Here is a 51,958-nt window from a genome sequence, read left to right as displayed (position 1 = left end):
AAGATATGCGGCTTCATCCGATCAGACAAGTGCCCTCAAGATATGCGGCTTCATCCGATCAGACAAGTGCCCTCAAGATATGCGGCTTCTTCCGATCAGACAAATGCGGTTGATTGTTCTGGCTAAATCCATATGCAATACGTCTAAACGTTTCTGTCCAATTGAAGTAGAACAACACTTCGTGCTTTGAGGGTAAATCGCTTTGACATAGGGAAGGTTGATTTCTTGATACTCTCGGATGTATCAAGGACAAGTCGCCAGAAGTCACCTTCATCATGTGCGGGCAGCAGGAATGGTATATCTTCGTGGTGCGCATTGAGCAGGATTAGAAGCGTGTTTCCCTGCACCGTTCTTCCCATCTTGTCCGTTTCAATCAGTTGAGCACCTTCCAGGAGCACACCCAGAACGCGCTTGCTCGCGTCCGTCCAGTCTTTGTCTTCCATGGTTTTGCCATCGACATTCAACCAGAAGATGTCCTTCATGGCGCCGTCGGCACCAGATCCTTTGAAGAATGTTTTGCGATGAATCACTAACTGCTCTTTTCGTATGCCAATTAGTTTTTGCACAAATTCGAAAAAAGCCTGGTCGTCTTCTGTCAGATCCCAGTTGTACCAGCTTATTTCGTTGTCTTGACAATATGCGTTGTTGTTGCCCTTTTGTGTCCTACCGAGTTCGTCTCCACCGCTGAGCATGGGTACACCCAGAGAAAGGAAAAGCAAAGCCATGAAATTGCGCTTCTGCTGGTAGCGCAGCTTGATGATGTTCCTGTCATCGGTTTCTCCTTCGGCACCGCAATTCCAGGAATTGTTATGACTTTCTCCGTCCCGGTTATCCTCACCATTTGCTTCGTTGTGCTTTTCGTTATAGCTGACCAGGTCCTGGAGCGAAAAGCCGTCATGACAGGTTACGAAATTGATGCTGGCGTGCGGTTTCCTGCCGCTATGCTCATATAGATCGCTGCTGCCTGTCATACGTGACGCAACCTGCCCCAGTTGACCAAAGTCTCCTTTGACGAATTGCCGCATGGTATCGCGATACTTCCCGTTCCATTCGGTCCACAGAACCGGAAAGTTCCCGACCTGATATCCACCTGCGCCAAGGTCCCAGGGCTCAGCAATCAATTTGGTCTGCGAGATGATTGGATCTTGTTGAATGACGTCAAAAAATGCGGAAAGGTTATTGACGTCATACAATTCTCTCGCTAGAGCGCTGGCAAGGTCGAATCTAAAACCATCAACGTGCATCTCTTGAATCCAGTAGCGTAGCGAATCCATAATCAATTGAATTACACGAGGGTGCACCATATTCAGTGTATTACCGCAGCCGGTGTAGTCCATGTAATATCGATTGTCTTTGTCCACGGTGCGATAGTACGAGAAGTTGTCCACGCCTCGAAACGATAGCGTCGGACCCATGTGATTACCTTCGACTGTGTGGTTGTAGACAACGTCGAGAATCACTTCTATGCCGGCGGCGTGAAGCGCTCGAACCATCATTTTGAACTCCTGCACATTTTCATTTGGTCCCTTCATAGAAGAGAAACGCGTGTCAGGTGCGAAGAATGAGAGGGTGTTGTAGCCCCAGTAATCAGTTAAACCTCGATCGATGAAATTGCGGTTGTTTGTGCGGTGGTGCACAGGCATGAGTTCAATTGCGGTGACACCAAGATTCGTCAGGTGCTCAATTACAGGCGCACTGGCTACTCCCGCATAGGTTCCCCGCAATTCTTCGGGAACCTGTTTATTCAGCATCGTCAAACCTTTGACATGTGCTTCATAGATAATTGTTTTGTTCCAGGGTGTCTGCGGCAGCTTGTCCTCTCCCCAGATGAAGGATGGATCGATAACTGCTGCCAATGGTGCGAAGCGCGCGCTGTCGCGCTTGTCCATTGAAAGATCTTCTTCTTTGCTGCCGATTGTGTAACCGAATAGAGAGTCGTCCCACGTTACCGAGCGAGGCACCGATTTAGCGTAGGGATCGACCAGTACCTTGTTGGGATTGAAGCGCATTCCTTTTTCAGGTTCATAGGGTCCATAGACTCTGTATCCGTAGAGCTGCCCCGGTCGGATGTCGCGAATAAATCCGTGCCAGACGTGGGCGTTGTATTCCGGTAGCGTGATTCTATGGGACTCTTGTGTCGCGTCCTGAGAATCGAACAAACACAATTCGACCTTCGTCGCATTTTCGGAGAAGATAGCAAAGTTAACCCCCAGTCCATCCCATGTTGCACCGAGTGGATAGGGCTTTCCTTCTGATACTTGCATAGATCTTGGCTACCTGTTAAACAACTAAGTGGTGGATGATATTATCGCAACTGGGAAGCGTTTAAAGATATCCGATAATCTCAGAACATTGTCGGCGTTGTTTAAGATTTGCATGCTGAAGCAATTTACAAGCTTGTGTTCGGCCAACTCAGATGGTAGGAAGATCTTTGTGTCTCCCCATAGATTCTCGCCATTAGTACCGCCATTAGTACCGCCATTAGTACCGCTATTGGGACCACTATTGGGACCACTATTGGGACCACTATTGGGACCGCTATTGGGACCGCTATTGGGACCACTATTGGGACCGCTATTGGGACCACTATTGGGACCGCCATTAGTACCTTTATTGGTAACGCCACTTACACTATCATTTGCACTACTTTTGGACCCGGCATCACTAACACTAGCGCACGACAGTATGTCAAAGACTGTTCTCTCCTCCAGTCTGCTAGAGCAGTCTGCTTTCAGAAGAGTTGATACGAGTCTCGGCACCACAGTAATCGACCAGTTGCCATCCAGTTCTCTTGCGAAGGCAATCACGTGTTGCGCTGCTGAACCACTGACATCCAGAGGAATGTAGCGTCCTCTGGTGTAGATATTTGAGAAGCGTTTGCGAATCGCCATTGAAGTTGCTACCACTAGAAGTTTGCAACTGCCGTCTTCAAATTCATCCAGGACGCTTTTCAGAAATTCTGCCTGTTTGCCAATGGCTTGATCTGACGCGAGCGTCCCAACTTCAATGTGCTTGCTTACGCGATTTAGCATGTGTGCGCGTTCACCAAAATCTACAGGTCGGCGGTTGTCTGGATCTACGAGGCTGAAATCGAAAATCTCATTGCCCTGATAAATGTCGGGTACACCTGGCGATGTAAACTTCAATGTCGCCTGCGCCAGGCTGTTGATCAGACCAAGCGGACAAAGAGCCTTATGGAATTGTATGAAATCATCCAGGAAGGGATTTGTCGCCGATATAGCCAGGATTTTATCGAGGAATAAGGTCAGCGCATTTTCGTACTCAGCGTTCTTGTTAACCCAGCTTGTGTGAGATTTGGACTCACGAGCCGCTTTTAAGATGTACTCTGTTACTCGTTTTTTAAAAGGCTCGACCCAATCAGTTCCTGTAACGCCAGCCGGACATGCCCCGACAAGGGTTTGATAGATCAAGTATTCGTCATTGGCATCAGGCATTTGCTCATCATCAATGACAGTTTTACGACTGCGATTCATGCGCGACCACTGTGATGTCTTTTGCTCCCACAGCTTAGGCAATTCCGACAATACAGCCAGGCGTGCTCGCACATCTTCCGATCGTTTGGTGTCATGTGTGGACGAAGCCAGCATCTCATAGGGGCGGCGCAACTGACGTTGCAAATTCTGATGGTGAAAACTTGCCACTGTTATTCCGAATCTGTCCGGCTCGCCACCAACTTCGTTAAGACAGACAAATCTGTTGAAGCGGTAAAAGAGGGTGTCCTCAACGCTTTTTGCCATAACTGGACCGGTAAACTGTTGGAATTTCATAGCTATTGTTTGCATGGCTTGCAGAAATTGCAACGCAGGTTCGTCATTCTCTGCCGGTAATTCTGCTGCTTCGAGGCACAGCACGTTGCGAACAAAATCATAGACTTCCGGAGTAACAGCTGAGCCGAAACGTTTTGCCAAACGCACCGCCCAGTCGATGTATTGCTTGGCTGTTTTGTCGACTTTGCGTGGTGTTACGTAGGTCCGATAGACGGGAAAGTTCGAGACGATGTGCCGTAGTGCTTTACGCAATGAGTTTTGCGTGAAGTCTCTGTATTCCCAACTAATCTCGGCAATTTGACTGAGTCTGTGTGCGAGTACATGAAGTTCGCTGGCCAACACTGTATCCAGTATTAAACCTTTGCAAGCTCTTTTTTCGGTTTCGTAGTCCACTACTCGACCGATGAAGGCTTCGTACGTTGACTCGAGTGCGTGCTCATTTTCGATTGAAACAAACACGTTAACGAGGCTGTTTAGAAATTCATAGCCAACTGTTCCATGCACCGCCCAATCTTCCTCGAGGTGCTCGAAAGGAGCCAGAATTTTTTCAACGACAATGTAAATGGGCAGCGATTCTCGCCCGAGTGTCAAATCTGATTCTATTGGTGCTGGTTTGTTGAGTCGCTCTGCTGCTTTGCTCTGCAGTTGAATGAAGTAGGCGGCTGGATCGAATAGTCCATCGGGATGGTCGATGCGCAGCCCGGACAATTTACCTTCACCAATAAGATTGAAAACGAGGTCATGCATCTCTGCGAAGACGCGCGGATCTTCTGTTCTTACTGCTGCCAGTTCGTTAATATCGAAAAACCTTCGATAGTTTATTTCATCGGATGCGACGCGCCAGAAGACGAGTCTGTATGCTTGTGCCTCAAGTAACTTGTGCATACGATCGAAAGACTGTTTGTCGTCATGTCTAACTTCGAACTCGGTTAAATTTTGTTGGATGAAGTTTGTTATTTCGGGATTGTCTTTGCACAAGTTGGTAAGCCGCTTGAGCTGGACTTGCCGTTCCCTGACGCGATCGCTGAAGTGGCTGCGCTCCATATGTGATGGCAACGCCGCCAGTGCAGTGATGATGCTTTCATATTCCATTACATGAAGGTTATTCTTGCCCAGTCGCTCTTTCAGAACGTCAAGCCTCAAGCCCAAAACTTGTGGGTATGTGGCCGGATTGACGGGAAACTCGTTTTCGTAATACTTGATTGCCAGTGAACCCGTCGACTCTGTGAATTGCAGTTTGAATTGTCCACTTTTCAGTACTGCGCCGTAGGATTCTCCGAGAACAGGCAGAGTGACTTTACCGTAAAGTTCAGGCTTGACGGGTGCCCAGTCTATATCGAAATAGTCGACATACACAGAAGCTGGTCCGTTCTCGAGTACGTCCATCCACCAGTGATTGACTTGCCCTATGCCCATGTGGTTCGGCACTATATCCAGTATCAAACCCAGACCATGTTCGTGGAGCTTGTTTACCAGGTTGTTGAGATCATCAGCGGTGCCGATTTCGGGATTAATCTGTTTGTGGTCGATAATGTCGTATCCATGCATACTGCCAGGGCGTGCTTTCAAGAACGGCGACGCATAGCAGTGACTTATGCCTAACTTGGACAAGTAGGGTATGAGCTTTGCTGCGTCCTTGAAAGTAAACTCTTTATTGAATTGAAATCGGTAAGTAGCCCGCGGTAATTGCTGGAGTGCATTTAAATGATCGTCAGTTGAGGGCTGGGTCGATATCCGTGGACGAGATTTATTCAAATCTCGCATGATTCTCTCCAGGTTCGGTTCATCTAGCAGATTCTCGAGGTCCTGATTAAGCTTGGTGCGCCAATCGGGTGGAGCAAGATCACCTCTGTCATGCAAAAAATTGATTAAAGGCAGAAAAATAATCCGCGCTCTCTCAGACTTGAGTGTGCCCAGATTCTCGTGATCCGAGACGATACGTACAGTCTCATCAGCATCATCGTCCTTCTCCTCATCCCGATCATCAGTATCGTCTTTTTCACGAGCACCGCAATCGTCATCATCACGAGCACCGCAATCGTCATCATCACGAGCACTGCAATCGTCATGATCAGAGCGATCATCGAAATCGTTATCATCATCAGTTTTACCCTTGATCGAGTGATCGATTGTCAACGGAATGGCTTTCACACTGCCGCCGGATTGACTGATCCATGAATCCGGCCCGGAGGCATCGATGCGATCTGGCTGCTGGATGACCAGTGTGGAGAAGTTCTGCTTGTTCAGACAGAACTCAATTACTGCACGGAGCTGCTGCTGGGCAATCCATTGCAGATATTCGAAAAATTCAATTCTCTCCAGGTTCGACTGTGAAAATTCTACTGTTCCTTCGGCATCAAGACCCTGATAGGCTGTCGGCCAGGCCCGCCAACCTTGATTTTTGTTGACTGTGCTGGATTCCAGTTTTTCTTTCAGTGCCTCAAATAACGCAAATTCTCGAAGCGCGTCCCCATTTTCCTTTTGGAATGCTCGAAATTCGGAAGATCTCTGCGAATTCTTGCTTATGTGGCATTCTCTAAAATGCTGATAGCATGATTGCAAAACGAACGTTTTGCAGGCCAGGACTTCGCTTAGATTGACCAGAGGCTCCGATCTCAGCGCGGCAAGCGTGGACTGGAAATTTGGTGCCAGAACTTGGCGGTGAATTTCATCAGATTCCGCGTAATCAGCTACTAATTCTATATCGATATATGCGGGGCTTATAAAAGAGCGTGAGGCGAAAAGGACGCCATTCCAGTCTTCGGCAGCGTATACAGGCTGTAACGGTTCGATCGAAAGCACATGTGCATTCTTGCTGTTTGCATAATTTGCAATGTTCTTCAAATCAGTGAAATCGCCAATTCCCCAGTTGCGTTTGGAGCGAATAGATGCCACACGAACATGAAGACCCCACTGCTTGCGTTTCGCAGGTGATACTGTTTTCGTAGCGGTTCTCAATTGAGATCTCCTTGATTATCCATTAGCCACAGCACTGAATAAGGTGGCATAGAGCCATTCACCAGATGTGTTAAGAGGTGTATTGTGCTTTCGTAGAGAATTGTCCGCGTGCTCCCCATCTGTCTGGAGTGTTTGAGAGTTTGTGTATCCTTTGACAAATTGGCGAACAACTCGAGGACGGTTTCTTTCCCTGCATTCCATTCAACGTGCAAAACGTTATGGTCTACGCTGGCTCGCGCGGATGTGATTTTGGCTATTAAGGGTATCAACTTTTCCCTTCGCAATTTCAGCAGCGACTGAACAAGCTCCAGATGGGAGCGATGGTTCGTTTGTTCCAGATCTGACCAGACTAATTTCGAGCTGCCAAATGTTTCGGGGCTACATGGGTCTGGAATCTTGTGCCGCGTTTCTGGATTTGAGAATTCGGGAAACTTGGCGAATTCGTTCCGGCGCCCCTCAGTTACAAGTGGCGCCAGCTCAGGACCAAGATCGCAGAAATACATAAAAGGCGTTGTCGCAGCCCATTCCTCTCCCATAAAGATGAGTGGAATGGCCGGCGCTAAAAGTTGAATTGCGTTCAGAGCCATCAACATCTCCGAGTTCGAAATTGAAGCGATACGATCACCGAAGGCCCTGTTTCCGATTTGATCGTGATTTTGAATGAAAGACACGAAAGCGGTCGGAGGCAGGTGTGCGCTCTTTTCACCTCTCAACTCGCCATCTCTCAAGGCGGAGGCGTTGTTCTGATAAATAAACCCTTCAGCCAGAGCTCGACCGAGGAGAGAAAGCGTGTCCTTGCCGATTTCGTTGCCTAAATAGTCCGCATAGTAGCCACCAGTTTCGCCTGTTGCTAGAACATGGTAGGCATGGTGAATGTCGTCGTTCCACTGTGCTGCGTATAACACCGGCTGTCGGGATTTATCTCGTTCGAGAAATCTGGCTATGTTGTCATCGTTTTCCAGAACCAGATGCCTGGCGCGTTCTCTTCCGGGACCAGCAGTGACTCGTCTTGCTAATTCGGTTAAGACATGTCTGGAACTGTTGTCTTTGATGGCGTGCACGGCGTCTAGCCTGAGACCATCTATGTTGTATTCCTCCAGCCAATAAAGCGCGTTTTCGATGAAGAATTCGCGCACTTCGCTGCGTCCCTCGAAATTTAAAGCGGCGCCCCAGGGGGTTTTATGCTTGTCTGTGAAGAATTCTCCGGCATAGGCATGCAGGTAGTTTCCCTCTGGACCAAAGTGGTTATAGACCACATCTAGAAAGACTTGCATACCCTTGTGATGTGCCTGCTGAATAAGCATTTTCAACTGATCTGGCGTTCCATAGCTGCTTTCAGGTGCATAAGGCAAAACCCCATCGTATCCCCAGCCGAACCTGCCAGGGAAATCTGCAATCGGCATCAACTCAACAGCAGTGATACCAATTTCTTTTAAGTAGTCCAATTTGTCCGACAATGCTGCGAAAGTCCCTTCAGAAGTGAACGTGCCGACGTGCAGTTCGTACAGAACAGTCTCAGACCAGGGCAATCCCCTCCAGTCCGTATCTGTCCATTTGAAAGAAGTCGGATCGATAATCTGACTGCGTCCGTGCACATCCTCTGGTTGGTACCTGGAGGCTGGATCTGGTACTGCCAGACCATCTCCGGTAACGAATTTGTAGAGCATGCCAGGTTTTGCCGCCACCGTTGCGCTAAACCAGCCGTCTCCCATCGCTTCCATAGGCGTCATCGTTTCATCATTGTTGTTGTTGTTGTTGTTGTTGTTGTTGTTACGGTTTTTGTTGTCGTTGTCGTCGTCAATGTTGTTGAAAAGCAACAGCTGAATCCGGCTGCAACTTGGCGCCCAGAGCCTGAAAAGGACCGTACCGTCGCTTTTAACGGTCGTACCGAAACGCATATTGTGCAATCGTTTTGTGGTACTGTTGACGCCTCTGTCTGTCTGCTGGGACATAATCATCCTGGCTCCGGAAGGTTTTTATAGATTTAAAACGATATCAGGTTTATCTGCTTAGCCAGTCACATTTAATGGCTTTACAAATCTCTCGTAACTTAAAGTAGACATTACGATTATGGATCAAACTCCAAAACTATTTCGAATAATAAGACGCATCATAATATTTTCCATGATTTGCGTGCTTGGAAATATGCTGTGGAAGAATCACACCACTCCGCATTACGAAACGCCCGGCAGTCCACCTGAGAACAGCCAGCTCAAGCAAAAATCGAATCGGACGGATTAGACCTGACGCCAATTAAACGGTGGTGGAGTGCGTATGTTCATGTTCATCTTCAGCGCACTTCTTCGCCGTTGATTCGAATAGCTCAAGAGCTTCAAACAATGTCCTGTTTAAATATTGAGGCTTTCCCTGTTGATCGAGTTGGTCCGGATAGAGCAATGTATGCGCATAGAGAAAACCGCGCCGTGGCTGCACAGCAAGCATGGCCGGCTTGTTGTGTAAGTAAATGGTTCCGATGGCAATACACTCCTTTTCCGAAAGCGCATCGATGAGCAAAACGAGAGGTTCGCTTCCGGCAATTTCAGGCAGGAACATGAACGACTTGTCATAGCAAGCGGGATCCATCTCTGCAGTTGGAAGAAAGCCGTGGATCTGCATGACGTGCTTTGGAGGGATTGCCAGCGATTTCAGCTCATTTAGGTCTTTGAAAAAATGCTGCTGTTGTGTGAACTGGTGAATTTTAAAGTCGCGTTTGGTCTTATTTCTCTCGCGAATCTCGTCGAAATTCGGTGCGTGTCGCTCTATTTCCTCAGTTGTGTCATCTGAAGCGACAAGATATGAGGGAATATTGACCATCCCGAATGACAGCATTCCAGTCCAGACAGATCGAGACATCGAAAACCTCCTCCAGACTCTAACTTGACGAAACTTGCCGGACGCTTCTGCTTGCAACTCAGCTTTGGCAGAGGGTTTAGGATGCAGTTTCGGTCAATACAGCGAGCTGCTGTTATTGTAGCGCCGAATGCTATAAGTTACACTTTTTTGACTTGCAAAAGGCGATTTTCTACGAGAACGCCAGCAGCACGCCAGACAATGTAAGAAGGGCTGTCTTTCATATCAAGAAAGATTTTAGTCAAGCTTCTGCTACCGTCGGCCAACTTGATCAAGTTGCGCATGCATGTGAGTTCTTCTTTTGTAACTTCACGATCTTCTTGCAACCGCAGCCAGCGGTAGGCATTCTCAATGCCGGGCACTGCACGAACTAGAAGCTCCATATTTGGTATCAATCGCTTGGCGGCTCGGACATGGTCTTCGGCCAGGGCGCCTTCCATCAGTATGCGTTCCAGCGACTCTCCCAGGTCATCACCAGCGTTGTCTAGCGAATAATTCTGGCGCTGCTGAAAAGTAAAGGTACCGCTTTCGAATGTGACTACAAACTCGATGATCGCCGGCACGCCGACGATATTATCGAGTTTGGCATGACGTGGTCTGCCTTTCTCCCAGCTGACGAGAAGTTGTCTGCCGGTATCGTCTTGTACGCTCAGCAAGCCGGTCTTCTGACTTGTTGCAATTGACTGCAGCAAACCAGCGCAGTCCAGAACGCCCAACTCGCCACTAAATGCGGAGCCTCTCTTGGACGGTTTGTATCCTTGTGGCACTTTCTGGATATGGCAAATCTGGTTTGGTCCCATCTGCTCGTTCAGATAGAGGAGGGCATTTCTCGCCTTCGCCACCATCTCTTCGGATGTCGTGCCGTCTTCAGGATAAGTCGAACAACCAATTGATACAGTCAGTCCTTTGACGCCACCGGCCCACTGATCTGTCGACTCAACCGAGGCTCGAATCTGCAAAGCTAACTCCAGAGCCTGCTTCATGTTGCAGTCTTCCAGCACTGCGGCAAATTCATCGCCCTGGTAGCGAATAACATAGTTAGCAGGTTCGATAGATTGCTCGAGTCTGTCCTTGATGTCTATATTGTTACGGAGAATACGTGCTAGCTCCTGCATCCACCGGTCACGCACGTCTGAACCGTGATGTTGCAGGCTCACATCGAGGAAGTCACCTGAAATCATCAATAACGAGAATGATTTGTTTTCGGTTCTCACCGCACGCTCGATGACATGACCCATCAACTCCTGGAAGAACTGACGGTTTCGCAAACCGGTCAGCTGGTCGGTCCAATCAGCTTCTTCTGCCTCTTCCAGAATGAGTAGCTTGTGGAAGAAGTTCGATATTTGATCTCTGAATCGTTCTATCGATCTCAGTTGATCGGCATTGATGGCTTCTTCGTCTTCCAGAAAAACGACAATGGCCGCCAAATCAGAATCTCTATGTTTGACCGGTAGATAAATAATACGACGGATGTCGTTGATGGAAGCCAGTTCTTCAAAGCCCAGTCTGCGGATCAACATTGGTCCTATATCTGCGCTTTTGGATTTGGCAAAACTGCCGCGAGCAATTTCACGGTGATCTATTTCGCGCAACAACTGCAGAGATTCCTCATCCAGACCCATGGATGCAAGAATCGTCGGTTGATAATCTCTGTCCAGTTTGAAAAAGGCCGACAATTTAATCACATCGGGATATCGTTCGTGCAACCCACCAAGAGCCTGTTCGGCAAACATTTTGGTTGATTGGGCGGAACTCAGTTCGTATTCGAACGATCGCATCAGCGGACTGCTTTTGCTTGTTGACTGAAGGGCGGGAATGGGACCAGACGGTGTTTGCGCACTGCGTGCTTCAGCGCGCCTGGCGCGTTCATTGTCTTTTTCGTCGGCTCGATTCTTGGTTACTCTCGACACGTCATTCAAGATGGCGAAGTCTTTAATCGCCACCGCCAGCTGCGTAATTTCAGTTGGAGCTCCAGAGGGGGCTTTCAGATGTCGGGCTTTGCTCGGTGAGGCAGAGGCGGCCACGATTGCTTTAGTAAACGCTGTCAGTGGGCGCGAGATAATCAACTCGATTAAGGCCAGCAGGATTGAAAGCACAAGAGCGAATGCTCCCAGCACAATTCCAAATCTTATTGGAGTGAGCAGATTGGAGAGAAATGCACTCGAATCGTACGACTCCCAGGTTTGATCGTATGGCACACCAATGTGAAGAACTTCGGTTCCGTTCATACGCTGCACGGTCTCGTAATAACGTGCATTGTTGACGACGACTTCGCGTGACTTTTCTTCGTATTCTTGCAGGTTCGGCGCAAACGGCCTGGTGCGCGGCAGCACAGTGCCACTACCATTAGTGGCATAACACCAGGCCAGGTTGTGAGCCGAAATTATCTTCAGTGTTTGAAAGCTTCCGGCGGATTGCATACCCATTTCGGATGCGATTTCTTGCGCCAGACCGGCGGATAGGAGTGGAACGATGAGCGGATTGGCGGCATTGACAATGACAAACGAAACCGGCAGAGCAATTGCTCCGCACAAGAGTATCCGAACCCAGAGGCGGTTCAGGGACCCAAGGAACCCGGTAGACACGGGTGCAATAGCGCCTATAGCCTTGTCATCAGTTTTTACGATCGATTTCATACTAATTTTGCCGGTTCACCTAGTAATGATAGCTAGACCGGCCTACATATGAAAGTATCGAAATGCACTCCCGCCAAATAACTGAGGAACATGGCAGAAAAGTAGGCGTCTCTTGAAAAAGGTGAATTCCGGAAGATTGAGGGCGTTTATGCGCAAAACAGTAGCTCTGGCGGCGTTGGCATTACTTTCTACGACTCCCGCTTTGGCGCAAGAAAACCTCGTCTCCGGTTCAATTAGTATTAATGCTCCAGCGAGGGTTGTTTGGGAGGCAGTTCATACTGAGCGTCAAAACGACCCGGACCTTGAATACAGCAAAGTTTTGGAACAGCATGGCAACCAGACGCTGATTGAGCAGAAATTTAACGCTTTGCCGGTAGTAGGAGCAGCTGTTTGCCAGTTGATTCAGCGTGAAGTACCCAATGAGCGAATCGATTACAAACTGGTTAAATCGGATAAGTTTAAGGCTCTGAATGGAAGCTGGGTATTAACATCATCTCCGGACGGTCGTTCAACTACTCTGGAGCTATCCTCGCACCTGGATACTGGACTGGCTTACTCGCAGGGTGTCATCGATTTGTTAACGAAGAAAAAAATTGATAAGCGGCTTGAAAACGTCAAGCGTGCTGCTGAGGCAGTCGCTGTAATTCCGTAAGGTTCGCCGATCAGTTATCATAACGAGCTGTGACTTCGTCGCTTGGGGGCGTGATGGCTAGCTACAAGGCGATTCTGTTTGATTATGGAAATGTGCTCTGCCTGAACCAGTTAGAGTCTGACGTGGCAGCTATGGCTGAGTGTTTAGACATTGAGCTGAGCCGTTTCAAAACCTACTACTGGCAGTTACGAGACGAATATGATGTCGGTGCTTTCGACGGACGGGAGTACTGGACTCGTATCGCTCAGAAGGGTGGGCGCGAAATTACCGAGCAGCAGTTGCGCCAGGTAATTGAATTCGACAATGTCGGTTGGTCTCGTCCCAATCTGGTCATGGCCCGCTGGGCAGAGACTCTGCGCACAAGCGGAATGATCACTGCAATTGTGTCTAACATGCCTGCAGATATTCGTGAGTATCTACGTGACCTGCACTGGATGCCGGAATTCAGCCATTACACATATTCGTGTGAGGTCAAATCTGTTAAACCAGCCGCGGATATTTTTTTGCACTGTCTGGACCAGATCAATATGAAACCAGCCGAGGTGTTGTTCCTTGACGACAGACAGATGAATGTGGAAGGGGCCAGACAGGTCGGCATCGATTCATATGTGTTTACAACTGCCGAGGAACTCGCACCATTTGTTCGCTCGATCGGATTGCCGGACATTTCGCTAAACGCGATGGTTTAGTAAACCGGAACGGAATCGTTTCTCAGCCCGTCAAAGCTCCCAAAACTGGATGAGGGATTACTTTGAAAGCCGTGTTGTGGCGAATATTATTACTTCTGATCTTGCTGCCACCCCCATCGCATCCGGCCAGCAGCGATTCTTTTCCCTGGTCGGGCGATCCAAATGCCCAAGCGAACCAGATGGGCAATAAAGTGCATAAAGATGCTTACGGCGCCTGGCGAGACAATGCGATGTTGCCTGATACGGTGTCGAATGTGGTGCCCGAGCGGCCTGTTCGTGCGATTGTCACAGGTGCCATTGCTCCTGGTGGCACTGTTTCTGATAGCGGCGTGGCCCAGGGAAACGTCGGACCGACTCAGTCTGGTCCTGGCGCAGTCGGGCTATTTACGCCGAACTCGCCAGGCAACGCTGCTGCTTATGATGCTCAAGTTTCAGGGGGACTGGTTGCCTCCCCTATTGTCGATGGCAGCGGCACGAATCTGCGCGTCGTCGTTCCATCTGCAACCCCGTCTGGCGTGCCGAACTATCACGATGCTTCTTCCGGCTCAAATGTGCCAGAGGCGTCAAATAGTGCCTTGAACTATAACGTAACAAATTCAACGAGCGCAAACCAGGCGCTCCGAGCTCAATCAAATATACGTGATGGACAGATCTCGACAGCACCGTTCAAGAAGCCCAGCAATCCCCGCTCTGCTGCTATGGCTGACATCCTGTCAGACGTGCTTGACCGGCGAGTAAATGTCTCCAATGAACATGCGCCACGCAGAGCAGCGAGTTTTTATATCCGCAACCAGCCGACGTCGTTCGCCTATCATATGAAAGCTGCTGCAAATACGAGTACATATGCAAACGCAAGTGAAAATGTAAATGTATCAACACTCGAACAGCTCGGTCAATTGACTGGAATAATCACATACGCCGATAACACCATTGTCTTGCTCGGCAGCAAAGGCTCTGCCACTATCGACCAGCGAGGTAGTATGAGATTGCCAGACGGCACAAAAGTGTCTATACCGAGTGCGGGAAAATCGCTTCGTCACGTAGCACAGAAGAATCAGCTGCGTTTGTAACTTCTTCTTTCAGAGCAATGTCTTCATCGCGAGTAGTATCTTCGCTGCAAGAAGTGTCTTCGCTGCTAGCAACGGCTTCGCCCTGTGCCTGTGCTTCTGCTGCGGTACGCAGATCCTCCGGATCCTGATAAAGCGGCAGCTTGAACCAGAAGGTGCTGCCTTCGCCTTCCTTGCTTTCTACACCAATGGTGCCCTTATGCGCCTCTATAATCGCTTTGCAGATAGCCAACCCGAGACCGGTCCCTTTGCCTCGCTTGCCGTCGCTGGCTTGACTTTGTTTGAAGCGTTCGAAAATTATATCGATATTGTTTGCTGGAATGCCGCGACCATGGTCCGTTACGCGCACCTGGGCAATAGTGCCTTCTGTGCTCACGGCTATCTGAACGCTGTTTCCCTTAGACGAGAATTTGATGGCATTGGAAAGCAGATTTACCATCACCTGGATAAGCCGATCTTTTTCACCGAGCACGTCAACGTCGGAATCCTCAACAATGGTAGTTTCAATGGTGGTTTCGTTTTGCTCTGCTACTCCGCGAACGGCTTCAACAGATTCTTTGATCATTTCAGACAAATTGACCAGGTCCTCATCGATGGTCATCTGTCCTGCTTCGAGTTTCTCTATATCCAGTACGTCGCCAATCAAATTTACTAATCTGTCGATGTTCATTTCGGCGTCTGCGATGCGCTTTTTCCCCATCTCAGATGTCGGCTCGTAGACTCCCTCAGAAATCATCGAGAGGGTTCCTTTTATGGATGCAAGCGGCGTGCGCAAATCATGACTGACCATGGCAACGAATTCCTGTTTCAGTCGGTCTATACGACGTTGTTCGGTGACATCGTGCGCCACGCAAAACAGACTACTCTCCTCATCAGACCAGTGCATCGACCATAAAACGTCGATGAGCGTGCCGTCTTTCTTGACCAGCCGGCATTCAACCTGTCTATCTTCACTGCCTCTGATCAGCTCTTTAATTGCCTTTCTGGTTTCATCTATCTCTTCAGGAAAAACGATATCACTGAATCTTTTCCCTACTAACTCGGAGGGTTCGAAACCCCAGGCTGCAAGCGATGCCGGGTTGACTTTGGTGAATTTCTCGTCGGCATCCAGCGAGCAGATAACATCTACTGAATTCTCAATGACGGCACGCTCTTTCCGCGCAGATTCCTCGACCACATGCGCCATTTTGTGAAAAACCTGGTCCAGTTTCACCAGTTCATCTGTGCCGGTGAGCTCAGGATTCAGCGGTATGCCGATGGCGAAGCGGTAGCTGTTGTCCATAAGTATTCGCAATCTCTTCGTGAATCCTCTGTTGAAAATCAAGGCGAGGGCAAGGGCCAAAAGCACGTTCAGCACTGCCCCAAGCATAAGCAGTTGGTGCAGTGCAGCTCTCTGAGCTTCCTGAATTTGTGGGCTCAGTGCCTCGATAGCTTTTTGTTCGTTGGTTATTGCATCGGCTTGAGCCGTCAATGTAGACAGCATCGGGCTGACACTTTTGAGCTCTGCGAAAGCCATCAGGCGATTATCTTCTTTGACAATTTTTTTGATGCGAGCGAGCACGGTTACGCCTTCCATAGCCACTTTTCGCATGCTTTTGACACGGTCGAGCAGATCCGGATCATCCTTTACCAGCGCCTCCAGCCTGTCAAAATCAGCCATAAAGTGCCGGCTGTCTCGTTCAGAACGTTTCAGATACGTATTTTCAGTCACTACCGCATAGGCGCCCATCCCGCCCGCCGAGGTGAGAAGCTTGCGCAGGATCTCGTTTATCTGGGTGGTAATCGCGTGCGAGTGGGCCTCGCGTTTAGCCTCCATTTCAGACTCATCGAGCAACTGCCCGACCCTGGCAAACAATGCCAATTCAAAGATCATTGGCACTGCGACCAGGATCAGTATTCTGTGTGACAGTTTGAGCCGGTTGAACATTATCCCGGCCAGTGCCAGTTAGCCATTTAAGACCTCGCCAGTAATAAAAATTCGTTCGCTGGTGACATGAGCACCGAAGAACAAGCCAGGCACAGCGCGGTTACCAATTGATTTATACCTCGTCAGTCAAATTAAATCTTCGAAAATTCCCCAAAAACCGCTTCAATTTGGATTTTTGGTGGTATTACTGTAGTAAGCCCAAAAACAAGTTCCTCAGCCTTGCACATAAAAAGGGCCCAGCGCTATTGCTTGGCGCGCTTTCAGGCGAACAAGTTCAGGAGAAAAAATCTCAAAAAGTTATTTCCCATGTCACACGGTTGTCACAGACCATAAAGTAATCTGAGTACATGGAAAGGCGGCGGGCGCAAGTTATGCGCAGACGATTCGGTAACTAACCGGGTGCAGCCAACAAAAAGTTTGGGCAAGAGGCTCCCAGGATCTTAGATCCTGGGTAGCTCGCTTTAAGGGCTCTTTTTATTTGTCGACTTCGTTTATCAGGAAAAGCAACCGATTCAGGTCGACATTCAATACTTCAAGAATACGCAGAGCAACACCTCTCTCATTGGCTATGACGCCCAGCAAGATATGCTCGGTTCGTACTTCATCGGCTCTGAAACGACGAGCGATTTCAAACGCTGTCTCTACGATCCGCCGGAAGAGCAAGGTCGAATGGAGATCTTCCTCGACGATTTCGCCAATGCCGGCACCATAACCAATGATGTTTTTCATCTCGCGTCGAGCTTTGTCCGTGGAAACGCCGAGCGAATTGAGGACCATCGCCGCCACCGCTTTGTCCTGGCGTAAAATGCCGATCAGCAACTGCTCGGAGCCCACAAACTTGTGGCCAAGCCGCAGCGACTCTTCTTTGGCGAAGCGAATGGCTGTTTCCAGCTGCAGGTTCTTTTTGCTGTCGGTATTAGCGGAGGTCTGTCTCAGTGATGACGACCCCAAGCCTGCTGCCCCTTGTGTCTGAATGCTGTAGCTGCTTTCTTCCATGCCAAACTGCCCACGGGACGATGCTCTACTAAACATAATAGCTCCTATCTCGGATATCGGCAGAGGCTTCCGTGCGTGCCTTTGAGCTTCAATTGATTCGGAATCGATCGATGCAGTAATCGGCGCAGAAGGTGGTCAGAGTGTTCCTGTCGCCTTACGCCCCACTGCTGGGCACACTCGTAGAACAGTACCATTTTCAAGAGCATGTTTTGTAAAACAAAAGTACTTTTAATAGCCTGGGTCGCCGGTTTCACGGCTTTCTTAAATACATTTTGAGATGGCTTGGCAGCGCCTGTTGAAGCCTCAAGTTAAGTTACGGAGGCAACGGCACCGCACTCGGTGCGCAGTGGTCGGCATCATTTGCATGCGAGCAATCAACTACTGTGATGCTAGTTTATATCCAACACCATGCACGTTTTCGATGATTGAGGAAACGCCTGGTTCGTCAATTTGCCGGCGCAATCTCTTGATGCAAGTCCGTACCGTCTCCGGCCCTGAACCTGCCTCCGAGTTCCATATGTGGTCCAGCAGCGCATCAGCTTTGAAAACCTTGTTGGGGTTGCGCATGAAAAACTCAAGCACCGCAAATTCTTTCGGTGTCAGTTTAATCGGCGCACCATTCCTGGTGACAATATGGTTGTTGGGATCAAGTGAAACGTTGCGGATACTGAGAATATTGTCGTAGACGTTGGTGGGACGCCGCAGCAAAGCTCTGACGCGCGCTGACAGCTCCTTGATATCGAAGGGCTTGGTCAGGTAATCGTCAGCGCCGGCGTTGAAGCCTTCCTCTTTGTCTTCGATGTCGTGCTTACCTGTGAGCATCAGAACCGGAGCGCGACCGCCCGCGGTTTTGTATCGCTTGCAAATCTCCACGCCACTTAATTCAGGCAAACCCCAATCGAGCACGATCACATCGTACTGATACATTTTTAGATACTGATCGGCTTCCAAACCGTTGTGTGACACTTCGACGGTATGGTGCTGATGCGTAAGCCAATCGACAATTATCGAACAAATTGCCGGATCGTCTTCGACGACGAGTATCTTCGCCATGTTGTGGCTCGCAGACTATTTCTTGCTGCCAATCAAAATGATGTTGGCACCGAGCTGGTAACGGGCACCGGTATTCGGGTTGGTTACTTTGCCATTGGCATAGAAACCGGTCGAGCCAGTTTTGAATTCCTTAGCAGAGGCGATAATTTGACCCCAGTTTTCTCCGGATGGAGTTTTGATTTCAAGGATCAACGTTGGTGGCGAGTCGTTGTCGACCTGTCCCTTATCTTTTTCAGCTTTTGCATCTTTTCCAGCCATTACATCTCCTCCGACCTATATTCCTTACAGATTATAGTGAAGAAGTGCCGCCACTTCTAGCTACGCCAGTTATATATCCGAAGTTAGCCTAGTGGGCACGTTCGAACAGTCTTTTCAGGCGGTGCCGGAATTACTCCCCGCCTGCACCGAGCTCCTGCAAATGGGCACGGGCTTTAGCGATACGGGCATCGTTGGGCTGGCAAAGCTCGAGGAACTTATTTAACTCGCCAATCGCAGATTGTTTGTCACCTGCGCTTTCCAGGGTGTTGCTCAGCAAATAGTGAGCATCGGCGTTAGTGGGCGCAAGGGCAATCGCTTGCTTATAAACTTCGATGGCTTGCTTCTTATCGCCCGACATGAGCAAGCTGGAGCCGAGATTCAGCTTGGCCGCCGGAGAATCGGGAGCGATACTGACTGCTTCTTTCGCTTGTGTGAGGGCATTTGCAATGTCGCCATTTTGCACGTATGCGTAGCTGAGCCTGCTGTGCAGCGATTCGGAAGTGGGGAAAAGGGTCACTGCCTCTTGCAGCAGCTTGACGGCACGGATCGGGTCTCCCTCTTGCAGGCATTTCGATGCAAGAGCCTGTAAAACGACCCGATCTTTGGGATTCAAAGAGTAGGATTGTTCGAGCTCTTTGCGACTGGCGTCAGTCTGTCCTAACTTCTCAAGCACTCGGGCATAGTTAGCGTGAAAGAGTGAATCGTTTGGGCGCACTGCAATTGCCCGCTTGTAAAGATTGGCTGCCGATTGCCAATCGCCTTTGATCGACTTGAGCGCTCCGAAGTCGCCGAGCGCATCTGCGTACTTAGGGTCTACGGCTATAGCTGCTTCGTATTCCTGCGCCGCGCCATCGAGATCGCCTGCGGTTAATTTGTTGGTCCCCTTCAGGTAATACGCTTCGGCAGACAAAAAACTCTTTACGGCGTCGGGTAACTCCGAAACTTTTTCAATTGGCGGTGTTCCCAGAACAAGCTCATTGCCGGTCCAGTCGCTTTTCATCACCGGAGTCTGTTTCTTTGTTGGTCCGATGATGCTTGTGTCAACTTCGGTTTGCTTTTTGGCCATCTCGAAGGCGTCTTTCAGTGGAATCAATCCATCTTGTTGGCGTAAAGCCTTGATCAAATTGCGCGAGAATGCGTCGCTCCAGGTCATCTGGTCAGGGCGACTGGACGAGAGAATTATGTAACCCTTGCCCAGCGCCACTTTGTCTATGTCTATGTTGTAGCCGCTGAATGTACCCGTCAACGCTTTTGCGCCGGACGTGAGCTCTGCCGCGCCGCTGTAGCACGATTGAAGAACGAGCATGATACGCTGCGATTTTACGTCTTTTCGCAGCGTGTCCATCAATGTCTGCATGGAGATGCATGTGGAATAAACGTTGTCTATTGCACAATCATATGCGCACAGATAAGTGGAACCATCCGTCGTCGGGAAACCATTGGTGGCGATATACACGACCACGAGGTCATCGGGTCCGGCTAGCGAACCCAGCCAGGGACTGGTCAGCGCCGACACAATATTTTGTCTCGTGGCACCCGAGTTGATCAGCAATTTGACGTGGTCCGGCTGAAATCTGCCGCCGTGAGGATCAATGAGATAGTCGTAAAACTGCTGGGCCGATTTATCCATCGCTACTTCAGAGCCGGAGTTATCCAGCCTCTTTTCTTTGAATTTAGAGGCACCAATAACAACAGCCCACTTTTGTTTGATGGGATTGTTCGTCGGTTTGGCGTTTGGATTGAGGTCTTGAATTTTGGTGAATTCGACACCTGGTATCGGCGACGGTGCAACCTTATCTGCACTGTAGGCGGTCTGGGCATTGAGCAAGAGTGCAATAACGCTAGCCAGAGCAGAAATTCGCTTAACCGTAATCATGTTTCTCTTCATTCCTTACTGGTGCGCCAGTGCAATGTCGACCGCTAAAACGCCTCCTGGTCCGTTGAACGATAGATTTACGAGGCTGCTGTGGCTGGCTAACTGAGTGCTTCCTGAAAAGTCAGCGGGAATGATGACAGGGGTTGGATCATCCCAGCTCAACTGCATTCTTGTTGGCACCAGATCCTTTTTTCCAGTCTCTGAAGGCGAAACGTACGCAGTCAAATAATGCTGTTCTTGCAGCTCTTTTTGCGGTGAGATCTTCTTTTGCGAGAATACGAGACTGACCTCTTCAGTGCCCGGATTATTGTCGAACTTCAACCACGTCTTGCTTGGCAATGGATAGTCCTGACCCTTTGTCAGAAAGTTGTTTGTGCCCGTTTCGGCAGATGGAAACAGTGTCGCACTCTTACCGCGACTGCTTTTGTTCATAACGACATACGCATAACCGTCAGTCTGCGGAATGATGTGAAACTTAATAGCATCACCTGACTTGAATGATGTTTTGTTATTGCATCGATAGACTTTTCCATCTCTGGCCAGTTCGATCCAGTAGGAGATTCGAGCTGGATCGCCCTGGTAGTCAGCTGTCCTTGCACCGCTATCGGACGGACGCAGCGGATTGACCATATTCTTGGATAGAGCTGCTGTGGCTAACTGCGATGCGGCGTTCATGCGGTTTTGTTGGGCGCTTGGAGTATCGCTTTTCTTACTGCTGTTGTCATTGCTCTCAGCGCTTGACGATTGTCCTGCTTCTGAGACCTGTGGTTTTTCCTCTGTTGCATCCGGTTTTTCTGGTGGCAGATGCAGTGCAGTCAAAGGAGCGATATTTTTATTGATCCACTTTTCGACGAAGTTGAGATCTTCATCGCTAAACTGCGACTCTTCGAAAATAAGGTGCTCGGCCGCCTTGCTGAAAACCATTTGACGTTTGTCTGTGGTGAGGCTGTCGAAAAGCTTCCACGTGCCCTCCGGATGGACCAGTTTGTCGTTTGCTCCCTGGATAAATAGAACTGGTACCGATTTGATCTCTTTTGCGACAAGGAAATTTTTCTCCATAAAAGAATTGAATTGCATCAACTCTTTTGGAGACAGATTCATGCGTCCTAGCTTGTCTTTTGACCAGGCTTCGCGCAAGTCTTCTTTCTTTGTTGCTTTGCCGACAACGTCAGTACCGATGTCCATCGGTTTGTTAAAACCTTTCAGCATTGCATGCAGACCAACTTTGAGCTTTGTGTCACCGGAGCCGAATCTGTCACCTGACGGAACGGATGAAATCAAGCCCGAAACGAGTTCGGGATACATTGCCGTCGCACGTAAAGCGATCGCTCCTCCCATAGACTCACCGAGAATAATGATTTTCTTGTCCGGATAATTTTTCTTGATTGCCTGCAACACGACTTTGATATCGGCAAGCGATCCTTCAAAGTCCAGACCTGTCTTCAGATCATCCTGCCACTCGCCGAATCCGCGCACGTCCATCGCGTAGGTGGGAACACCTATCTGGGACATCCTTTTGCCAAAAGCATCGTAAGTGCCCTTGTGCAGACCAAGTCCGTGAATACAAAGCAGAACAGCGTCTGCGGGCTGAGCATTGTCCACCCATGAGACAAAGGGTATCTGCTGTGCGTCCTGCAGGGTAGAGTCTTTCACTGGAGCCAGCTTGGCAGAATGTGGCAGATCCTTGGCCTCATTCAAGGGAACAGCTTCAACCGATATCGTTTTTGCTCCGGGATTTGGTTTAACTCCCGCTAAATTTTTGACAGGTACGTTTTTAGCTCCAGCCACGCTCTTTGCTCCTGCCGCAGCTGCCGGTGTGGCAGGGGATGCTTTCTTCTGAGGAGAGGGCGTTGCTGGGGCAGCGGCGACAACTGACTGCCCAAGGGAGTTCAAAGTCATGAATGCCAGTGTGATTCGGCAGATAGATCTATTTAACAAAGCCAGGACCTCGTAAAACATGGTCGGATTAACGGATTACCACTTGGATTACTGGGCTCGTCCTTGTAATTAGGAGCACTAACCAAGCTGAACTTTGCGTATTAAGCAATGCTCAGAAATCCGAGCCCTTCGACGTTCGAGCGATCATCGGTCGATACGCAGGCTGCTGAAGGTCAAGTATATCTGAACTGGTCCTGACTAGCCAGTAACTGCTACTGAATGCGGTGCAGGAAGCTGTATTCGATGAGCCACCGAAGGTTTTTGCAAGTTTTGCGAAGGTTGGGCCTGTTTGTTTCTCTTGGGAACTAAACGGCTTACCTGATTGTCATCACCAGCACTTAAAAGAATGAGACCGGAGCGACGCAAGAGGTATCCATGAAATTTCTGTTTGCTTTGTTAACCGCAATATCTTTGTCCCAAACGGTTGCCGCAGATGCGACGACCCTGGTTGGGGGGATCAAATATCACGAGGTTGAAGGAAGAATAGGCGTGCGCGTTAATCACTCCGGTCGGGTGCATAGAGTACACCCCCAGTCGCCGGCTGAGGTAGCCGGCATACAGAAAGGAGATGTGATCACGTCAGTCGACGGCACACGAAGCAGTGTTGTCGGCAGGATTCACGGACAGCCTGGTACGGTTGCCCATCTCACGGTTCGACGAAATGGCGATGAACTGATGTTTGCCGTACCACGAGTGGAATTTTTCAACATTCGAATGCAAGACAAGCCACCACTAGTGGTGCAGCGCTAGGCGGAATATTTTTTGTACTGAATATTTTGCAACGTTATTGTGATGTTTGTCTGTGGAGTTCTATCTTGAGTCAGTCTGGTGTATGTTTGTTGGGCTCGACTGGCAACGTAAGGATTTTCGTCCTGACAAATCTCGCGAATCACTTGCAGTGGCAATAGCGGATTCGATGCAAGCGCGTATCTCACGTCTGCGCTGATGTCGCAAATAAGTGTATCGATGATTTCAATTGGTGTCTTTGGATTATGGCTGACAGCCATGCGCACGCGTTCATTGGCATGCCCAGCCAGATTGGCTAAGGTGAGCGCCGGGGCAGAGGGATTTTCTGCTATTTGTTCGAGTAACAAAGGATCGTCTTCGGTCGCCAACTGCTTGAGAATTTGTTCGGGTGTTGCGGGATTGGCGGCTATGAGCAGCATCAGCTCATTGGCTCGCCTGTAGTTAACCGTAGCCATAATTACCTCCGTCCAGCTGATACCATTATAGAAATCCGGCTGTCCAAGCGGATTGCCGTAATCCTATAAAACGGTATGGAAAGACTATAATGTAAGACTTACTGTCCAGCTCTAGTTCTCTGGGTTTTCAGCTGATTGAGCTCGGCCATTTAAATCAGACGTCAGCGGTGAAACTCAGCAACCGGCCATATCGAAATGCCACCGCGGGGCGTGAATCGCCCTTCTACTTTGATGTACGAGGGGTCGAGTAGTTCGATCAGGTCATTGGCGATTCGATTTACGCATGATTCGTGAAATTCCCCGAATTGACGAAAACTGCCCAGGTAGAGCTTCAGAGATTTGCTTTCAACAAGACGTTCGCGCGGAATATAGTCGATCACTATGGTGGCAAAGTCGGGCTGACCGGTAATCGGGCAGAGGCTGGTGAATTCATTAGCTTCAATGTGGACTGTTCCTGCTACCTGGTGCCGATTTTGCTCACGATCTGAGAACGGGTTTGGTACGTGCTCGAGAATCTCTACGGTTGGATTTGTATAAACGTATTCGGTCTTATTTCCCAGATGCTTTAAGTTCTGCGTCACTGTCATCTCCCCTCTAATCAATGTTCAATAATTTATGACTTTGCAGGGTCATTCTGTACCCGTGTTTCATGGCCACGTCCACGCAAGCTCGCTTATTATCTTCATTTCGCTTGCCGTCACCAGAATCGATAGGCATGACAAAGATTTCGCCATCCTCGGGCGGTCGTGCAATTTGAACCGCTGTATGCATCTTTTGAGTAGATTTGTTGGGCAGACCATCTGTCGGATCGATTGAGTCGGCATCGAGAACGTACTTGTAAGTCGTTATTCTCGGTAGTAATTTTTCGTGGATGAAATTGGCTTTGGGGCTGCAAACGATATGCAAATTTTTACTTACCGGCAAGTCAACCCAGAGTGTACCGTTGGTTTCGATCTGCACGGTCAACCCGCTGTTCAGCAGACTCTCCACTAGCGGTGCAATATTCTGTCGAAACGGTTCACCACCCGTGATGACTATAAATTTGCAATGCTCTGGTCGCTTTATTTCAATGTCCGCAAGCAATTCATTCAAACTGGGTTGCCATGTCGACGACTCGAAATCAGTGTCGCACCAGAAACATTTTAAATTGCAGCCGGAGAGGCGGACGAAAACCGCAGGTTTACCGATAAATGGACCTTCGCCCTGCAATGTGTAAAAGACAGACTGAATCCAGAGAGACTGCCCGTCGTTTAATTGCTGGGGGCGGACAGGATTCTTACCGAGCATCGGCAGTACCCCGGACAAGGAGAGGATCGGGCACACCGGCTTCTTCGAAACCCTTCTGTCTGAGCAAACATGAGTGACAGTGCCCGCATGGAGGCACTTCACCGTTGTAGCAAGTGGTTGTAAATGAGAGGGCGTCCAGACATCCCTCCAGCGATTGCGCCAGTTCAACGGTTTTCTTCTTGGACAGATGAACGAGCGGCGTGACAATGGCGATGCTTTTATCCAGCCCACTTGTCAATGCTGCTTCCATTTTTTCGATGAATTCGGCGCGGCAGTCGGGATAACCTCCGAAATCTTCCTCTGAAACCCCGATCACCATAGCGTCACAACCAGTCACATAGGCGCGATTGGCTGCTACACAAAGGAAAAGTATGTTGCGTCCCGGCACAAAAGTTTTCTCCAGTCCTCCGGGCAAATCGTGCGCCGATTTATAGCTGTCGACCTCCAGTTTCAGATCTGTAAGTGGACTGAGTCCGGCAAAGATAGGCCCCATGTCGATGACTTCATGCTCAACTGCGGCTAATTTTGCCACCATTCTGGCGCTTTCAATTTCTCTGATATGGCGTTGGTTGTAATTGAAGGTCAAAGCCACTACCTCGTCGTAGCGCTCTTTAGCCCAGAACAAACAGGTGGTGCTGTCTTGTCCGCCGGAGAGAATTACGAGTGCCTTAGACATGTGATTTCCTCGCTCAAGTCTATTTAGTTCAGCAAAACAATTGCGCCTGGTTGCTGCACCCGCAACGAGCGCTTGTGCTAACTGGAACGACCCAAATTATAAACTGGAATGTTAGAGTTACTTATTTCACAGGAGATGTAGCTTCCCGTTTAAGTTAGATCGTCCGGAGAATCACTTAGAAGGTGTGCGCAAAAGTTTATTCCGGATGCGTTCTTCCTCTTCTGGACACTGCTTGACGCCTTGCTTTTCGCGCATCGCGACATCCAGTTTCCAGAGCAGCTCCTGGACTTTTGTTCTCGTTTTTGCTTTCTTTACATTCGGAGAATCTATGATCTGGTGCAGTGCTACAGACAACTGCGAATATGCGATCTGCCTGCTTTCGAAAGCTTCGACGCACTCTGGATTCAAGTCAAGAGCACGAGTGTAGTCTTCAATAGCCTGCTGGTATCGATTCAGGTTGTGATATGAAATGCCGCGGCAGAAGTAGGCTCCGGGATCCTTAGGATTGATTTCTATAGCTTTTGTCAGGTCAGCAATTGACTCTTCGTGCATCTCCAGTTCGCTGTAAGCTATGGCGCGGCAGTAGTATGCGCTCGAGTCATCAGGAGTGAGATTAATGAATTCACCGAAATCTGCCGCCGCTTCTCTGTAGAGTCCCTGTTGAAAGTAAGCGTAACCACGCTCTGTGTAGGCAAGTCCCAGTTTTGGATTGATATCGATTGCCTTTCCGCAATCGAGAATCACCTCTGTCTGGCGACCGAGAACTCCCTGTGCATAGGCTCTATAGATGTATGCCCAGGCATTTTCGTTGTCCAGAGCAATGGCCTGCGTGTAGTCTTCAATGGCCTTCTCCGGCTCACCGAGCATGTTGTAGGCAAAAGCGCGGTTGAAATAGACCGTCGCAAACTCAGGCTTAAGTTGCAGAGCATCTGTGAAGAAACCTACGGCGTCCGAATATTGCCCACCTGTAAGCAAGTCCATCGCTTGCTCGTAGGCTCTCTGAGCATGTTCCTCTGTATTCAAAGGATGCACCTGCTGCAGCGGTAGTACAGAATATCTATCGCGACCAGCCGATCTTACGAACCGACCGGGCGATTACACGAGAAGAACACCCCGTGCTACCACGCTCTCACGCATACGACAATGTTGTCAAGTGCCAGTAACAGCTGCCTGTTTGCATAAATTTCGTAAATCAAGTTCCTGTGCCTGCAAGGTGGTAAAACCGCCAAAGCTTAATTCTCAAGCCTTCAGTGTTCTACTTGCCTGCACCAGGAAGGCTCTTCAATTTACCGTCGATTTTGGCGGCATCAGCTGGTCTTCCGCTCAACTTCAAAACGGTGGAATAGGCTTTTAGAACTTGTACGAGATTAGTCTTGTCGGCATCTTTGTTTAGAAGCGGAATTGCCCGCAGAAAGTAAGCTTCAGCTGAGGACCAATTGTGAACTGCGGCAGCCATCATTCCGGAATTTGCATAGGCGCTACCCAGGTTGTGATTGACGATTTCCGAGTTTGGATCGAGCTTTTGCGCAGCTTCTAGTTTTTGAACGGAAAGCGCTATTTTGCCCTGTTTCATGGCATCAGCAGCTTCTGCATTCAATCGAAGCAGCTGATTTACGTTGCTGTTTGGATCTCCAGACATCATCATCTTATTCATGTTGAGCGGATGGCTGCTTAACATTTCAGCGCTGGCCGAATATATTTTTGCCAGGGTGGCTTTGTCGCGATTGGAAAGTTGCGGCACTGTGTCTGCCGGCATGACCGTGCTGAACATGATGTCTCCGGGTGTCTTGCTGTGCCCCAGAATGCCCAAACCATGCCCGATTTCATGAAGATCGATGCGCCGAGCATAATTTGCCGATAGCTTTTGAGTGCCCAGTGGTGGCACAGAAAGAAGAATGATATTCACCTTCAAAATGCCCTTCGAGTCAGGCACGACAACTGCGTGACCACCCTCTGCTGACGAAATCATTTGCTTTGTATCGTCAGTCCAGGTACAAACAATTTTTGCTGATGGATCATCGGTGAATTGAAACTTGATTGCGCCCTGAGATGCCTCTTCCCAATCGGTGAACGCTTGCTTCAGCACATCGACATATTCTTGTCTGAACCCTGGTACATTGGGATCAGGCTTGATTGAAACAGTGATGGGTAATCTCGATTGTGGCCACCGTGCGATGCCGTTTTGCGTTGCATCTTCGAAGTAATCATTGGGATTCTGTGCTACTGCTTTTGCTCCGCCTGTGCGCTTCAGTTCGTTCTCTAACATGGCGATGCCACTGCGCACCTGAGCTGCTTCGGGAGCATCTGGGCTCAGCTGCAAAAAGGTTTTGAATGCTGCTATCGCATCTTCTGTTCGACCCAGTGACTGATAGCAGGTCGCCAGCGTACCCCATGCGGGGGGAGAAGTTGGTTTCAACTGTGTTGCCTTTTGCAATTCAGCCATGGCATCGTCATACTTTCCTTGCTGAACAAGCACAGTGCCCAAATTGCTGTGTGCATCGGCAAATTTTGGCGAGATCGAAATAGCATCCCTGAATTTTGACTCGGCGTTCTGGAGGTCGTGCGCCTGAACAAGAGCGACGCCGTCATTGTAGAGTTGAATTGCTTGATTGTCAGGCTGGAATGGAGTTTGACCTGAGGCGTGCGCGCCCACGGAAATAGCCAGAAAAATTCCGGTAATGAGCGGACGTAACTTGCTGCGGACCATCATTCCTCCCGAACCTGCCAGTCTTATTGTAAAGCTTTTGCTCTCAGTCATCACGATGCAAGGGGATGTTTCTCTGATAATGATAGTCCGAGGAGCAATCGTTATGCTTTTTGCGGGCGTCTAATTCCCAGTTCTCTCAGGGGGCGTTTGGTGATGACGAAATTGTTGGAATCGTCAGCCAGGAAAGCACCTCCAACGCATATATTGGTTCGATGGTTGTTCCTGCGGGGGCTTGGGTTCATCTATTTCGTCGCCTTTGCATCCTTCTTTGTACAAGCAGCTGGGTTGATTGGCGAACACGGCATCTTGCCGGCTCACCTGTTTCTCAAAGATGCACGTGATAGTCTCGGTGCCGTGCCGTTCTTATCCTGTCCGACTCTGTTCTGGTTTAACTGTTCAGATGCGGCAATACGACTGCTGGCAGGCAGCGGCATTGTTTTTTCATTGTTTGTGATGGTCGGTGTTTGCACCGGTCCGCTTCTCGTTTTTTTATGGCTTATGTATTTATCGATTGTCACCGTCGGCGGTGACTTTATGAGTTTTCAGTGGGACGTGCTTCTGTTGGAAACGGGATTTCTCTCCATCTTCTTCTCGCACTACAAGCTCGTTGATCTGCCGTTAAAGAAGGAAAATCCGACAGCTGAATTTCCTGAGCCCTCGCCGCTTGTGTTGTGGCTTCTGCGCTTCTTACTCTTTAAATTGATGTTGTCTTCAGGTGCTGTCAAACTTCTCAGCGGCGATATTACCTGGCATGACTTGAGCGCCCTGCACTACCACTATTGGACACAGCCCCTGCCGACGCCGCTTGGATGGCTTGCCGCTCAACTGCCGGACTGGTATCAGAAATTCTGCGTGGCGATCATGTTTTTCATTGAACTGGTCCTACCCTTTTTTATCTTTGTGCCTGGCAAACTGCGCCTGATTGCAGCATTCTCGATGATACTTTTGCAAGTGCTGATCTTGGTTACGGGAAACTACACTTTCTTTAATTGGCTTACAATTTTGCTTTGCCTGCTTTTGCTCGATGATGCATTACTAGAGAAGATCAAACTGGCACCGCTGAGCGGATTATTTCGCTCTCTCATTGCCAGGGCTGCTCCTCGACGTGGCGGCTTCTGGGATAAAGCAAGATCGACTGTTCTGGTGACATTGATCGCTACGTTGACTATTGGTCACAACCTGAGTTTTGCTCCGGAACCGATCAAGTTCTTTTCTTATGTTCTTTCACCCTGGTATATATCTAATGGGTACGGATTGTTTGCAGTGATGACTACGTCCCGAAAAGAAATAGTTGTTGAGGCCAGTCAAGACGGCACTAACTGGATGCCCTACGAATTTATATTCAAACCGGGTGATGTTCATCGCGCGCCACCATGGGTAGCACCGTACCAGCCGAGACTCGATTGGCAAATGTGGTTTGCAGCCCTGGGAACACGCCGTGATAGTCCCTGGTTCGCTCATTTTGTATTTCGCTTGTTGCAAAATTCGCCTGATGTGAGGGCACTTCTGTTGTCTGAACCATTCAACGGAAAGCCTCCGAAATTCGTGCGTGCTTCTCTCTACGATTACCAGTTCACCAACTTGAGCGAGCTTGCTAAAACTGGTGAGTGGTGGAAGCGAACCTATGTTGGATTATTCTTTCCTGAAGCTAGTTTGCGATAACCCGATAGCTCCGAAGTTGATAAATAGCGCGAAAGGCGCAGATTACCTGCGCCCCGGCTGGCTCTATGCGATTGAACAGTTACATCTGTGTGTCTAAGTCAGAGACTCTGTTTTCGATGTAGGCGACCTTATTGCCAGTCAGATCCTTGACGTCGGCATTGAGGTTGTATGCACCTATCAGTGATAGAAGCAGAGCTGTTCCAAGACTGACTGCAGCAAGACGCATGGTTCGAGTCTTTTTGCATTCCTGGTTGACCGCGCAGTTCTTCTCGACTATACGACCATTTTCTGTATAAACTTCGACCATCATAACCTCCCGGGTTTCGTCAACTTTGTTTGCTGTCGGGCTGTTTGACGTAATTCAGGTAATTTGGGTTCCAGGCGCTGGACGATGAGTCTGGTCTTGCGATTTCGTCTGAACTGAGTCTTTGAGATCTTTGGAAGAAATAACTTGCCTTGTTTGACTTGTCCGAATACCATACAAATATATGGGTAGGTGGTCGTCCGAGGAGGTCGCTTAATGTTTGAGTGGAGAGTAAATCAAATTCGTGTGGACATGTTGGAACGAGTCCTCAATCACATGGAGAAGCAGGGCTATGAGGTTCAAGTAATCGTGCCACTGCATCTGGACTCAAGTGAAATCGAGCCTCCAGGTTCTAGCGAGGGAAGTTCTGTGGTGAAAACGCAAATGCTCCTCGCCGGCAAAAAATTACTGCGCGATAAGGTCGTAGAGCAACGCACTGGCATGCCCGCCGTCACGCCTGAAAATATTGATGTTGTATACGGTCGCAATAAAGCGAATATAGGAAGTAAATCTGCTTAGACACAGAAGCTTAATTCAAATTTCGATCCAGTCAAATTGTCTGTAAATTAAGACGTTTCCTCGCTCTTCGTTGTATGTTTACTCTGCTAATTTTTCAAAGTTCCTTCAGCCGTCGAAGGAATGCAGAGTGAGTCGAGGGGACATAATGACGACTGAAGCGAAAGTAATAAAGATCGGAGAACTGCTCGTCAGCGCACGACTGCTTGATACAAGTGATGTCATCGAAGCAATTCAGGTGTCACATCGTCTGCAAATTCCAGTTGGGCGTGTATTGATTATGGCGGGCACGGTCTCTGAGCATTTGCTGCAAGCGGCTCTGCAAGCCCAGATTGTTATCAATGAAGGTCTGGTATCAGTTGATCTTGCCGGTGATGCGCTACGAATGGTTGCCAGGGATAAGCGAACCTTGCAGCAAGCGTTGCAAGAATTGAACGTTGCGCCCAGCTATCAACAGGAGCTTTCAAACTCACTTGTAGACCTGCTCTTAGATTCCAATATTATTTCGCAAGAGCAACTCGAGATGGCAATGCGAACCAGCAACGAAGCTGATATACCACTGAGCGGTGCTCTTGTTCTGCAGGGCACGCTGTCGGCGAATTTTTTTCCAAGCATTTTGAGAGCGCATGAGCAAATTCGCAGTAACGAGAAATCGCGCGATGAAGCGATCGCCGAATTGAAAGAATCGTTTTTGATCTGGTTAAGGGCCGACGAATCCTGGAATTCACTGGCAGACGCCTTGCAAAGTAACTATTCAGAACAGCTGGTGCCGCCTAATTCTGGTTCGGAAATCTTGAGCGTGATGCTAGACACATCCGAAGCGACTCTCAACGCCGCTCGTTTGGACAAAGCTGCGAGATTGGACAACACTGCCATAAATGAAGAGTCAGAATGTTCAGAGGGCGAATCACCAAAATCAAAGTTGGCGGACGGTTCGCCCCGTGTGCAGTCGGCCGGAGAATGCCGACCAGCTTCTGACGCTGCCGAAGCTCGGGAAGTGACGCCGCCCAGATTGGTCGAACTTTTTAAACAAGCTGGGGTTTTTACTCAGCATGAAGTGCAACGTAGTTATGAACAAATGCTTTCCGATCCGTTACTTTCCGGACGTGTTTTTATCGCGATGGGTTTGACGGATGAACCGACTCTCCAGTTCGCTTTGCGCTGTCACGGATTGATTAAGAAGGGCTTGTTGACTGAAGATCAGGCGATTCGAGCAATTCGTGGGTTGCGTTCGGGCATGAAAACTCGGGAAGAAGTGCTGGTAGAACAAGCGGGAGAACAGCACCCTTATTTCCAGAAGAAATGGCGCAGCAAGACTTTGCGGGCATTAGGGGGCGGTCTGGTAGGTGCACTCGTAGCCGGCATTGCCCTGAGCAGCAGGAAGCGCTGAAAGGTATATTCAGCGCTTCGAATATAGCTCAGATTGTTGAATCCGGATCAGTTCATAATCCAGTTCAGATCATGCTGTCGTCGATTTGATTCTAACGACTGCTGACGCGCGTATTACCATTCTGGCTATTGCGCTCGTAACGCAGTTGTTTGATTTCAGAGCGTAAAACTGCAATCTCAGCTTTCAACTCGTTGATTTCCTTTGTATCTGAAAGCGTATCGACGACCAAATGTTGTAGTGCGTTTCGCACCTGCTTACGACCTTCAGCTGCCGTCATTTCCAGGGCTACTTGCGCTGCAATGAATGGATATAGAAAAAACCTTACCAAAGCAATAATCTCGCAGGAGGAATGTTGAGCGATACCTGGCTGCAAGTATATCAAGGTAACTTCCATTGCATATGCTTCAGCTTAAGAGTCTTCACCAAACTTCGGAGTCGGCACTAAAGCATCAGGGCACAAGTGGCTGAAAAGACTTAGTCGAGGTATGTTCTGCTGAAGCTGCGACTTCACCCTTCAGTGCTCTCGAGAGAAGCGCGTATGGAATTGAGTGACCAAAACGACCCTTATCTTCCGCTTCAAAGTTTACGATTTCAATGCCTTCAATGTTCCGAAGTTTAGTTGCTGAGCCGATTCTGTAACCGCCATGAAAGAAGTTGGAAAGTGCAATGCGCTTGTCCCTGGCTGAAACGTAGATGCGCACGTCAGATCCAAACAATTTCACTAGAGGTGCTTGCTCTACAAAAATGTCGCGGTCGATGTCTGGTGAACACATCAGTACTTTGCCGAACTTTGGCAGATCGCTTGAAGAGCGATTCAAAGCTAGAGTCTGGAAAGCAGAAGTGATCACTTTCGCGCCTACACTGTGAGCGATGAGAGTAATATTGCGACTGGGAACATGATTACCCAGTTCGTTTAGAAATGCTGCGAAATGAGGACCGGCCCATTCGGCATTAGTCTCGTCAACGAAATACTTCACGTAGCTGTTGCGCGTTGGCCACGAGAACAGAACAATGGGTCTGTTGAGTCCCTTTGCTGTCTCAAACCCTAATTGCACAGATGTTTTGAAATTGCGGTGATAGCCGTGCAGAAAACAGATCGGTTCACCTTTGTCGTATTTCGCCAGTTCAGCATAAAACTGGTCGGCATTGTCAAAAACAAGTGTCTTGATCTTGTTGTCTGAATCAGCGTCAGGATAGCTGATACCATAATTGAGTTTTGATGAGCGCCCGTCTACAAACCGTACCTTGTCACCTTCAATAGTCTCTTTTCTATCGGTGACAAAGAAGACTGGGTTTCTATCGGCAGTTCTGATTTGCTGGTTGCCTATGGTAGTAATGTTCATGTCGCCAGCCTGAGCCGGTGCATTGAAATTGAAAAGGAATGCGCAGCATATAGCCGCTGCCGCAGCGAGCTTCCCATCGACCCCGTGAGCTCTTCGTTTTGTTAGTAATGGTTTGCTTATGGTGGCATTCATCTGACTCTTACCTTCATACTCCGCAGAGTACTTGTATTCATTCTGCTTGGAAACTGCGATTCCGTCAATGGTTTAGCGGCTTCAGCGCTTGATTTTCGGGCGTACGAGTGAAGTCAACCCGATTTCAAAAGCGCTTTTGAAGCTGTGAAAAGGCTAGATTCTCTTACAGTTGGGTGATGCGAAACGGCACTACATGCGGATCTTTGACATTGATCGAGAGCGCGCGCTCAATTACGAAAGCGTCCGGCGCAACGCACTTCAGGTGCGTCGTCGCTGAGCATGTGATGTCCTCCCGGTGAACTAGGTGAAAAGACGCTCCGCGCACTTTGATGTTCCTAAAAACTTTACCTTCTTTCCAACGACAACAATTGCCGCTGCGTAAGGCAATATCAGTGCCCCTGTCGCCTGGGGAGTACAGCCTGCTTGAACTTATCCACGGGCAGTGCATTCAATACTTCCTGGCGAGATAGTCCCCCACGCCGAGCCATGTGCACACCGTATTTCAAGTTCTGAAGATCCCTTATGCCGTGTGCATCGGTGGAGATAACGAATTTGATGCCACGTTTGCGCGCTAGCTTGATCCAGCGCGCTTCCATATCCAGGCGATAGGGATCACCGTTTACTTCTATGGCGACATTCGATTCGGCCGCAGCATCGAGAACTTCTTCCAGGCGGCATGAGAGTGGCGGGCGTCTGAGCACGAGGCGACCGAGGGCGTGTCCCCAAATTTTAAACTGAGGCAAACGCATACAATGAACCAGTCGCCTGGTCATCTGATCTTCGTCCATTTTCAGGCGTGAGTGGATGCTGCCAATCAGAATGTCGAACTGGTTCAACACTTCGTCTGGATAATCGAGTGCTCCCGAATCTAAGATATCGGATTCGGTGCCCTTCAAAATTTTGATCTCGACCTTCTCCTGAACCCGATCGATTTCTTCCCACTGTCGCTTCAGTTTGTCGATCGTGACGCCGCCTGCATAGTGCGCCGAGGGCGAATGATCTGTAATGGTTATGTATTTCATCCCCATTTCCTGTGCTGCCAGAGCCATTTCTTCGATGCTGTTGCGGCCGTCCGAATAAGTAGAATGGCAGTGAGTCATTCCTTGAATATCTTCAAGACAGATCAAGTCTGAGAAATCATTGCCGCTGGCTATCTCTTCGAGTTCGCCGTCAGCTTCGCGCAGTTCAGGTGGAATGTAAGGCAATCCCAGTTGGTTATAAATGTCCTTTTCAGATGCGCAGATAATCTTTCGGTTGCCTTGCCTGAGTCCTGTTGCGTCAAGACTGTATCCTTTTGCGCCTGCAATCTCCATGAGTTGCTCAACGTGGCTATTAGAGCCAGTTTCTCTCAGTTGTGCATAGGGGAGGTTGTCTTTCGATGAAACAAAAAGATTGATCTTAAGCCCGTTTGCAAGGCGGACAATCATTCTTGCTTCGTCTTTCTCCAGCACTTTTGTGACGAGGGGAAACTTCTCCAGAGCTTCGAAAACTCTGGCTGGTCTTGTTGCACAGACGAGTACATTGAAATTCCTTACCGATTCTTTCCAGCGCCTGATTGAACCAGTCACTTCAACAGCGCTTATGCCCTCGACGAATTTCAAATAGTCTGTCAATTGTCGGCAAAGTTGGCGAGCGTCTACCAGGAGAATACTCTCGTCTCGCGACTCGTACTCTTTGATGCCCTCGAGGATTTTCAGTTGAGACTTTTCACCGAAGCCCTTTATTTTGCTGACAGCGTCGATTTCACACGCCATCTTAAGTTCAGCAATTGAAGAGATGCCCAGGGCATCATGGAGGAGTTGAATTTTCCTGGTGCTCAAACCGGGAACTTGAGACAGTTCGATTATTCCGGGCGGCAGTTCTTTGCGAAGCTCTTCCAAAAGGGTCGAGCGACCGGTGTTATGAAGTTCGGCAATTTTGGCGGCCAGGGCATCTCCGATACCTTTATATCTGGTCAGACGTTTTTCGTCGATCACCTGGCTGAGTTCCTCTGGTATACCCTCCACTGTCGCGGCGCCGTTCTCATAGGCACGGGCTTTGTATGGATTTTCGCCCTTTAGTTCGAGCAAAATTCCAATTTCACGCAATGCGGCGGCAATGGCAAATTTGTCGAGCACAGTTCCTCCTGTTGCTCATTATCACCCGTTTTGATCGCTGCCGAGCTCAGCTGAGTTTTCAAATTCACAACCCTCAACTATCGGCATCAGGTAGCGTCCTGGACCGGTTATGGACTTACGCCTGTCAAAAATGTGTCGGAACGATGTCATTTGGCTCGCTGTCAATGTCACGACTATGTCATACACGTGTCATATCGATGTCACGCTGGACCGTTTATTGTTTGAGCACGCCCTGCTCCAAGGATATTGAAATGCGTTATTCCAGATTGGCCCTGGCTGTTTTTACTCTCGTTGCCGTCAGCTCGCAGCAATGTCTGGCTCAGGGCACTAAAATCGGCATGCGCAACGGTCTGCCACCATGCACCACGGACAGTTTTGTGCACGAGGCAGCCGGTGAGGCGGAGCATATCTACGGCGATGAAGGTACAACAGATATTCCGCCATATATGGGTTTCAGTACCGTCCACCGAATCAACAACGGCATTTTCAATATTAGAGATAGAGGTTTGACGACTGGACACGGCTCGTATCTTCCGGATGCCTGGGGCGCAGATGAATTCATTGCTCCTCCCGGGGAGTGGAGTATGGCTGGCGCCAATAACGGCAATCGCCAGACAAACGGCGCCGGGGCTGGTCTAAACGGTGGCAGCACCGGTGGTAGTGGCGGCGGACAACAAGCCCCGGTTACACCGCCTTATGCTATTGGACCCGACTGGATCGCAGTTCAGAATACTCACAACGGACAAATCATGGGCTGGATGGCACCGGGTGAGACTTTTCAGCAGTTTTTCTCAGGTCAATCAGGGCATCTACTGCCAGGTAACGAAGCTGAAGGACAATATATCCTCCAGAATCAACTGGGAAACATGACTAACCCGAATGATTTTCTATTCGGCGGCGGCTAGTTTACTTAGCTTTTGTGTCGGTTGGAGTTGCTGATGTTGTCGATGGCGCAGCTTTAGAGTTGTCAGTTGTCGACTTGCCAGCGTCAGTTTTCGGTGCGGCCGGCGCGGCTTCTTTCGGTAAAGAGGAAGCCGAAACTGATGCAGCAGCCAGACCATCTTCAAACGATTTAGCGTGGATATATTTGGCTGGTATCACAAGCGCACCTTTTGGATCGATGAATCCGTATTTGCCCTTTACACGCACCATCGCCCGTCCGCCGCTGAAATCTGCGGCTTCGTCAAATTTGAACGGAATGACGTTGGCGCCTTTCTCATTGAGGTACCCCCACTTTCCGGCTTCTTGCAACAGTCCACGTTTTTCCGGAAACTGTTCGCGAGATTCGTAGGCGTTTTTCCAGACAACAACTCCATCTTTATCGATGAATCCGACTTTGTCTTCTTCGTTTCTAACTTCGGCAATAGAGTCTTTAAACGGCCAGGCTTTGGCAAATCGCGCCGCAATCAACAATTTGCCTTTGTCATTGACGTAACCCCATTTGTTTTCGGTACAGACCGCGGCTAATCCTTGCGAAAATGGCTTGGCATCATCATATGTCTGAGGAACAACTTCCGCTCCTGTTTTGTCGATATAGCCCCATTTGCCGCCAGGTGGCTTAACAGCCGCATATCCTTCAGAGAATGGTCCTACCGCTTCATACTGCGGATTGACTACGACTTTGCCGGTTTTGTCGACAAATCCCCATTTCTCATCCGAATTGACCGCACCCATGCCTTCTGAAAATTCGCTTGCGCCTTTGTAGTCAGGTTTGATGACAAGATCGCCTTTCTCATCAATAAATCCCCACTTGTAATCGTCGACAGCTGCAGCCATACCATCAGAAAATTTGTGCACTTTTTTGAAAATCGGCTTGACGCACAAGTCACCAGTTTTGTTGATGAAGCCCCACTGATCGCCGAACCTCACCGCAGCCTTCTGCTCGGAAAAAGTTTCGGCTTGATCGAATTGAGGTTTGATTGCCCATTTGCCTGCTTTGTCCAGGTAGCCCCAGCGCTCGGGACCAGTCGCCTTTGGTGCCTCGATGGGAGCACTCGTTGCCGATGTCGCGGTCGTTGTGGCTGTATTTGTCGTTGATGTGGAAGTTGAATTACAACCGGATAGTAATGAGATGCAAATCGCGATCGGTGCTAATAACTGTGTTTTGTTGGCCATGGTTCTACTTGTACTCGACAGTGTTCATTAACCATACTATGTCATTTCGGGGTTCTGGACCAGCTATTAAATCAACAAATCACTTCATGACAATTATTCGGGTACTCCTGGATATCGATCTGGCACCATATATGGTTCAATGTTGCATACTCGTTGTCTGTTATAGACGAATAGTAGTTTGAAAGTGAATTCAATCGACTCAACAATCCGCAATCAGAACCCACAATCGAGAACTTGGACTGTTGTGCATCATAAGTTGGCGAAGTTTCAGTTTCTGGTAACGCTTGACTTGATTAGATAGGATTTGGGAATATCTCCATAAGCTGGAGCCAGACCCTGTAAATCAGGATTCATCGAGGTCATAAATGGCAAAAATTCTTGTTGTCGAAGACGATAAGGAACTGGTCGAAGTGCTGCAAGAATGGCTGGTCGGAGAACATCATATTGTTGATGTTGTGAACGATGGCAAAGAGGGCTGCGAACGTCTTCGCATGTATGACTACGACATTGCCATTCTCGATTGGCAACTGCCCGGTATGGATGGTCCCGATATCGTGCGTCACTATCGCGGCACTGGTGGCAATATACCCCTGCTCATGTTGACCGGTAAAACGGACTATCTTGATAAGGAGCAGGGGTTAGATTCCGGTGCCGACGATTATTTGACGAAGCCGTTTCATCCCAGGGAGCTTTCAGCCAGGTTGCGGGCCCTGTTGCGGCGCTCTGGTGCTAACCGAACAGATTCTGTGTTAACGGCCGGTGACCTCACCCTCGACCCGCAGGCATTCAAAGTGATGAAGGGTGACAAAGAACTCTCTTTCTTGCCACGTGAATTCGCTCTGCTCGAGTTTTTCATGCGTCATCCCAACGAGGTTTTTGGCCAGGAGGCGATACTTAATCATGTCTGGTCTTCGGAATCTGATGCTGCACCGGATACAGTGCGAGTACACATCACTCGTTTGCGCAGCAAAATAGACAACCCCGGTGAGAAGTCATTCATTCACACTGTTCATCGTGTCGGCTATCGTTTCGAGCCGCCGCAAAAGTAATATGCTCAGCGCCAGTCGTCAATGGCGTAGACATCCGGTCTGCAATAGCCCGGTTCATTGGGTTTGTGCATGTAAACGCCGAGATAATCGATCTTGTATCCGGCTCCAAGCATGCATTCGAAGGCGCCATCACGCGCGGTGCTGACACCGGCGGCAATTTTTGTCACACCAGCTTTACGAGCAGTTGATTCGCATGCCATCAGCAAACTGTTGAACAAGACGGAGCTGTTAGACCCTGGTCGTGCAGCCGCGAATTTGATGTACATAGAGCCGCGCTTGGCCTCGGAGCCCTCTCCATAGTGACAAATGGCAAATCCATCTAACGTATCCGAGCCTATGAAGACAGTATCTCCCAGACCCAGTTCGTGCACAATGGAAATTTCCCTCTGCAGGTCTAAGCCCGGGTAGATCTGGTCTGTCAGTTCTCGTGCTGATTGGCGAAAATCGGCTTGCTCGGCTTCTCTAAAACCAGCATAGCTCCATACTCTCACCTCTTTTGACGGCGTCGATTCAAGTGGCTTGGACATGATAGCGGTAAGGAAGCGGGGCATGAATCCGAACTTTTTGTACAAACAAATGTGTTGAGCGCTATCTGGAAAAGTGAATAGTCCAGCGTTGGTCACGTTGCGCTTATGGAAAAGGCTCATGACAGGCATCAAGAGCTGCTGTGCTATGCCTTGTCCCTGGCGCGTCGGTGCGACCGCTAGAGGACCAAAGTAACCGGAGCTTCCCCAGGTTGTAGCGATATTGACGCCGACAATCTCGCCGTTTTCCTCCGCACCGAAAACGCCCTCAGGGTCCATCAGGAAACGCCCTTTCAGACTGCCACCGCCGAGGAAAAGATCAGGATCAGGCATGCGCAATCTGTCACTGAAACTCGTTTTGATTACGTGTTCAGATGCTTCATAATCTTCAATTGTCAGTTGTCGTACTGTGGCGGACACAAAGGTTCTCCGGCGTGTGCAGCAAGATTATTGCACACGAGCTCCCTGTTCGACTGTTGCCAACTGGCAAAGTCTGTCCGCTAAGCGCGGTATGGCAGCCGGAAACATATTGAGATAAAGCGATGGCTCCACTAGCTCCAACTCCATTAGCAGATCTTGTCCATTTGTATCCCGAATCAAGTCCACTCTGGCAAATGCGACCGGAGTTTTGACTTCTGCGAGCACCTTTCGAGCCAGAGTAAGTTCGCTCGGGTCAGTCTCTTCCAGAGTTTCTCCAGCTTCTCCAGCCTGTGCCAGAGGTTGGAAGGCACTCTTGCGAATAGTGTGAGAATAATCGTCACCTATAAAGACAAGCGCTCGTTCTCCTCTTTTATGGACGGTTTCTACAAAAGGCTGCAATAAAACGTCAGAATTTTTCAGCATCGCATCCAGTTGCGCCTGGATGTCGGGTGAAGTCGATTCGATTTTGCGCACTCCAAATGTGCTCAAGCCGATCACTGGTTTCAAAATCGCTCGCTGCCATCCGCGTTCCGTCAGCACTGCTCTCAAATCGATCTGAGCGTTCTGTTCAAACAGCACGGTCGGCACAATCGGAATGCCTGCACGCTCGAGATCGAACAAATAGCGCTTGTTACTATTCCAGCGTATGACACCAGCGTCGTTCAACAGCTTCGTCTGAGCTGATACTTTCTCTATCCAGGAGAGAAACTCCTGATAATACAAATGGTAATCCCAGGTAGAACGGACCACACAAACGCCTGCCTCTGCCCAATTTTGCTCGGCGCTGCGCCAGTTAGCGACAGCACAGGTATAGCCGCGCTTCCTCAATTCCTCGGCAACCAATCTGTCATCAGCATCGAGATCCGGTAGCCCGTCGTACGTGACAAATGTAAGTTTAGTTGTCATAACGTCTCACTCAAGAATGAGACCAATGCTACCACTCGTCGCTGGTCAATGTCTCTTGAAAGAGTGCAATAGCACGCGTGTACGCCCCTCCAGCTTGGCTGGTCTGGCGCTGCTAGGCAGCAGTTCTGAAAGAATGATCGATGGTGCTTTTCAGCACACTCAGTGCATGCAAGTTTGGCCAGATAACTGCTTTCATCTCATCAAGGTCATATTGTCCGATAAGTCCCCGGTCGTAGTGGTGGCAGACTTCTTCCCAGAGCGCAAAAAGTTCTCTGGGTTGCTTTCTGCTGCGCGCATCTCTCTGATATTCAATCAAATCGAATGTTCTCATGGGTATCCTCCAACGATCGAATCGTGAACGTTATTACTGCAAGGCAATGACGCGTACTGCTACCGCTCGGTTCCTGATTCTTGACAACATGCTCCATTACTGACGGGTGCCGAAACCCCGCAACAAGGGAACAGTTGCGCCTCTCAGACGTCAACTTCTCTATAGAAAGTGAGCGAATGATGGAAACGAAATTAGTAGATCGACCAGGTAAGACGCACAGCAGTAAAACAGAACTAGGTCCCGACACAGCAGCTCTCAGGCAGGCTAGATCAGACCTTGAGAGTTTAGAGAGGTCGTACAGAAAATCCAGTCGCACCTTGCAGTCCCTCGTATTAGGAATGGTTTTTGCGGCGCTTGTGTTCATGGCTTACGGATTATTTGGCACGCGTGTAGACCGTGAAAAGTACACTACGGAAGTTACGCCGGTTCACATTGAACTCAATACAATTTCAGGCGCCAGGCATACCGCAGCAAACCCCCAGAACGTGCAGATGTAAGTGCTTTCAGGGACGTGTTAACATGGTGTCTTTCGTGTAGAGCTTAGCCCGTGCTTGCTCGCTCGCTCGATTGGCAGGTCCGATAGATGAAAGTACACCTGGTCGACGGTACCTACGAGCTGTTTCGTCACTATTTTGCAGTGCCTCACTCTACCGATGCTACAGGGCAAGAGATTGCTGCAGTGAGAGGCGTCCTCAGCTCAGTTCTCTCTATGCTGAGTAAGGGAACTACACATCTTGCTGTGGCTACAGACCACGTCATTGAGTCATTTCGGAATGATTTATATCCCTACTATAAAACTGGTGAAGGAATCGCGCCTGATTTATTTTCTCAGTTTCCAATTATTGAAGATGCTCTCGAGTCCATGGGGGTGGCTGTCTGGCGCATGGTGGAATTTGAAGCGGATGATGCATTAGCTTCGGGAGCAGCACGCGCGGCTGAAGATTCTCGTGTTGAGCAGGTTGTTATCTGTACGCCTGACAAAGATCTGGCACAGAGTGTTGTTGGTGACCGTGTCGTCCAGCTTGATCGCCGGCGTGAAATCCTCCGCAACGAAGCGGGGATTATAGAAAAGTTTGGCGTCAGACCGGCTTCGATTCCCGACTTTCTTGCCCTGGTTGGTGACACCGCTGATGGTTATCCTGGTATTCCCGGTTGGGGAGCAAAAGCCGCGGCCTCTGTGTTGCTTCTATACAATCACTTTGAAAATATTCCCCAAAATCCCGATCAGTGGGACAAGACTATTCGCAACAGCAAAAAACTGGCCGGCATCTTATTTGACTCGTGGGATGAAGCCATACTCTATCGCACACTTGCCACCCTGAAGACGGATATTCAACTGTTCGACAATGTTGACCATTTGCGCTGGCTGGGACCGAAGTCAGATTTTGAGCAGCTCTGTACTCGCTTAAGGTCTCCGGATTTGTTTAAACGAGCTACTGCACTTGCCGCAAAGAAAGCGCCCGTATGAGCAGCTCGCGCTAGCGAATGCTTGCATGTAGTTGTTGAATTTGTCGGAATCTAATATGATCGAGCCTTCTAAGCTGTGCGAGTTTTTCATTGAAACCCCAATATAGATTCAGATTATTATTGACGGCTGCTCTGGCATGTATATTTCTGCCTGCGCCCACTCTTTTCGCGCAGGCGAGTGCGGCATGGCAAGCAGACCTTGAAAGTGCTGAAAAATTCTATTTGAGCGGTGACGACGTTCAAAGTAAGAAGCTTTACGAGCAGGCTCTTAATGAAGTTCCCGATGATACCGCACGTGCTACCGTTTTCAATCAAATGGGTGTGGCGCAAAATCAGAAGCATCGATTTTCTGATGCTCAAAAGAGCTTCAGTCAGGCTGTCGAATTGCGCAAGAAAGTGCTCGGTGAAAATGATCCAGCCACACTTCAAGCAATGTCTAATCTGGCTCTTGCCACTTATAAAAGTGGGGACGAGGTCGACGCAGAAAAAATCTACCTTGACTGTATAGCTCGTAAACGTAAGGTTTCGCCAAAGTCTGAATCTCTGGCCAAATCATTGACTAATCTGGCTAATTTGTACACAGACGAGCGCAATTGCACAGAAGCCAAGAAGTGTTATCTGGAAGCTGCAGACGTCGACAGTGCAATTTTTGGCAGCAACAGCGCCGAGGCCGGGGTTGATTTGTTCAACGTCGGGGTGATGCTACAGAAGTGTCAGCAGCCCAGCGAAGCATTAGTCTATTTAGACAAGGCACATGCCATATTTGCAGCTCTCGGAGATAAGTATGGGCAAGTTCGTGCATTGCACTACAGCAGCCTCAGTCATGGTGACATGAAGAATTACGAGAAGGCTTCTCAGTGTTCAGCACGTGCGCTGGCAATGCACGAAGAGTTAAAAGGCAAAGGGCATCCTGATACGATTGTTCATCTGCTCGCCGCCGGTGATGCTCTGTTTGCCGCTTCAAAATATGACGAGGCTGAGAAGCTCTATCTGCAGGCTTTACATAACGTCAGGTCGTCTGAGCATCCAAACAATGTTCGCTTGACTGAGTGTAATCTCGCACTCGCGCAACTGTATAGAAAAGAGAATCGTCTTGATGATTCCGAACAATATTTCAAGAAAGCTCTGATTCACTACGAAGATCTCAGCAAGAAGGAAAAGCGTGACCTTTACGAGCTTCCACTCGCCTATTCGCAACTGTTGAACGAATTGCAACAGGGCGAGGAGAGCGAGCATCTAAATCATAAATATTTGCATGTATACGCGCCCGATCGGGCGAGGTAGTCTAATGTTGCTTAATGCCGAAATCAAAGACGACAATTACGCAGACCTGCCTCGCCAGCAGTTGCAAGCTCAATACGCTCACCCAACCAACACATATCTGCGAGCCGATGCTTCCACCGGCAAGCACTACATCGATCTCAATGCAGCCGCGAAAAACTACAATGGAGCCTGGCTCTTTGGTTCTGAGAATGTTGAGTGCTTTGTTGGTAATCTGAAAGCGCAGTGGCAACAATGGTGCCCGGTGCCAGCTGGTATCGCAGATGGTGTTATGATGCGTGGTAATGTCATTTATCAAAACAATGACAAGTCCTATCGCACTTCAACAGATCAGTTTGAAGGAGTTATTCGAACAGTACATGGTGAGCGTGTATTTGAGGGCGAGACTCAACACACTTTCTACGGGCGCAACTTCCCTAACGGTGCCCTGACTGTTGTTGCGAAGCTCTCGATTCCGTTGACCAAACAACTGGCTTATAATCCAATGATTGTTCTGCCTTCACGCCAGAACGCCGACTACAAATCAAATTCTTATCAGCGCCCTGTTGTTGCTTCCAGCTACTCGAATTATCAAAGGTACGATCAGCCGCAAGCGCAGAGACCGTACGGACAGGAGCAGTACTCTCAATCATCAGCGCCACCTCAATACGGGCAGTCTCAGTACCCGCAGGGACAAGCTCAGCCTAACTATTCAGGTGCGTACCAGCAGTCGCCTCAGCAACCATATCCGGCAACTTACAACAACCAGCAGCAGGACGACGGTTTCTAACTCTGGCGGTTTATTATCGATCGCTCGTAGTTTTTCAGCAGGTCGGAAGGTGTTTCGAAAATCTCCACCACTCCTGCTTCTTCCAGTATTGAGCGGTCAAATCCACCGCATAACATTCCGATTGTGCGCATGCTTATTTTGTTTGCTGCTTCAGCATCGTACGGCGAGTCGCCAACAACAATTGTGCGTTGTGGCGTTTCACCAAGCTTGCTCAGTGCTGCTTCGAATATGTCCGGATGTGGTTTGCTCTTGTCTGCATCATCAGCACTGGTGGCTGCGTCGACTAGATCTATGACTTTGCAGAGTTTGAGATGGTGCTCGAGCTCATCTTTGTGAGCTGACGAACCAATGCCGATTCGTTTTCCATCTTCTCTGATGCGTTCAAATAATTCACGGACTCCACTAAAGGGTTTTACTCTGGCCAAATAGTGCTCTTTGAATATTTCCGAACGATGCTGTTTTAATGCCTCGCCGATTCGATCCGTTTCGCTTTTCGTCAAAAATGTCGGCAGTAACTGATCACCGCCTTTACCAATTTGATCGCGAATCGCCTGAAACTCAAAACTTTTGCCGAAATGGTCAAAGGCTTTCTGCCACGCCTGAGCATGATAGTCAACTGAGTCAACCAGTGTTCCGTCGATGTCGAATATTATCGCTTCTATCATGTCGCTTTCCGGAGAAGACGCGAACATGTTACCGCGCTCTGCATGTAACTGCAAGTCTACATCGCGCTGGTGAACTTTTCTGTTACGGGCAGCTAGTCGAATTTAAATGATATAGCTACAGTCTCACCAAAATCGCCAGGTATGGTTGTTACCCGGAAGTTCAAATCTGACCCGGCAATCTTCAAAACTGCTTTCTTATCTTGAGGTTTGGAGGTTTCGTTGATATTCAGACCGGCTATCACTTTGTAGCAAAATACCAGTTCCAGGTGCACAGGCTTGGGCAGCTTGGATTCAAGAAGCAATTCGCGATTTTTCAGGTAACGCAAAATAGTGTGCTCTTGATCTGGTTCAACATGCATATCCGAACAACGAATGTCGATGGCTTTTGCGATCAGTTCATTAGCCAAAAGCATCAGTGACGCGTCTTGACCGGCGATAACACTCTCTTCTTCCGGCACTGTCTGACTCGAAACCGGCTCCAGGTTGCTTGGTGGTGACGGTGACTCTGCAGTTGTCATCTGATCGATCTCCATTCGTCTCTCTATTCTAGTTTTTGTCGCCGGTTTCGACAATTTACTTTTTGTCGATTCTGCCCATGAATTATGAGTTAATCCAGGCAATTTGGGTGAGAATCCACCGGACGCTGCAAACAGCAACCGTTTTTGGAGTTTTCGGGATGCGGAATCCACTTACTTCTTATAGTCTGCCCGAAATTTTTGCGACGGTCACTACACTTTCGGGTGATTTGCTTTCAGCTTAAGAGTGATTTCGGTCTTTTGTGTATCCAGGATAGTTTTCTCCAAAGCTGTTGGACTTTTCAGCGAACATTAAAAAGAAAAGCCGAAGCTCGGTGAACTTCGGCGCTTTCATCTGGTGGGATCTTTGTCTCTTTAATCAGGCGTTTCTGAGACTCTGGACTCTTTAATCAGACATTTCTGCTCTTAATCAGTTCAGATTGTCCATCAAATTTCTAGCCTGGTCATCCTTGCGCAATTTCTTCAAGGCCCGACACTCGATCTGTCTGACTCTTTCGCGCGATACTCCCAATAGCTGGGACAACTCCTCCAGACTCTTTGGAGATTCTCGCTCTAATCCGTAGCGCAGTCTGATGATGTCTTGCTCTCGTGAGCTGAGTCTCGATAGCAGCGTGTTCACATGTTGGCTTAACAGCCCTTCCTCAGCGACTGTCTCGGGGTGAGGCAATGATTTGTCTTCAATCATATCGGCGAGGAGTGTATCAGACTCGTCTCTCAGCTTGGCGTCAAGCGAAACAAGTTCGCGGAAAGCTCCCACTGTTAGCATGACCTTTTCTCGACTGAGACCGGAGCGAGCAACAATCTCGTCCATTGTCGGCTTGCGTCCCATCTCATCGACCATGGCGCGAACCAGCTTACGCAACTTGCTCATGCTTTCTCCAACGTGCACCGGCACGCGAATGCCGCGTGACTTATCGGCCAGCGCGCGTGTGATAGCCTGGCGAATCCACCATGTCGCGTAGGTCGAGAACTTATATCCGCGTTCCGGATCGAATTTTTCAACGGCGCGAATCAGTCCCAATCCGCCTTCCTGAATCAGGTCTTGAAAGCTCAGTCCACGGTTATTGTAGCGTTTTGCAATGCTCACCACCAAACGTAAATTGGCTTGAATCAACCGTCTTCGAGCTTCCGGGTCTCCGTCTCTGACGGCACGACCCAGTTCGATTTCTTCCGACCCGTTCAAAAGTCTATGGCGCCCGATTTCGCGCAGATATATCTTGAGTGAATCTTCTTCAACCGACGCGGGTTCTTCCGCCTCGACTGCAATGTATTCTTCGCCCGCGGCGGGTGCTGCAGAATTGTCGTCGTCCTCGAAATCAATGAGGTCGTCGAATTGTTCTTCTTCATGCAACTCGTGGCTAACCTTACTCGTGTGTCTGGTGCCCCGAGTTTGCTTTTTTGCTGTTCGATTCATGATCAAAGTGGTTACCCTCGAATTTCGCGCAAAACAATAGAGGCTGATACGGACGCTAGTTTCTCGTCCGTTCAGTCTTCAGAGCAGCATCTGCGTGCGCCTGGCGCACGTCTGCTTTCGAAATGGTTAATTCCAACCGCGTTTAGAGGTAGAACCGAAAGCGCTGCATTTTCTTTTTATGCCCAGGCAAAATCGTTGGAACCAGATCTAGAGGCAAAAAATGATTTTGGTAACTAAACTATACAAATCGAACTGAGTTTAGAAGCTACTACTCATGACCGTCTTGCGGAATGGAAGCTGGTTGGATTTATATAGGTTGAATAAAAGTTTCAGTAGTAGATTGCAAAATCTGTTTCTGGACTATTTCGAGATCGGCACGAAGGTCATCCATCGATGCGTATCTAGCAGCAGGATCTTTTTGCAGTGTTAGAAACAGAATTTTTTCAACGGAGGGGGGAATTACAATGTCGCTGCGCTGCGACGAAGGTCTGGGCGGCATTTCATGAATATGCTTGAAAATCGTCTGCACCGAATTCGGACCAAGAAACGGACACTTACCGGTTATCGCTTCGTACATTACACAACCAAGTGAATATATATCGGAACGTGCATCCAGGTTCGTGCCCATGCATTGCTCCGGGCTCATGTAGAGCGGACTGCCCACCAGATCACCGGTTTGTGTCAGGTCTTGAGTAGTGAGCGCATCACTGGCAATAACTTTGGCTATTCCGAAGTCAACGATACGAATGAAATCTTTGCCGTCGTCCGAGGCAGCGAGAATCATGTTCCCCGGTTTTATATCTCGATGGATGACGCCGCGTTTGTGAGCATGAGCCAGGGCATCACTTGCTTGAATGAAGATTTCGCAGAATCGCGGCAGAGAAAGGGGTCCGTAATTGAGGATCTGCTCTTGCAGGTTAGTCCCCTCGATCAAATCCATCACCAGAAATGGTACGCCGCTTGCTGTCAAACCAAAGTCATGTACAACGACGAGATGGGGATGTTTCAGGGCACTTGCAGCCTTCGCTTCCTGCTCGAATCGTAGAATATGTTTGGATTGATGGGCTAAATGCAAGTGCAGGGTTTTGACGGCCAGCTTTGCTCCCGTCATGACGTGCCTGGCTTTATAAATGACGCCCATGCCACCCTGGCTGATTATAGAAATTGCCTCGTATCGCTCCGGCAAATCAAGAAGGCTATTACTCTCAGGTTTTTTAGGCACGGACGAGGACATCAGAAGTCTCGGCTCTACCAGAGTTGAGTTCGCATCGCCCAGGCTGCGGGTTTCAGCCAGCGATGGCTCTTCCACGTCCACTGTGATAGTACCTTGCGGCGGTGCCGGAGCTGGTGATCTCCTTGAGGGCGCTACATCAACCGGTGCCTTTGCTTTATGACAATTTGTCAGATGCTGCATCAGAATTGCCACAACCAGAGCCGGCTTGCGCTTGTCCTCGCCGGTTCGGCGAACATATCGATAATATGCGTAAGCAAGCCTGCGGCGGTCCAGGACGAACTCCCAGAAATTTTCCAGTGTTTCTGCGGCTTCCTTTGAAGAAGGAATTCGAAACTCAGGAACCTTCGGTAGCGTTTTGAAGAGCACGAAACGGTCGAAGAGCAAAACTCCTGCGTAGCAGGCAACGAAAAGAGCGATCGTGATATAGCCGTAGCCGCTCACCCAGTTGAGCATATTGGCGGTCAGATCGTTTCTGTTGAAGGCGAAATTGTAAGTTATGTGGTCGATGAGAGCCCAGACAAGCCCTAGTGGTGCCACCATTAGCAGTGCGCTGCGATGCTGTTTTTGCATCAGGGCAAGACCAAGCGATCCAGCAGCCAGACCGGTCCAGATCGCATGCCCGGCGACCATGCGGCCGTTAATCACCTCAGTGGCCGGAAGCCAGACAATCTGGGTTTGCCAGGCGGCGGCATGAACAAATGCGTCTTCGGAGTAAGCAAAGCCTGCTCCGGATGCGACTCCCAGCAGAAAAATGTCAGTTGCTCCCAGGGTCAGAGAACTGAAATTTCGCCCTCGAAAAAGTAGGACGAGAACAGGAAGTATTTTGAGCAACTCTTCCATAATAGCTTGCAGCAAAGGGGTGATCGGATTGCCTGGTCCGATCGCATTGGCCAGTTGCACTCCGGCAGACCCGGCTATTCCCATCATCACGCCACCGCAAAGCGCGATAGTACCCGTGGTGGCAAGTGGAACAGTGGTCGTGGCGCGCGAGATTATCATCAACACGATGACGAATATTGAATTGTAAGCCAGTGAAATCAGTCCCTGCGGCCCTGTTTTCGCCACTGTCCAGATAATCCACGTGAAGGCGGCGCACCAGAAAACGACCAGTCTGATTTGCAGTCGGCTTCTACCGAGGGGAATGGTTCCCCAGGTGTTGGCAAACTTCAGTGGGGATTCACTATGCAATTATCTTTTGCCCTTTCCAGGTTTCATCGCTTTGGGCGGTTGTGATGGCGGAGCAGATCCTCTGCTGCTTTCGCCACGAGACGGTCCCTTTGCCTGTTCGAATGCTACAAGGGCGTACTCGAGCGCCGTCGAAGGCTCGCCTTGACCTGTTCTCGGCTCCTCGGCCGATTTGCTGACGAGCTGAAGGTAAGCGTTTTCGTATTTTGCTAGCGTGGCATTGGCATCAGCCGGAAAGCCGACAGGTCGTTTGTCCAGCTTGGATCCCCTGGTGCGGCATGCAAGAGCGAGCGCGGCGATAGCTGCTGCAATCGCGCCAACGAGCGCGGCATCACCTACCTTATCTGCGACGTCGTGCATAGCAAGTTCCTCAAGGGCAAGATGTGAATTTTAACACGCTGTAAAGGCTCCCTTGAGGTCATCTGACTATGCGTCAGTTGTTGTGTCGCAAGAAAAAATCTGAAATCAGTTCGGTTGCATCGATGTCATTGCAGGTTTTGCCCAGGAGGTCGGACGGACCGCTGTAGAAGGCTCCAGGCCAGGTATGCCCACCTCCTTGAATCGAGTAAAGCACCACCTCGCTGTTGTAAGCGCCAAAAGTCTCTCGTTTCACACGGGTTCCGTCGTGAGGATCTTTGTCTGGTTCATTTGTCGTATATGGGCTAGCTGAAGTTTGATTGTGACGGCACCAGAAGTCAACCGCTTCGCGCTCCGTCATCAGTCCGCCCATTTTAGCCATAGGTACGCTCAGATTGCCAAGCCCGCTCAGACCGACAGCGTCTCCGAGCTTGCCCAGGGTGTCGTTGTGTCCACTGTCTTCCGATGGTACGAGAGGGTCTTGCGAGCCGATGAAGAACATGGCGGGCACTCGTCGATTGGCACCGCAATGTGTTGCTGTCGAGTCCATCATTGAAGCGGCGACAATGGCAATGGCAGCAAGTTTATCGGGCATTTCGCAGGCCAGACGCTCAGTGAAATATCCGCCGTTCGACATCCCCACAGCGTAGATGCGCCTTGAATCGACTGACACCGTCCTTGAGATTTGGCCGATCATATCAGCGACAAATCGCACATCATCGGGACTGCCGCCATAAGCCGTCTGCCATTTGCCGCCCAAACCATCGGGGTAGGCGACAATGAAATTTTTTCGATCTGCCAGAACATCAAATCTGGTCAGCGGCGACATGATTCTGCCGTTCATGTGCAGTCCGTGAAAGACCATGACCAGAGGCATAGGCTTCTTTCTGTCGTAAGAGGCAGGCACGTGCACGAAGTAACTGCGTGGAGTTCCATCGGAAGTGACGACTTGCTTAAAATCATAATCCCGTTGAGCTCTTGCGGTTTGAGCGGCGCCCTCGCGTGGACTAATAGAAGCGGCAATTACGGCGCAGACCATAACGCGACAAAATTTTTGAATTCTTGCTACATATTGCATAGAGTGATTATTCCAATTGCGCTGGCTGGTAAACCTGAGGAGGGAGTTATGATGAGTCGGAAGAGTTCAACACTAGCGCTGTTTGCGTTGTGTTTGCTTGGAAGCAGCGCTGCTGCCCATGCCGATGAAGCCGCACCTGCAAGCGATGGAAAGAAATCGACTATTGTCACTGACCCAGTGCCTGCTGCCAAGCCTGTCAGTGAGAGCGAATCTCAGCCCTCCAAAATCGTCACAGATGAAACAGCGGCCGGTCGAGCAGAACCTCCTCAAGAGAAGCCCGCTATCCCTTCATCTTCGCCATCCGCTGCCGCACCTGCAGCCCCCGGCGCAACAAATGCGGCCGATGCTGCTAAGGCTCCTTCTGACCCGATGGCGCTTCTCTACTCTGACAAAGTTGCCCCAGGGGCTTTCGAGGCTAAAAGACAGCTGCTGCTCTCAAGCATTAAGGTGGCAAAGAAACAGAATTTTGGTATCACGACTTATTTGAACGAGTTGAATAAGATTGAAGATCAAATCAAGCAGGGCAACGCCAGTCCTCAGTTAGAAGCGAGAATTGATTCTATTGCTGATGGTTTAACAGACCAGTTGAAGCGCAGTCAGATT

At 49.3% G+C, this 51,958-nt stretch carries 45 protein-coding genes (1 of these 45 running past the window's edge); 14 read left to right on the top strand and 31 right to left on the bottom strand.

All coding sequences use genetic code 11. From position 1 onward, the window contains the following. Positions 1–143: 143 nt before the first annotated feature. From glgX to EKK48_16735, 5 genes are all read right to left on the bottom strand, one after another. The gene (gene glgX, locus EKK48_16755) at positions 144–2,264 is read right to left on the bottom strand and encodes a glycogen debranching enzyme GlgX (protein RTL40396.1); all 2,121 of its coding nucleotides are present in this window, start codon (positions 2,262–2,264) and stop codon (positions 144–146) included. Between the two features lie 24 nt (positions 2,265–2,288). Beyond that, positions 2,289–6,746, bottom strand: coding sequence for a malto-oligosyltrehalose synthase (gene treY / locus EKK48_16750; protein ID RTL40395.1), 4,458 nt, complete (start codon positions 6,744–6,746; stop codon positions 2,289–2,291). Then, on the bottom strand, positions 6,743–8,644 hold the full coding sequence (gene treZ, locus EKK48_16745; GenBank protein ID RTL40402.1) for a malto-oligosyltrehalose trehalohydrolase: 1,902 nt from the start codon (positions 8,642–8,644) through the stop codon (positions 6,743–6,745). The genes treY and treZ overlap by 4 nt, the downstream gene beginning before the upstream one ends. Before the next feature lie 355 nt (positions 8,645–8,999). Further along, positions 9,000–9,599 carry a hypothetical protein gene (locus EKK48_16740; protein ID RTL40394.1) on the bottom strand — a complete coding sequence of 200 codons (600 nt, stop codon included), beginning with the start codon at positions 9,597–9,599 and terminating at the stop codon, positions 9,000–9,002. Between the two features lie 137 nt (positions 9,600–9,736). Continuing rightward, positions 9,737–12,232, bottom strand: coding sequence for a diguanylate cyclase (locus EKK48_16735; GenBank protein ID RTL40393.1), 2,496 nt, complete (start codon positions 12,230–12,232; stop codon positions 9,737–9,739). Positions 12,233–12,380: 148 nt separating this feature from the next. Between EKK48_16735 and EKK48_16730 the strand changes: the two genes are divergently transcribed. The 3 genes from EKK48_16730 (at position 12,381) to EKK48_16720 (ending at position 14,643) form a co-directional block, all read left to right on the top strand. Then, a complete protein-coding gene (locus EKK48_16730; protein RTL40392.1) occupies positions 12,381–12,884 on the top strand; it encodes a hypothetical protein in 504 nt (167 codons plus the stop codon). 53 nt (positions 12,885–12,937) lie between these two features. Beyond that, entirely contained in the window at positions 12,938–13,573 is a 636-nt protein-coding gene (locus EKK48_16725; protein ID RTL40391.1) for an HAD family phosphatase, read from the top strand. Positions 13,574–13,635: 62 nt separating this feature from the next. Next, positions 13,636–14,643, top strand: coding sequence for a hypothetical protein (locus tag EKK48_16720; GenBank protein RTL40390.1), 1,008 nt, complete (start codon positions 13,636–13,638; stop codon positions 14,641–14,643). On the opposite strand, the gene EKK48_16715 is transcribed toward EKK48_16720, so the two are convergent. The 6 genes from EKK48_16715 to EKK48_16690 all read right to left on the bottom strand — a co-directional run bounded on the left by EKK48_16715 (position 14,582) and on the right by EKK48_16690 (position 22,709). Beyond that, positions 14,582–16,567, bottom strand: a complete 1,986-nt coding sequence (locus EKK48_16715) for a PAS domain S-box protein (protein ID RTL40389.1) — start codon at positions 16,565–16,567, stop codon at positions 14,582–14,584. The two genes, EKK48_16720 and EKK48_16715, sit on opposite strands and share 62 nt — an antisense overlap. A gap of 474 nt (positions 16,568–17,041) precedes the next feature. Beyond that, positions 17,042–17,599 (bottom strand): hypothetical protein, encoded by a 558-nt coding sequence (locus EKK48_16710; GenBank protein ID RTL40388.1) that lies wholly within the window; start codon positions 17,597–17,599, stop codon positions 17,042–17,044. Positions 17,600–17,941: 342 nt separating this feature from the next. Beyond that, on the bottom strand, positions 17,942–18,616 hold the full coding sequence (locus tag EKK48_16705; GenBank protein ID RTL40387.1) for a response regulator transcription factor: 675 nt from the start codon (positions 18,614–18,616) through the stop codon (positions 17,942–17,944). Positions 18,617–18,631: 15 nt separating this feature from the next. Further along, positions 18,632–18,874, bottom strand: a complete 243-nt coding sequence (locus EKK48_16700) for a hypothetical protein (GenBank protein RTL40386.1) — start codon at positions 18,872–18,874, stop codon at positions 18,632–18,634. Positions 18,875–19,004: 130 nt separating this feature from the next. Further along, positions 19,005–20,762 (bottom strand): tetratricopeptide repeat protein, encoded by a 1,758-nt coding sequence (locus tag EKK48_16695; GenBank protein RTL40385.1) that lies wholly within the window; start codon positions 20,760–20,762, stop codon positions 19,005–19,007. 3 nt (positions 20,763–20,765) lie between these two features. Continuing rightward, complete coding sequence (locus EKK48_16690; GenBank protein RTL40384.1) at positions 20,766–22,709, bottom strand: alpha/beta fold hydrolase; 1,944 nt, start codon at positions 22,707–22,709, stop codon at positions 20,766–20,768. A 354-nt stretch (positions 22,710–23,063) separates the two neighbouring features. Here EKK48_16690 and EKK48_16685 point away from each other — a divergent pair, with 354 nt between their 5' ends. Further along, positions 23,064–23,438, top strand: a complete 375-nt coding sequence (locus tag EKK48_16685; protein RTL40383.1) for a PDZ domain-containing protein — start codon at positions 23,064–23,066, stop codon at positions 23,436–23,438. Here the strand turns inward: EKK48_16685 and EKK48_16680 are convergent. From EKK48_16680 to EKK48_16655, 6 genes are all read right to left on the bottom strand, one after another. After that, the gene (locus EKK48_16680) at positions 23,435–23,890 is read right to left on the bottom strand and encodes a hypothetical protein (GenBank protein RTL40382.1); all 456 of its coding nucleotides are present in this window, start codon (positions 23,888–23,890) and stop codon (positions 23,435–23,437) included. The two genes, EKK48_16685 and EKK48_16680, sit on opposite strands and share 4 nt — an antisense overlap. A 161-nt stretch (positions 23,891–24,051) precedes the next feature. Beyond that, positions 24,052–24,477, bottom strand: a complete 426-nt coding sequence (queF, locus tag EKK48_16675) for a preQ(1) synthase (GenBank protein RTL40381.1) — start codon at positions 24,475–24,477, stop codon at positions 24,052–24,054. A 7-nt stretch (positions 24,478–24,484) separates the two neighbouring features. Further along, positions 24,485–25,177: a 7-carboxy-7-deazaguanine synthase QueE gene (locus EKK48_16670; protein RTL40380.1), complete on the bottom strand. Its 693-nt coding sequence runs from the start codon at positions 25,175–25,177 to the stop codon at positions 24,485–24,487. Beyond that, positions 25,167–25,853 (bottom strand): 7-cyano-7-deazaguanine synthase QueC, encoded by a 687-nt coding sequence (gene queC, locus EKK48_16665; GenBank protein RTL40379.1) that lies wholly within the window; start codon positions 25,851–25,853, stop codon positions 25,167–25,169. The genes EKK48_16670 and queC overlap by 11 nt, the downstream gene beginning before the upstream one ends. 171 nt (positions 25,854–26,024) lie before the next feature. After that, positions 26,025–26,876, bottom strand: coding sequence for a tetratricopeptide repeat protein (locus EKK48_16660; protein ID RTL40378.1), 852 nt, complete (start codon positions 26,874–26,876; stop codon positions 26,025–26,027). A 232-nt stretch (positions 26,877–27,108) separates the two neighbouring features. Further along, the gene (locus EKK48_16655; protein RTL40377.1) at positions 27,109–28,611 is read right to left on the bottom strand and encodes a tetratricopeptide repeat protein; all 1,503 of its coding nucleotides are present in this window, start codon (positions 28,609–28,611) and stop codon (positions 27,109–27,111) included. 102 nt (positions 28,612–28,713) lie between these two features. Between EKK48_16655 and EKK48_16650 the strand changes: the two genes are divergently transcribed. After that, complete coding sequence (locus EKK48_16650) at positions 28,714–30,222, top strand: lipase maturation factor family protein (GenBank protein ID RTL40376.1); 1,509 nt, start codon at positions 28,714–28,716, stop codon at positions 30,220–30,222. Positions 30,223–30,301: 79 nt separating this feature from the next. Here EKK48_16650 and EKK48_16645 read toward each other — a convergent pair whose 3' ends face one another. Next, positions 30,302–30,532: a hypothetical protein gene (locus tag EKK48_16645; protein ID RTL40375.1), complete on the bottom strand. Its 231-nt coding sequence runs from the start codon at positions 30,530–30,532 to the stop codon at positions 30,302–30,304. Positions 30,533–30,742: 210 nt separating this feature from the next. On the opposite strand from EKK48_16645, the gene EKK48_16640 reads away from it, so the two are divergent. Together EKK48_16640 and EKK48_16635 are read left to right on the top strand one after the other, a co-directional pair. Next, positions 30,743–31,045, top strand: a complete 303-nt coding sequence (locus EKK48_16640) for a hypothetical protein (GenBank protein RTL40374.1) — start codon at positions 30,743–30,745, stop codon at positions 31,043–31,045. 145 nt (positions 31,046–31,190) lie between these two features. Then, on the top strand, positions 31,191–32,432 hold the full coding sequence (locus tag EKK48_16635) for a hypothetical protein (protein ID RTL40373.1): 1,242 nt from the start codon (positions 31,191–31,193) through the stop codon (positions 32,430–32,432). 91 nt (positions 32,433–32,523) lie between these two features. On the opposite strand, the gene EKK48_16630 is transcribed toward EKK48_16635, so the two are convergent. The 3 genes from EKK48_16630 to polX all read right to left on the bottom strand — a co-directional run bounded on the left by EKK48_16630 (position 32,524) and on the right by polX (position 36,024). Next, positions 32,524–32,826: a hypothetical protein gene (locus tag EKK48_16630; protein ID RTL40372.1), complete on the bottom strand. Its 303-nt coding sequence runs from the start codon at positions 32,824–32,826 to the stop codon at positions 32,524–32,526. Between the two features lie 55 nt (positions 32,827–32,881). Then, entirely contained in the window at positions 32,882–33,907 is a 1,026-nt protein-coding gene (locus EKK48_16625; protein RTL40371.1) for an alpha/beta hydrolase, read from the bottom strand. 389 nt (positions 33,908–34,296) lie between these two features. Then, on the bottom strand, positions 34,297–36,024 hold the full coding sequence (gene polX / locus EKK48_16620) for a DNA polymerase/3'-5' exonuclease PolX (GenBank protein ID RTL40370.1): 1,728 nt from the start codon (positions 36,022–36,024) through the stop codon (positions 34,297–34,299). A gap of 251 nt (positions 36,025–36,275) precedes the next feature. Between polX and EKK48_16615 the strand changes: the two genes are divergently transcribed. Continuing rightward, positions 36,276–36,929 (top strand): hypothetical protein, encoded by a 654-nt coding sequence (locus tag EKK48_16615; GenBank protein ID RTL40369.1) that lies wholly within the window; start codon positions 36,276–36,278, stop codon positions 36,927–36,929. 1 nt (position 36,930) lies between these two features. Here EKK48_16615 and EKK48_16610 read toward each other — a convergent pair whose 3' ends face one another. Next, positions 36,931–38,139: a WG repeat-containing protein gene (locus EKK48_16610; GenBank protein RTL40368.1), complete on the bottom strand. Its 1,209-nt coding sequence runs from the start codon at positions 38,137–38,139 to the stop codon at positions 36,931–36,933. A gap of 365 nt (positions 38,140–38,504) precedes the next feature. On the opposite strand from EKK48_16610, the gene EKK48_16605 reads away from it, so the two are divergent. Continuing rightward, positions 38,505–39,188, top strand: coding sequence for a response regulator transcription factor (locus EKK48_16605; GenBank protein ID RTL40367.1), 684 nt, complete (start codon positions 38,505–38,507; stop codon positions 39,186–39,188). A 5-nt stretch (positions 39,189–39,193) separates the two neighbouring features. Here EKK48_16605 and EKK48_16600 read toward each other — a convergent pair whose 3' ends face one another. From EKK48_16600 to EKK48_16590, 3 genes are all read right to left on the bottom strand, one after another. After that, entirely contained in the window at positions 39,194–40,132 is a 939-nt protein-coding gene (locus EKK48_16600) for an N-acetyltransferase (protein RTL40366.1), read from the bottom strand. A gap of 27 nt (positions 40,133–40,159) precedes the next feature. Then, on the bottom strand, positions 40,160–41,038 hold the full coding sequence (locus tag EKK48_16595; protein ID RTL40365.1) for a hypothetical protein: 879 nt from the start codon (positions 41,036–41,038) through the stop codon (positions 40,160–40,162). A 112-nt stretch (positions 41,039–41,150) separates the two neighbouring features. Beyond that, the gene (locus EKK48_16590; GenBank protein RTL40364.1) at positions 41,151–41,369 is read right to left on the bottom strand and encodes a hypothetical protein; all 219 of its coding nucleotides are present in this window, start codon (positions 41,367–41,369) and stop codon (positions 41,151–41,153) included. A gap of 176 nt (positions 41,370–41,545) precedes the next feature. Between EKK48_16590 and EKK48_16585 the strand changes: the two genes are divergently transcribed. From EKK48_16585 to EKK48_16570, 4 genes are all read left to right on the top strand, one after another. Further along, on the top strand, positions 41,546–41,866 hold the full coding sequence (locus EKK48_16585; GenBank protein RTL40363.1) for a hypothetical protein: 321 nt from the start codon (positions 41,546–41,548) through the stop codon (positions 41,864–41,866). A gap of 86 nt (positions 41,867–41,952) precedes the next feature. Next, the gene (locus EKK48_16580; GenBank protein RTL40362.1) at positions 41,953–42,837 is read left to right on the top strand and encodes a flap endonuclease; all 885 of its coding nucleotides are present in this window, start codon (positions 41,953–41,955) and stop codon (positions 42,835–42,837) included. 89 nt (positions 42,838–42,926) lie between these two features. Next, complete coding sequence (locus EKK48_16575) at positions 42,927–44,120, top strand: DUF2225 domain-containing protein (GenBank protein ID RTL40361.1); 1,194 nt, start codon at positions 42,927–42,929, stop codon at positions 44,118–44,120. A gap of 4 nt (positions 44,121–44,124) precedes the next feature. Further along, entirely contained in the window at positions 44,125–44,886 is a 762-nt protein-coding gene (locus tag EKK48_16570) for a hypothetical protein (protein RTL40360.1), read from the top strand. Here EKK48_16570 and EKK48_16565 read toward each other — a convergent pair. The 6 genes from EKK48_16565 to EKK48_16540 all read right to left on the bottom strand — a co-directional run bounded on the left by EKK48_16565 (position 44,883) and on the right by EKK48_16540 (position 51,355). After that, positions 44,883–45,548 (bottom strand): HAD family phosphatase, encoded by a 666-nt coding sequence (locus EKK48_16565; protein RTL40401.1) that lies wholly within the window; start codon positions 45,546–45,548, stop codon positions 44,883–44,885. The genes EKK48_16570 and EKK48_16565 overlap by 4 nt on opposite strands. Before the next feature lie 95 nt (positions 45,549–45,643). Next, entirely contained in the window at positions 45,644–46,069 is a 426-nt protein-coding gene (locus EKK48_16560; protein RTL40359.1) for a hypothetical protein, read from the bottom strand. A gap of 427 nt (positions 46,070–46,496) precedes the next feature. Continuing rightward, positions 46,497–47,501, bottom strand: coding sequence for an RNA polymerase sigma factor RpoD/SigA (locus EKK48_16555; GenBank protein RTL40358.1), 1,005 nt, complete (start codon positions 47,499–47,501; stop codon positions 46,497–46,499). A 307-nt stretch (positions 47,502–47,808) separates the two neighbouring features. Next, positions 47,809–49,923 (bottom strand): PrsW family intramembrane metalloprotease, encoded by a 2,115-nt coding sequence (locus EKK48_16550; GenBank protein RTL40357.1) that lies wholly within the window; start codon positions 49,921–49,923, stop codon positions 47,809–47,811. Beyond that, complete coding sequence (locus EKK48_16545; protein ID RTL40356.1) at positions 49,924–50,280, bottom strand: hypothetical protein; 357 nt, start codon at positions 50,278–50,280, stop codon at positions 49,924–49,926. It lies immediately after the preceding gene. A 73-nt stretch (positions 50,281–50,353) separates the two neighbouring features. Next, complete coding sequence (locus EKK48_16540) at positions 50,354–51,355, bottom strand: hypothetical protein (protein ID RTL40355.1); 1,002 nt, start codon at positions 51,353–51,355, stop codon at positions 50,354–50,356. A gap of 48 nt (positions 51,356–51,403) precedes the next feature. Here EKK48_16540 and EKK48_16535 point away from each other — a divergent pair, with 48 nt between their 5' ends. Next, on the top strand, positions 51,404–51,958 hold the 5' portion of the coding sequence (locus EKK48_16535; GenBank protein RTL40354.1) for a hypothetical protein. The gene runs 234 nt beyond the window's last position; 555 of the gene's 789 nt are visible here — the first part of the coding sequence; it begins with the start codon at positions 51,404–51,406; the stop codon falls past the right edge of the window.

It is taken from the genome of Candidatus Melainabacteria bacterium, assembly GCA_003963305.1.
Taxonomy (GTDB): Bacteria; Cyanobacteriota; Vampirovibrionia; order Obscuribacterales; family Obscuribacteraceae; genus PALSA-1081.
The sequence above is the reverse complement of the archived record's forward strand: the minus strand, read 5'-3'. Positions and strand labels throughout refer to the sequence as shown.

Bases quoted from the DNA above. Each gene is read 5' to 3' on its own strand.
- EKK48_16610 (RTL40368.1), bottom strand. From the start codon at position 38,139: ATGGCCAACAAAACACAGTTATTAGCACCGATCGCGATTTGCATCTCA.
- EKK48_16580 (RTL40362.1), top strand. From the start codon at position 41,953: ATGAAAGTACACCTGGTCGACGGTACCTACGAGCTGTTTCGTCACTAT.
- EKK48_16545 (RTL40356.1), bottom strand. From the start codon at position 50,280: ATGCACGACGTCGCAGATAAGGTAGGTGATGCCGCGCTCGTTGGCGCG.
- EKK48_16690 (RTL40384.1), bottom strand. From the start codon at position 22,709: ATGTTTTACGAGGTCCTGGCTTTGTTAAATAGATCTATCTGCCGAATC.
- EKK48_16725 (RTL40391.1), top strand. From the start codon at position 12,938: ATGGCTAGCTACAAGGCGATTCTGTTTGATTATGGAAATGTGCTCTGC.
- EKK48_16540 (RTL40355.1), bottom strand. From the start codon at position 51,355: ATGCAATATGTAGCAAGAATTCAAAAATTTTGTCGCGTTATGGTCTGC.
- EKK48_16585 (RTL40363.1), top strand. From the start codon at position 41,546: ATGATGGAAACGAAATTAGTAGATCGACCAGGTAAGACGCACAGCAGT.
- EKK48_16705 (RTL40387.1), bottom strand. From the start codon at position 18,616: ATGGCGAAGATACTCGTCGTCGAAGACGATCCGGCAATTTGTTCGATA.
- EKK48_16605 (RTL40367.1), top strand. From the start codon at position 38,505: ATGGCAAAAATTCTTGTTGTCGAAGACGATAAGGAACTGGTCGAAGTG.
- EKK48_16715 (RTL40389.1), bottom strand. From the start codon at position 16,567: ATGTTCAACCGGCTCAAACTGTCACACAGAATACTGATCCTGGTCGCA.
- EKK48_16640 (RTL40374.1), top strand. From the start codon at position 30,743: ATGTTTGAGTGGAGAGTAAATCAAATTCGTGTGGACATGTTGGAACGA.
- EKK48_16710 (RTL40388.1), bottom strand. From the start codon at position 17,599: ATGTTTAGTAGAGCATCGTCCCGTGGGCAGTTTGGCATGGAAGAAAGC.
- EKK48_16695 (RTL40385.1), bottom strand. From the start codon at position 20,762: ATGAAGAGAAACATGATTACGGTTAAGCGAATTTCTGCTCTGGCTAGC.
- EKK48_16595 (RTL40365.1), bottom strand. From the start codon at position 41,038: ATGACAACTAAACTTACATTTGTCACGTACGACGGGCTACCGGATCTC.
- EKK48_16730 (RTL40392.1), top strand. From the start codon at position 12,381: ATGCGCAAAACAGTAGCTCTGGCGGCGTTGGCATTACTTTCTACGACT.
- EKK48_16735 (RTL40393.1), bottom strand. From the start codon at position 12,232: ATGAAATCGATCGTAAAAACTGATGACAAGGCTATAGGCGCTATTGCA.
- EKK48_16670 (RTL40380.1), bottom strand. From the start codon at position 25,177: ATGCTCGGTAAGAATCCTGTCCGCCCCCAGCAATTAAACGACGGGCAG.
- EKK48_16655 (RTL40377.1), bottom strand. From the start codon at position 28,611: ATGACTGAGAGCAAAAGCTTTACAATAAGACTGGCAGGTTCGGGAGGA.
- EKK48_16630 (RTL40372.1), bottom strand. From the start codon at position 32,826: ATGGAAGTTACCTTGATATACTTGCAGCCAGGTATCGCTCAACATTCC.
- EKK48_16615 (RTL40369.1), top strand. From the start codon at position 36,276: ATGCGTTATTCCAGATTGGCCCTGGCTGTTTTTACTCTCGTTGCCGTC.
- treZ (RTL40402.1), bottom strand. From the start codon at position 8,644: ATGCGTTTCGGTACGACCGTTAAAAGCGACGGTACGGTCCTTTTCAGG.
- EKK48_16555 (RTL40358.1), bottom strand. From the start codon at position 47,501: ATGAATCGAACAGCAAAAAAGCAAACTCGGGGCACCAGACACACGAGT.
- EKK48_16700 (RTL40386.1), bottom strand. From the start codon at position 18,874: ATGGCTGGAAAAGATGCAAAAGCTGAAAAAGATAAGGGACAGGTCGAC.
- EKK48_16560 (RTL40359.1), bottom strand. From the start codon at position 46,069: ATGACAACTGCAGAGTCACCGTCACCACCAAGCAACCTGGAGCCGGTT.
- EKK48_16650 (RTL40376.1), top strand. From the start codon at position 28,714: ATGACGAAATTGTTGGAATCGTCAGCCAGGAAAGCACCTCCAACGCAT.
- EKK48_16680 (RTL40382.1), bottom strand. From the start codon at position 23,890: ATGGCTACGGTTAACTACAGGCGAGCCAATGAGCTGATGCTGCTCATA.
- EKK48_16625 (RTL40371.1), bottom strand. From the start codon at position 33,907: ATGAATGCCACCATAAGCAAACCATTACTAACAAAACGAAGAGCTCAC.
- EKK48_16740 (RTL40394.1), bottom strand. From the start codon at position 9,599: ATGTCTCGATCTGTCTGGACTGGAATGCTGTCATTCGGGATGGTCAAT.
- EKK48_16635 (RTL40373.1), top strand. From the start codon at position 31,191: ATGACGACTGAAGCGAAAGTAATAAAGATCGGAGAACTGCTCGTCAGC.
- queC (RTL40379.1), bottom strand. From the start codon at position 25,853: ATGTCTAAGGCACTCGTAATTCTCTCCGGCGGACAAGACAGCACCACC.
- EKK48_16645 (RTL40375.1), bottom strand. From the start codon at position 30,532: ATGATGGTCGAAGTTTATACAGAAAATGGTCGTATAGTCGAGAAGAAC.
- EKK48_16685 (RTL40383.1), top strand. From the start codon at position 23,064: ATGAAATTTCTGTTTGCTTTGTTAACCGCAATATCTTTGTCCCAAACG.
- queF (RTL40381.1), bottom strand. From the start codon at position 24,477: ATGACAGTGACGCAGAACTTAAAGCATCTGGGAAATAAGACCGAATAC.
- glgX (RTL40396.1), bottom strand. From the start codon at position 2,264: ATGCAAGTATCAGAAGGAAAGCCCTATCCACTCGGTGCAACATGGGAT.
- EKK48_16570 (RTL40360.1), top strand. From the start codon at position 44,125: ATGTTGCTTAATGCCGAAATCAAAGACGACAATTACGCAGACCTGCCT.
- EKK48_16590 (RTL40364.1), bottom strand. From the start codon at position 41,369: ATGAGAACATTCGATTTGATTGAATATCAGAGAGATGCGCGCAGCAGA.